This is a genomic window from Rhodococcus sp. IEGM 1305 (genome assembly GCF_030058635.1).
Lineage (GTDB): Bacteria > Actinomycetota > Actinomycetes > Mycobacteriales > Mycobacteriaceae > Rhodococcus_F > Rhodococcus_F opacus_D.
In genome coordinates this window covers 1-57,415 of record NZ_JASHKX010000016.1, presented here as the reverse complement: position 1 = coordinate 57,415, position 57,415 = coordinate 1, and the positions used below count along the sequence as shown (strand labels likewise).

Annotated in this window: 54 protein-coding genes and 1 pseudogene (1 of these 55 cut by a window edge); 15 read left to right on the top strand and 40 right to left on the bottom strand. The window is 68.0% G+C overall.

Annotation, left to right across the window (positions count from 1 at the left end; genetic code table 11):
- On the bottom strand, positions 1-131 hold the beginning of the coding sequence (locus QM693_RS21620; protein ID WP_411194601.1) for a PspC domain-containing protein. Its footprint begins 1,252 nt before the window's first position; the window shows 131 of its 1,383 coding nt (coding positions 1-131); it begins with the start codon at positions 129-131; its stop codon lies off the left edge, out of view.
- 68 nt (positions 132-199) lie between these two features.
- On the opposite strand from QM693_RS21620, the gene QM693_RS21615 reads away from it, so the two are divergent.
- Together QM693_RS21615 and QM693_RS21610 are read left to right on the top strand one after the other, a co-directional pair.
- Positions 200-1,672, top strand: coding sequence for a PspC domain-containing protein (locus tag QM693_RS21615; protein ID WP_283353394.1), 1,473 nt, complete (start codon positions 200-202; stop codon positions 1,670-1,672).
- Positions 1,665-1,892: a hypothetical protein gene (locus QM693_RS21610; protein ID WP_283353393.1), complete on the top strand. Its 228-nt coding sequence runs from the start codon at positions 1,665-1,667 to the stop codon at positions 1,890-1,892. Before QM693_RS21615 ends, QM693_RS21610 begins: the two co-directional genes overlap by 8 nt.
- A 60-nt stretch (positions 1,893-1,952) precedes the next feature.
- On the opposite strand, the gene guaA is transcribed toward QM693_RS21610, so the two are convergent.
- The 4 genes from guaA to guaB form a co-directional block, all read right to left on the bottom strand.
- Positions 1,953-3,524 carry a glutamine-hydrolyzing GMP synthase gene (gene guaA, locus QM693_RS21605; RefSeq protein ID WP_005570997.1) on the bottom strand — a complete coding sequence of 524 codons (1,572 nt, stop codon included), beginning with the start codon at positions 3,522-3,524 and terminating at the stop codon, positions 1,953-1,955.
- A 64-nt stretch (positions 3,525-3,588) separates the two neighbouring features.
- A complete protein-coding gene (locus QM693_RS21600; protein ID WP_283333007.1) occupies positions 3,589-5,331 on the bottom strand; it encodes a GMC family oxidoreductase N-terminal domain-containing protein in 1,743 nt (580 codons plus the stop codon).
- Positions 5,332-5,539: 208 nt separating this feature from the next.
- Positions 5,540-6,679, bottom strand: coding sequence for a GuaB3 family IMP dehydrogenase-related protein (locus tag QM693_RS21595; RefSeq protein ID WP_005257142.1), 1,140 nt, complete (start codon positions 6,677-6,679; stop codon positions 5,540-5,542).
- 33 nt (positions 6,680-6,712) lie between these two features.
- Entirely contained in the window at positions 6,713-8,236 is a 1,524-nt protein-coding gene (gene guaB / locus QM693_RS21590; protein WP_037244801.1) for an IMP dehydrogenase, read from the bottom strand.
- Between the two features lie 243 nt (positions 8,237-8,479).
- On the opposite strand from guaB, the gene QM693_RS21585 reads away from it, so the two are divergent.
- Positions 8,480-8,884, top strand: a complete 405-nt coding sequence (locus QM693_RS21585; protein ID WP_005239778.1) for a DUF5319 domain-containing protein — start codon at positions 8,480-8,482, stop codon at positions 8,882-8,884.
- An 85-nt stretch (positions 8,885-8,969) separates the two neighbouring features.
- On the opposite strand, the gene QM693_RS21580 is transcribed toward QM693_RS21585, so the two are convergent.
- From QM693_RS21580 to QM693_RS21560, 5 genes and pseudogenes are all read right to left on the bottom strand, one after another.
- Positions 8,970-9,989 carry an anti-sigma-D factor RsdA gene (locus QM693_RS21580; RefSeq protein WP_283333006.1) on the bottom strand — a complete coding sequence of 340 codons (1,020 nt, stop codon included), beginning with the start codon at positions 9,987-9,989 and terminating at the stop codon, positions 8,970-8,972.
- Positions 9,973-10,551, bottom strand: coding sequence for a sigma-70 family RNA polymerase sigma factor (locus tag QM693_RS21575; RefSeq protein WP_005239770.1), 579 nt, complete (start codon positions 10,549-10,551; stop codon positions 9,973-9,975). The genes QM693_RS21580 and QM693_RS21575 overlap by 17 nt, the downstream gene beginning before the upstream one ends.
- 160 nt (positions 10,552-10,711) lie before the next feature.
- Positions 10,712-11,545, bottom strand: coding sequence for a hypothetical protein (locus tag QM693_RS21570; RefSeq protein ID WP_283333005.1), 834 nt, complete (start codon positions 11,543-11,545; stop codon positions 10,712-10,714).
- Between the two features lie 34 nt (positions 11,546-11,579).
- Positions 11,580-12,227, bottom strand: coding sequence for a transcriptional regulator (locus QM693_RS21565; RefSeq protein WP_283353430.1), 648 nt, complete (start codon positions 12,225-12,227; stop codon positions 11,580-11,582).
- Positions 12,228-12,347: 120 nt separating this feature from the next.
- A pseudogene (locus QM693_RS21560) lies at positions 12,348-12,596 on the bottom strand (MerR family transcriptional regulator); the annotation flags it as partial.
- A gap of 247 nt (positions 12,597-12,843) precedes the next feature.
- Between QM693_RS21560 and QM693_RS21555 the strand changes: the two are divergent.
- From QM693_RS21555 to QM693_RS21545, 3 genes are all read left to right on the top strand, one after another.
- Positions 12,844-13,137: a WhiB family transcriptional regulator gene (locus QM693_RS21555; RefSeq protein WP_005239766.1), complete on the top strand. Its 294-nt coding sequence runs from the start codon at positions 12,844-12,846 to the stop codon at positions 13,135-13,137.
- A 172-nt stretch (positions 13,138-13,309) separates the two neighbouring features.
- Positions 13,310-13,936 (top strand): sigma-70 family RNA polymerase sigma factor, encoded by a 627-nt coding sequence (locus QM693_RS21550; RefSeq protein WP_283333004.1) that lies wholly within the window; start codon positions 13,310-13,312, stop codon positions 13,934-13,936.
- A 1-nt stretch (position 13,937) separates the two neighbouring features.
- Complete coding sequence (locus QM693_RS21545) at positions 13,938-14,657, top strand: anti-sigma factor (RefSeq protein WP_283333003.1); 720 nt, start codon at positions 13,938-13,940, stop codon at positions 14,655-14,657.
- A gap of 96 nt (positions 14,658-14,753) precedes the next feature.
- Here the strand turns inward: QM693_RS21545 and groL are convergent, their stop codons facing one another.
- Both groL and groES read right to left on the bottom strand, forming a co-directional pair.
- Positions 14,754-16,367 carry a chaperonin GroEL gene (gene groL / locus QM693_RS21540; protein WP_105412619.1) on the bottom strand — a complete coding sequence of 538 codons (1,614 nt, stop codon included), beginning with the start codon at positions 16,365-16,367 and terminating at the stop codon, positions 14,754-14,756.
- A gap of 92 nt (positions 16,368-16,459) precedes the next feature.
- Positions 16,460-16,759 (bottom strand): co-chaperone GroES, encoded by a 300-nt coding sequence (gene groES / locus QM693_RS21535; RefSeq protein WP_003940763.1) that lies wholly within the window; start codon positions 16,757-16,759, stop codon positions 16,460-16,462.
- Positions 16,760-16,988: 229 nt separating this feature from the next.
- Here groES and QM693_RS21530 point away from each other — a divergent pair, with 229 nt between their 5' ends.
- Positions 16,989-18,707, top strand: a complete 1,719-nt coding sequence (locus tag QM693_RS21530) for a TIGR03767 family metallophosphoesterase (RefSeq protein WP_283353392.1) — start codon at positions 16,989-16,991, stop codon at positions 18,705-18,707.
- Here the strand turns inward: QM693_RS21530 and QM693_RS21525 are convergent.
- Entirely contained in the window at positions 18,704-19,240 is a 537-nt protein-coding gene (locus QM693_RS21525) for a potassium channel family protein (protein WP_283353391.1), read from the bottom strand. The genes QM693_RS21530 and QM693_RS21525 overlap by 4 nt on opposite strands.
- A gap of 205 nt (positions 19,241-19,445) precedes the next feature.
- Between QM693_RS21525 and QM693_RS21520 the strand changes: the two genes are divergently transcribed.
- A complete protein-coding gene (locus QM693_RS21520) occupies positions 19,446-21,050 on the top strand; it encodes a DUF7159 family protein (RefSeq protein ID WP_283353390.1) in 1,605 nt (534 codons plus the stop codon).
- Here the strand turns inward: QM693_RS21520 and tsaD are convergent.
- From tsaD to QM693_RS21485, 7 genes are read right to left on the bottom strand one after another with little or no spacing between them, the layout of a single operon-like run.
- Positions 21,043-22,080, bottom strand: a complete 1,038-nt coding sequence (gene tsaD, locus QM693_RS21515) for a tRNA (adenosine(37)-N6)-threonylcarbamoyltransferase complex transferase subunit TsaD (RefSeq protein ID WP_009479398.1) — start codon at positions 22,078-22,080, stop codon at positions 21,043-21,045. The genes QM693_RS21520 and tsaD overlap by 8 nt on opposite strands.
- The gene (rimI, locus tag QM693_RS21510; protein ID WP_283353389.1) at positions 22,077-22,556 is read right to left on the bottom strand and encodes a ribosomal protein S18-alanine N-acetyltransferase; all 480 of its coding nucleotides are present in this window, start codon (positions 22,554-22,556) and stop codon (positions 22,077-22,079) included. Before rimI ends, tsaD begins: the two co-directional genes overlap by 4 nt.
- A complete protein-coding gene (gene tsaB / locus QM693_RS21505) occupies positions 22,553-23,212 on the bottom strand; it encodes a tRNA (adenosine(37)-N6)-threonylcarbamoyltransferase complex dimerization subunit type 1 TsaB (RefSeq protein WP_280782659.1) in 660 nt (219 codons plus the stop codon). The genes rimI and tsaB overlap by 4 nt, the downstream gene beginning before the upstream one ends.
- Positions 23,213-23,262: 50 nt before the next feature.
- Positions 23,263-23,751, bottom strand: a complete 489-nt coding sequence (gene tsaE / locus QM693_RS21500) for a tRNA (adenosine(37)-N6)-threonylcarbamoyltransferase complex ATPase subunit type 1 TsaE (RefSeq protein ID WP_283332997.1) — start codon at positions 23,749-23,751, stop codon at positions 23,263-23,265.
- Complete coding sequence (locus QM693_RS21495) at positions 23,741-24,805, bottom strand: alpha/beta fold hydrolase (protein ID WP_283332996.1); 1,065 nt, start codon at positions 24,803-24,805, stop codon at positions 23,741-23,743. The genes tsaE and QM693_RS21495 overlap by 11 nt, the downstream gene beginning before the upstream one ends.
- Before the next feature lie 3 nt (positions 24,806-24,808).
- Positions 24,809-26,011, bottom strand: a complete 1,203-nt coding sequence (gene alr, locus QM693_RS21490) for an alanine racemase (RefSeq protein ID WP_283332995.1) — start codon at positions 26,009-26,011, stop codon at positions 24,809-24,811.
- Positions 26,012-26,028: 17 nt separating this feature from the next.
- Positions 26,029-27,510, bottom strand: coding sequence for an NAD(P)H-hydrate dehydratase (locus QM693_RS21485; RefSeq protein WP_283353388.1), 1,482 nt, complete (start codon positions 27,508-27,510; stop codon positions 26,029-26,031).
- Positions 27,511-27,562: 52 nt separating this feature from the next.
- Here QM693_RS21485 and QM693_RS21480 point away from each other — a divergent pair, with 52 nt between their 5' ends.
- Positions 27,563-27,937 (top strand): cupredoxin domain-containing protein, encoded by a 375-nt coding sequence (locus QM693_RS21480; protein WP_280782654.1) that lies wholly within the window; start codon positions 27,563-27,565, stop codon positions 27,935-27,937.
- A gap of 36 nt (positions 27,938-27,973) precedes the next feature.
- On the opposite strand, the gene glmS is transcribed toward QM693_RS21480, so the two are convergent.
- Positions 27,974-29,836, bottom strand: coding sequence for a glutamine--fructose-6-phosphate transaminase (isomerizing) (gene glmS / locus QM693_RS21475; protein ID WP_105412631.1), 1,863 nt, complete (start codon positions 29,834-29,836; stop codon positions 27,974-27,976).
- Positions 29,837-29,933: 97 nt separating this feature from the next.
- Here glmS and QM693_RS21470 point away from each other — a divergent pair, with 97 nt between their 5' ends.
- Complete coding sequence (locus tag QM693_RS21470; RefSeq protein ID WP_037245016.1) at positions 29,934-30,770, top strand: dienelactone hydrolase family protein; 837 nt, start codon at positions 29,934-29,936, stop codon at positions 30,768-30,770.
- 9 nt (positions 30,771-30,779) lie between these two features.
- Here the strand turns inward: QM693_RS21470 and QM693_RS21465 are convergent, their stop codons facing one another.
- From QM693_RS21465 to ddaH, 8 genes are all read right to left on the bottom strand, one after another.
- Positions 30,780-31,004, bottom strand: a complete 225-nt coding sequence (locus tag QM693_RS21465) for a hypothetical protein (protein ID WP_283353387.1) — start codon at positions 31,002-31,004, stop codon at positions 30,780-30,782.
- Complete coding sequence (locus tag QM693_RS21460) at positions 31,001-33,166, bottom strand: hypothetical protein (protein WP_283353386.1); 2,166 nt, start codon at positions 33,164-33,166, stop codon at positions 31,001-31,003. Before QM693_RS21460 ends, QM693_RS21465 begins: the two co-directional genes overlap by 4 nt.
- Complete coding sequence (locus QM693_RS21455) at positions 33,163-33,471, bottom strand: type VII secretion target (RefSeq protein WP_283353385.1); 309 nt, start codon at positions 33,469-33,471, stop codon at positions 33,163-33,165. The genes QM693_RS21460 and QM693_RS21455 overlap by 4 nt, the downstream gene beginning before the upstream one ends.
- Before the next feature lie 86 nt (positions 33,472-33,557).
- The gene (gene glmM / locus QM693_RS21450) at positions 33,558-34,895 is read right to left on the bottom strand and encodes a phosphoglucosamine mutase (protein WP_283353384.1); all 1,338 of its coding nucleotides are present in this window, start codon (positions 34,893-34,895) and stop codon (positions 33,558-33,560) included.
- Positions 34,896-35,033: 138 nt separating this feature from the next.
- Positions 35,034-35,570: a 30S ribosomal protein S9 gene (gene rpsI / locus QM693_RS21445; protein WP_005239729.1), complete on the bottom strand. Its 537-nt coding sequence runs from the start codon at positions 35,568-35,570 to the stop codon at positions 35,034-35,036.
- Positions 35,567-36,010 carry a 50S ribosomal protein L13 gene (gene rplM, locus QM693_RS21440; RefSeq protein WP_005239728.1) on the bottom strand — a complete coding sequence of 148 codons (444 nt, stop codon included), beginning with the start codon at positions 36,008-36,010 and terminating at the stop codon, positions 35,567-35,569. The genes rpsI and rplM overlap by 4 nt, the downstream gene beginning before the upstream one ends.
- Before the next feature lie 168 nt (positions 36,011-36,178).
- Positions 36,179-37,405, bottom strand: coding sequence for an ornithine--oxo-acid transaminase (gene rocD / locus QM693_RS21435; protein WP_283353383.1), 1,227 nt, complete (start codon positions 37,403-37,405; stop codon positions 36,179-36,181).
- 6 nt (positions 37,406-37,411) lie between these two features.
- Entirely contained in the window at positions 37,412-38,329 is a 918-nt protein-coding gene (ddaH, locus tag QM693_RS21430; protein ID WP_283353382.1) for a dimethylargininase, read from the bottom strand.
- A gap of 81 nt (positions 38,330-38,410) precedes the next feature.
- Between ddaH and QM693_RS21425 the strand changes: the two genes are divergently transcribed.
- The gene (locus QM693_RS21425) at positions 38,411-38,863 is read left to right on the top strand and encodes an Lrp/AsnC family transcriptional regulator (protein ID WP_005239716.1); all 453 of its coding nucleotides are present in this window, start codon (positions 38,411-38,413) and stop codon (positions 38,861-38,863) included.
- Positions 38,864-38,932: 69 nt separating this feature from the next.
- Here QM693_RS21425 and QM693_RS21420 read toward each other — a convergent pair whose 3' ends face one another.
- From QM693_RS21420 to eccCa, 4 genes are all read right to left on the bottom strand, one after another.
- Complete coding sequence (locus tag QM693_RS21420) at positions 38,933-39,220, bottom strand: WXG100 family type VII secretion target (protein WP_283332988.1); 288 nt, start codon at positions 39,218-39,220, stop codon at positions 38,933-38,935.
- A 43-nt stretch (positions 39,221-39,263) separates the two neighbouring features.
- Complete coding sequence (locus QM693_RS21415) at positions 39,264-39,581, bottom strand: WXG100 family type VII secretion target (RefSeq protein WP_025432240.1); 318 nt, start codon at positions 39,579-39,581, stop codon at positions 39,264-39,266.
- 131 nt (positions 39,582-39,712) lie between these two features.
- On the bottom strand, positions 39,713-41,125 hold the full coding sequence (locus QM693_RS21410) for a type VII secretion-associated protein (RefSeq protein ID WP_283353381.1): 1,413 nt from the start codon (positions 41,123-41,125) through the stop codon (positions 39,713-39,715).
- Complete coding sequence (eccCa, locus tag QM693_RS21405; RefSeq protein ID WP_283353380.1) at positions 41,107-45,108, bottom strand: type VII secretion protein EccCa; 4,002 nt, start codon at positions 45,106-45,108, stop codon at positions 41,107-41,109. The genes QM693_RS21410 and eccCa overlap by 19 nt, the downstream gene beginning before the upstream one ends.
- 283 nt (positions 45,109-45,391) lie before the next feature.
- On the opposite strand from eccCa, the gene eccD reads away from it, so the two are divergent.
- Together eccD and mycP are read left to right on the top strand one after the other, a co-directional pair.
- A complete protein-coding gene (gene eccD, locus QM693_RS21400; protein WP_283353379.1) occupies positions 45,392-46,864 on the top strand; it encodes a type VII secretion integral membrane protein EccD in 1,473 nt (490 codons plus the stop codon).
- A complete protein-coding gene (mycP, locus tag QM693_RS21395) occupies positions 46,861-48,252 on the top strand; it encodes a type VII secretion-associated serine protease mycosin (RefSeq protein ID WP_283353378.1) in 1,392 nt (463 codons plus the stop codon). The genes eccD and mycP overlap by 4 nt, the downstream gene beginning before the upstream one ends.
- A 10-nt stretch (positions 48,253-48,262) precedes the next feature.
- Here mycP and eccB read toward each other — a convergent pair whose 3' ends face one another.
- Complete coding sequence (eccB, locus tag QM693_RS21390; RefSeq protein WP_283353377.1) at positions 48,263-49,741, bottom strand: type VII secretion protein EccB; 1,479 nt, start codon at positions 49,739-49,741, stop codon at positions 48,263-48,265.
- A gap of 112 nt (positions 49,742-49,853) precedes the next feature.
- On the opposite strand from eccB, the gene eccE reads away from it, so the two are divergent.
- Entirely contained in the window at positions 49,854-51,503 is a 1,650-nt protein-coding gene (eccE, locus tag QM693_RS21385; protein ID WP_283353376.1) for a type VII secretion protein EccE, read from the top strand.
- A 52-nt stretch (positions 51,504-51,555) separates the two neighbouring features.
- Here eccE and QM693_RS21380 read toward each other — a convergent pair whose 3' ends face one another.
- Positions 51,556-52,143 (bottom strand): CGNR zinc finger domain-containing protein, encoded by a 588-nt coding sequence (locus QM693_RS21380; protein WP_283332981.1) that lies wholly within the window; start codon positions 52,141-52,143, stop codon positions 51,556-51,558.
- Between the two features lie 102 nt (positions 52,144-52,245).
- Here QM693_RS21380 and QM693_RS21375 point away from each other — a divergent pair, with 102 nt between their 5' ends.
- Positions 52,246-53,418: an epoxide hydrolase family protein gene (locus tag QM693_RS21375; RefSeq protein WP_283332980.1), complete on the top strand. Its 1,173-nt coding sequence runs from the start codon at positions 52,246-52,248 to the stop codon at positions 53,416-53,418.
- 216 nt (positions 53,419-53,634) lie between these two features.
- Here the strand turns inward: QM693_RS21375 and QM693_RS21370 are convergent, their stop codons facing one another.
- From QM693_RS21370 to rpsD, 5 genes are all read right to left on the bottom strand, one after another.
- Positions 53,635-54,201 carry an NADPH-dependent FMN reductase gene (locus tag QM693_RS21370; RefSeq protein WP_280782641.1) on the bottom strand — a complete coding sequence of 189 codons (567 nt, stop codon included), beginning with the start codon at positions 54,199-54,201 and terminating at the stop codon, positions 53,635-53,637.
- Positions 54,202-54,283: 82 nt separating this feature from the next.
- Positions 54,284-55,096: a tRNA pseudouridine(38-40) synthase TruA gene (gene truA / locus QM693_RS21365; protein ID WP_280782640.1), complete on the bottom strand. Its 813-nt coding sequence runs from the start codon at positions 55,094-55,096 to the stop codon at positions 54,284-54,286.
- Between the two features lie 86 nt (positions 55,097-55,182).
- Complete coding sequence (gene rplQ / locus QM693_RS21360) at positions 55,183-55,752, bottom strand: 50S ribosomal protein L17 (protein WP_005239685.1); 570 nt, start codon at positions 55,750-55,752, stop codon at positions 55,183-55,185.
- Between the two features lie 27 nt (positions 55,753-55,779).
- Positions 55,780-56,841, bottom strand: coding sequence for a DNA-directed RNA polymerase subunit alpha (locus tag QM693_RS21355; RefSeq protein ID WP_005239684.1), 1,062 nt, complete (start codon positions 56,839-56,841; stop codon positions 55,780-55,782).
- 116 nt (positions 56,842-56,957) lie between these two features.
- Positions 56,958-57,415: 30S ribosomal protein S4 (rpsD, locus tag QM693_RS21350; RefSeq protein ID WP_283353375.1), on the bottom strand; the 458-nt coding region annotated here is incomplete at its 5' end.

Sequence of the window (57,415 nt, the reverse complement as noted above, 5' to 3'; positions counted from 1 at the left end):
AGCCGCGGCATGGGAATGCCGTCGGGCGGGGCAGGCGCGGTCACGGCGCCCGCGTACTGGGCACCGCCCGCGGACGTGTTCGACACAGGTTGCACATGTTCGATACTGGCACGATCCCCTGGCCACGGCATCAGGGTCCAACCCTGACTTCGGCCCGCGTTCCGGCCCACCTCGACCGGAAAGATCAGGGTAGTTCCCGATGTACGCGCGCCGCGCCGACCGGAACGATGGTCGTATGAGCAATGGGAGCTTCCAAGAGCAGATACAGGATCTGTGGCGGACCCGGCCGGTGCGGTTGCCGGGCCGTGGTCACGTCGCCGGTGTCTGTGCGGGAATCGGCTACCGCTACGGCGTCGATCCCGTACTGATACGAGTCGCCTTCGTCGTGTCCACCATCTTCGGTGGCGCCGGCGTGCTCCTCTACCTGGCGTGCTGGCTCGCCCTCACGAAATCGGGCGACCCGGCCTCCCCCGCGGAGTCGCTGGTGGGACGCGGTCACAGCTCCGACTCGGGCACCAAGACCATCGTCCTTCTCGCCGCACTGGCCATCGCGCTGAGCACCGTCGGCCCCTTCGGTGTCGGCCTCGGCGGCTCCGGCCTGGTCAGCATGGCGTTGATGCTCGGCGGCCTGTGGCTGCTGTATCAGCGGCAGCCGATACCCCCACCGTTGCCCGCCGGCGCCGTTGCCCCGGGTGTCGGGACCGGGTATCCCGGGACGAGTTTCTCGCCCGGTCAGTTCGGCGCCAACCCGTTCGGCCCCGGCACGTACGGTCCGAGTGCCTACGGTCCGGGTGCGTACGGTCCGTACACGAAACTTCCCGACTCCTACACGCCGAGCACGCCGCCGGCCTCCGGCGAGAAGCCGGCCGACGCACCCACGGAGGCACTGAAGCCCGAAGCTGCTGCCGCCCAATCCGATCCGGTGTCGTTCGAGAAGTCCCCACCCCCGGGTCCGCAGGTCGACGCACCCTCGGCCCCGTTCGCGCCGCTCGAACCGCGACCGCCGGCGTGGGACCCGCTCGGGGTCGCCCCGTTCGCATGGGATCTGCCCGAACCGGCCAGGACCACCGCTCCCGCAGTACAACCGGACCGCACCCACTCCCGCCTGACGACGATGGTGATCGGGTTGGCGATCCTCGCGGCCGCGGCGGCGACCGCGTTGTCGGTCGCCACCGGATCCGACTGGTTGAACCCCGGTCGCATCGGCGCCGTTGCGCTCGCCGTCATCGGAGTGGGGTTGCTGATCGGCGGATTTCTGCGCAAGGGCTACGGACTTCTCGTCGTCGCCGGCCCGCTGATCGGTTTCGTGATCCTCGCCTCGATCGTCGGTTCACTCGACCTGAACAGCGAGAACATGGGCGATCGGATCTGGAACCCGGCGACGGCGGCCGCCATCGAGCCCGCCTACTCCGGCGGATTCGGCAGCTTCACGCTCGACCTCCGGAACGTCACTCTCACCGAGGACAAGACGGTCGACGTCAGTGGGCAGTTCGGTGAGGTCGTGGTGCTCCTGCCGCCCGGTATGAACGTCGAGAACCACTGCACCGCGCAGTTCGGCGACGCGCAGTGTCTCCCGGAGGGCCTCGACGGTGGCGTCGACGGCACGGACGGTCACGTCCTGACCCTCAATGCCGATGTCCGATTCGGAAGTGTGGAGGTGCGCCGTGGATGACATCGACGACACTCAGGGCAGCGAACAGACCCGGACGCGGAAGCGCCCGTCGCCACTACTGATCCTCGCAGGATTGGCAGCACTCCTGGTGAGCGGCTGGGCGCTCGCGGGGCCGTTCTCGCTGGAACCGCTCGCGAACGTCGGGTTCCGCTGGCTGTTCGTGGTGATCGCGGTGCTGGTCGGCGTGGTGCTCGTGTTCGCACCCAACCGGCGGAAGTAGAGACGCAACCGCACGTGCGCGGTGAGCGAGTCCTCGGACTCACTCACCGCGCACAGTGCGTCACTCCCACTCGATGGTGCCCGGCGGCTTGCTCGTGATGTCCAGCACGACACGGTTGACGTCGTGCACCTCGTTGGTGATCCGGGTGGAGATCCGCTCGAGAACGTCGTAGGGCAGTCGCGTCCAGTCCGCGGTCATCGCGTCCTCACTGGACACGGGGCGGAGCACGATCGGGTGACCGTAGGTGCGTCCGTCACCCTGCACGCCGACGCTGCGGACGTCGGCGAGCAGCACCACGGGGCACTGCCAGATCTGACCGTCGAGCCCGGCGGCCGTCAGCTCTTCGCGCGCAATGGAATCCGCGTGACGCAGGATGTCGAGCCGCTCCTGCGTGACCTCGCCGATGATGCGGATGCCCAGCCCGGGGCCGGGGAACGGCTGGCGTCCCACGATTTCCTCGGGCAGACCCAACTCGCGTCCCACCGCCCGGACCTCGTCCTTGAACAGCAGGCGGAGCGGCTCCACGAGCGTGAACTGCAGGTCTTCCGGCAGTCCGCCGACGTTGTGGTGGCTCTTGATGTTGGCCGTGCCGGTGCCGCCGCCGGATTCCACGACGTCCGGGTACAGCGTGCCCTGCACGAGGAATTCGACCGTGTCGCCGTGCGCGGCGTTCTCGCCCAGCACGTCGCTGACTGCGCCCTCGAAGCTGCGGATGAACTCGCGGCCGATGATCTTACGTTTGGTCTCCGGGTCGGACACCCCCGCCAGCTCACCGATGAAGGTGTCGGCGGCGTCGACCGTGATCAGCTTGGCGCCGGTCGCGGCAACGAAATCCTGTTCGACCTGGGCACGCTCGCCCGCCCGCATCAGACCGTGATCGACGAACACACACGTCAGGTTGTCGCCGATGGCGCGCTGCACGAGCGCCGCCGCGACAGCGGAGTCGACACCGCCGGAGAGCCCGCAGATCGCCTTGCCGTCGCCGACCTGCTCGCGGACCTGCTCGACGAGGGCGTCGGCGATGTTCGCGGCCGTCCATGCGGGAGGAATGCCGGCGATCTCGTGGAGGAACCGGCTGAGCACCTGCTGGCCGTGCGGCGAGTGCAGCACCTCCGGGTGGTACTGCACACCCGCGAGCTTGCGGGCCCGGTCCTCGAACGCGGCGACGGGTGCGCCCTCGCTCGTGGCCGTCACCTCGAAGCCGGCCGGGGCCTCGGTGACCGCGTCGCCGTGGCTCATCCACACGGGCTGACTGGACGGCAGCCCCTCGTGCAGCAGACCGCCCTGCACCTTCAGGTCGGTGCGGCCATACTCACGGGTGCCGGTGTGTGCCACCGTCCCGCCGAGTGCGCCCGCCATGGCCTGGAATCCGTAGCAGATGCCGAACACCGGAATGTCCAGATCGAACAGTGCCGGATCGAGTTGCGGCGCACCGTCCGCGTAGACGCTCGACGGCCCGCCCGACAGCACCACGGCAAGGGGATTCTTGGCCGCGATCTCCTCGACGGTCGCGGTGTGCGGAACCACCTCGGAATAGACCTTGGCCTCACGCACCCGCCGGGCGATCAGCTGCGCGTACTGCGCGCCGAAGTCGACGACGAGGACCGGTCTCTGTTGCTCGATATCTGCCACCGGGTCAGTCTAATCGGCGCAGCTCTGTGGTCTGCGCGACCCCATGACCCGGCCCTCTCGCGCCCTATGCAACGCCGTGCTTCTGCGCGTCGGGCACCACGGAGCTGTTGCGGATCTCGACGATCGGCAGCACCAGCGCGGCGGGCGCCCCCGCCGGGACGACCGGTGCGACCGGGGCGACCGGGTTCAGGCGCCGGTATCCCTCGCCCTGCGCCGGACGCAGGTCCTCCTCGCCCTTGTTCGGCCACAACGAGGCCGCACGCTCGGCCTGCGCCGAGATCGTCAGCGACGGGTTGACGCCCAGGTTCGCGGACACGGCCGACCCGTCGACCACGCTCAGCGTCGGGTAACCCCACACGCGGTGGTACGGGTCGATGACGCCCTTCGACGGTTCCGACGCGATCGTGCAGCCACCGAGGAAGTGCGCGGTGAGCGGGATGTTGAACACGTCGCCCCAGGTGCCGCCCGCGCGACCGTCGATCTTCTCCGCGATCCGGCGGGTCGCCTCATTGCCTGCCGGGATCCAGCTGGGGTTCGGCTGGCCGTGGCCCTGCTTGCTGGTGACCTTGCGCCGACCGAACAGGCCCTTCTTCGTGTACGTGGTGATGGAGTTGTCGAGGTTCTGCATCACCAGCGCGATGATGGTGCGCTCGCTCCACTTGTACGGGGTGAGGACCTTCAGAGCTTTCGGATCCTTCGCGAGTTCCTTGAGGAACGTCATCCACCGCCGGCCGCCGCCGTCGGTCAGCAGCGTCTGCAGCAGCGCCATCGAGTTCGACCCCTTGCCGTAGCGCACCGGCTCGACGTGGGTGTCGGACGTCGGGTGGAACGACGACGTGATGGCGACGCCCTTCGTGAGCTCGAGCGCGGGGTCCACCTTGTTCTTGGCGGCGCCGAGGATCGACTCCGAATTGGTGCGGGTGAGCACGCCCAGCCGGTCGGAGATCTTGGGCAGCGCGCCCGTCTCCTTCTGGTCGAACAGCAGATGCTGGGTGCCCCATGTGCCCGCGGCCAGGACGACGTTCGCGGCGGTGTATGTCTTGCGGTTCCGGTTCTTCCGCGGCCCGCTGCGCCGGGTGAAGACGTCCCAGGTGCCGTCGGACGCCTCGCGCAGACCGGTGACCGTGGTCATCGGGATGATCTCGGCGCCCGCCTTCTCCGCGAGACCCAGGTAGTTCTTGAGCAGGGTGTTCTTGGCGCCGTGCCGGCATCCGGTCATGCATTCGCCGCACTCGATGCATCCGGTGCGGTCGGGGCCGACGCCGCCGAAGTACGGGTCGGGCACGGTCTTGCCCGCTTCACCGAAGAAGACACCGACCGGGGTCTGGATGAACGTATCGCCCACCCCCATGTCCTCCGCGACCGACTTGATGATCTCGTCGGCGGGGGTCATGTGCGGGTTCTGGACCACGCCCAGCATCTTCCGGGCCTGCTCGTAGTACGGCGTGAGCTCGTCGTGCCAGTCGGTGATGTGCGACCACTGCTTGTCCTGGAAGAAGGAGGCGGGCGGCTTGTAGAGCGTGTTCGCGTAGTTGAGCGAACCGCCACCGACGCCGGCGCCGGCGAGGATGAGGCAGTCGCGCAGCAGGTGGACGCGCTGGATGCCGAAGAAACCGAGGGCGGGCGCCCAGAGGAACTTCTTGAGATCCCAGCTGGTCTTCGCGAAGTCCGCGTCGGCGTAGCGACGGCCCGCCTCGAGGATGCCGACCTTGTAGCCCTTCTCGACCAATCGGAGTGCGGTGACACTGCCACCGAATCCGGATCCGACGATGAGGACGTCGTACTCCGTTGCGCGCTGCTTGCTCATCACTCGACCTCCAACGACACCTGAGTTATTACTCGCCAGTATGCACCCCGCGGCTGTGACAGCTGCCACAAGGGTCACCTAACTGTAACGAGAGGTATCAGGAACGGTCGCGATACCGCATACGCACGTCGCCCAATGCCTCACCAGTGCAGTTGAACTGCACCGATGTGACATTGGGCGACGAGAGAAGCGGCGGCGAACGGACGCCTCAGGCGCGGACGGTCAGGCCGACCTTCTGAAATTCCTTCAGATCCGAGTACCCCGACTTCGCCATCGAGCGGCGCAGCCCGCCGACGAAGTTCAGCGAACCGAACGGGTCGTCGGACGGACCCGTGAGGACGCGGTCGAGCGACGGACGGTCACCGAACGAGACCGGCAGCATCGTGCCGCGCGGAACCGAGGGATGCGCCGCGGCCGACGGCCAATACCAGCCGCCGCCGGGAGCCTCCGCCGCGACGGCCAGCGGTGCGCCCAGGACTGCGGCGTCCGCGCCACAGGCGATCGCCTTGGCGAGGTCGCCCGAGGAGGTGATGTCGCCGTCCGCGATAACGTGGACGTAGCGTCCACCCGTCTCGTCGAGGTAGTCACGGCGAGCAGCAGCGGCGTCCGCGATGGCCGTGGCCATCGGGAGACCGATGCCCAGCACCTCACCGGTGGTCGTGGCGCCCTCGGTGGAGCCGTATCCGACGATCACACCGGCCGCGCCCGTACGCATCAGGTGCAGCGCGGTGCGGTGATCGCTCACCCCACCGGCCACGACGGGGACGTCGAGCTCGGAGATGAACGTCTTGAGGTTCAGCGGCTCGCTGTCGCCGTGCGCGACGTGCTCGGCGGAGATGATCGTGCCGTGCACGACCAGCAGGTCGATGCCCGCCTCGAGCAGCTGCGGGGTGAGCGCCCGGGCGTTCTGCGGGCTGACCCGAACCGCGGTCGTGACACCTGCGTCGCGGACCTGGGCCACGGCAGCAGCCAGAAGCCCCGGCTGCAACGGCGCGGCGTGCAGTTCCTGCAGCTTCTTGATCGGCGCCTCGACGTCGACGTCCGACTCGGCCAGCGCAACGAGTTCGGCGAGCTTCGCCTCGACGTCCGCATGCCGGCCCCACAGACCCTCACCGTTGATGACCCCGAGGCCACCACGCTTGCCGAGTTCGATCGCGAACGACGGCGACACGAGCGCGTCGGTCGGATGCGCCAGCACAGGAATGTCGAACCGGTATGCGTCGAGCTGCCAGGACGTCGACACCTCCTTGGAGGAGCGGGTCCGGCGGGAGGGGACGATGTCGATGTCGTCCAGCTCATAGGTTCGTCGGGCTGTTCGGCCCATGCCGATCTCAACGAGGTCGCGCACGCGCGCCCCTTTCTCGTGAATCGTGACTGGTTGCTAGCGAGCGGTGTAGTTGGGAGCTTCGACCGTCATCGTGATGTCGTGCGGGTGGCTCTCCTTCAGACCCGCAGCTGTGATCTGCACGAACTGCGCGTTCTGCAGTTCCTCGATCGACGACGCTCCCGTGTAGCCCATGGCGGCCCGCAGACCGCCCGTGAGCTGATGGGTGACCTGGGACAGCGGACCGCGGAACGCGACCCGGCCCTCGATGCCCTCCGGAACCAGCTTGTCCTCGGACAGCACGTCGTCCTGGAAGTAGCGGTCCTTGGAATACGACTTCGCGGCGCCACGGCTCTGCATCGCGCCGAGGGAACCCATGCCGCGGTAGCTCTTGTACTGCTTGCCGTTCACGAGGATCAGCTCGCCCGGCGACTCCGCGGTGCCCGCGAGCAGCGAACCGAGCATGGCCGTCGACGCGCCTGCCGCCAGGGCCTTCGCGATGTCGCCGGAGAACTGCAGTCCACCGTCGGCGATCACCGGCACACCGTGCGGCTTGGCTGCGGCGACCGCTTCGAGGATCGCAGTGATCTGCGGGGCGCCGACACCGGCGATGACGCGGGTGGTGCAGATGGAGCCGGGGCCGACACCGACCTTGACCGCGTCCACACCTGCCTCGATGAGAGCGGCCGCACCGCCGCGGGTGGCGACGTTGCCGCCGATGATCTGCACGCGCTCGTCAACCTCGGCCTTGAGCTTCGAGATCATGTCCAGCACGCCGGCCGAATGACCGTGGGCGCTGTCGACGACGAGCACGTCCACTCCGGCGTCGGTGAGAGCCATTGCGCGGCTCCACGCCTCGTCACCCACACCCACGGCGGCACCGACGAGGAGCCGGCCGTCGCGGTCCTTGGTGGCGTCCGGGTGCTGCTCGGTCTTCACGAAGTCCTTGACCGTGATGAGGCCGGTGAGCTTGCCCTGACCGTCCACGATCGGCAGCTTCTCGATCTTGTGGCGGCGGAGCAGACCCAGCGCCACCTCCGCGGTGACACCCTCCTGCGCGGTGATCAGCGGGGCCTTCGTCATGACCTCGGACACGGCGCGGTTCTGGTCGACCTCGAAGCGCATGTCGCGGTTGGTGATGATGCCGACGAGCTGCCCCGCCTCGTCGGTGACCGGAAGTCCGGAGATCCGGAAGCGGGCGCACTTGGCGTCGACCTCGGCGAGAGTGTCGGACGGCTTGCAGGTGACCGGGTCGGTGACCATTCCCGCCTCGGACCGCTTGACCGTCTCCACCTGCCCGGCCTGGGCCTCCACCGACAGGTTGCGGTGCAGGACGCCCATGCCACCGGCGCGGGCCATGGCGATGGCCATCCGCGCCTCGGTGACGGTGTCCATCGCGGAGCTGACGAGCGGCACTCGCAGCCGGATGTCCCTGGTCAGCTGGCTGGACGTGTCGACCTGGCCGGGGATGACATTCGACGCCGCCGGCAAGAGCAGGACGTCGTCGTACGTGAGACCCAGCATCGCGACCTTGTTCGGGTCGTCACCGCCGGTGTGTACATGCCCTGCTGAACTTGTCATGCGGTTCGGGCCCTCCATGGAACATAGGTGCGGCGCCGGTGGCGCCGTCTGTGGACATTCAGATCTTCGATCTGGTGGAAACTTTCGGGAACACGGATACAAGAAAAAGGCCGGAGCGACGATCGATATTCCCAGCTCCACAAACCATGATATCGGCTCGACGCGATCACCACGGAGCCCACCCACGCTGGGCGTACGCCGAACGGCTGGCGCAGACCGGGCTGACCTGCGTACCGTGGTGCTGTGCGCGATCAACTGCCTCCAGGTCTGCCCCCGGACCCCTTCGCCGGCGACCCCGCCGACCCGTCCGCAGCTCTCGACGCGATCGAACCGGGCCAACCACTCGACCCCCACGAGCGTCTCGCCGTGGAGGAAGATCTGGCCGACCTCGCCGTGTACGAGGCGCTGCTGGCACATCGCGGGATCCGCGGTCTCGTCGTCTGCTGCGAAGACTGCCAGCAAGATCACTACCACGATTGGGACATGCTTCGTGCCAACCTCCTCCAGCTTCTGGTCGACGGCACCGTGCGCCCGCACGAGCCCGCCTACGACCCGACACCCGAGGCATACGTCACCTGGGACTACTGCCGCGGCTACGCGGACGCCTCGATGAACGACGCTCTGCACGGAGACGGTTTCGACGCCTGATCCGGCACAACCCGATACAGACCACTGTGGCCCGACACGCGAAGTGTCGGGCCACAGTGGTCTGTGCGGGAGGGCCGCCGAACCGCTAGCTGGTGGGCGGTAGCACCGGGACCGGGGTCGTGGTGGTGGGCAGCGGCACCGTCGAGGGCTCCTGCGGCGGCTGCTGGGTGGACGGCTCCGTCGCCGGAGTGTCCGAGGGCAGCGTCGGAACCAACATGATCGTGGGATCCGGGCTCATGGGCGGCACCGTTTCGGGCGGAGGCGGCGGCAGCGTGGGCAGCTGTGGCAGCGGGATGGGCGGCAGTCCCGGAATCTGCAGATCCGTCGGCAGGGTTCCCGGCAACTGCTCGATTCCCGGCAGTGTCGTCGAACCGGGTGTGCCCGGCACGGTGGCCGGCAACTCGGTGGCCTGCGTCGGCGCATCCGTCGTGGTGGTACCGGGCGTCGTCGTCGCAGGCGGCGTGGTGGGAGCGATCTTCTCGACCTCCGCGGCGAGCTTCGCCCGCCACACGTCGAGTTCGTTGCGCATGTCGGCGTCGCGTACCCCGCCGGAACGGTCGGCGGCGCCCTCGAGCAGGTTCTTCGCCGCCTCCGCGTCGCCCGAGGCGATCAGCCGCTCGGCCTCCTGCAGCTGCGACGTGGTGTCGATCTGTGCGACGGTCGAATCGGCCTGCTGGCTGAACACGACCGACTTGACGCTCCACAGCGGATCGCCGGGTGCGGCGTTGTACGAGAAGATGGTCGCGCCACCCATGACGACCGCGATCGCGGCGGCAGCGCCTGCGATGGGTCGCAACAAGCGGAGCTTGCTGCGGGCAGCGCTGCGTGCGGAACGGGCGTCCGAGGCGTCGATCGCCGCGATCACGTCGTCCAGCAGCGGCCCGGTCGGCATCGGCGTCGCCACGATGTCGGCGCGCCAATTGGTCAGCAGAAGCGCGAGCTCGTACTGCTCCGGCGAATCCGTTGCGACGGGACCGCCGCCGGCGATCGCGTCGATCAAAGCGTCGTCGCGGCGCACTGCCGCGACGTCCACCGGTGCGTCGTCTCCTGGGAGATCGGCATCGGGATTGCCGTTGCGCTTGATGCCCCTAGCCAAACCTCTCACCTGCCCTCGTCACTTCTTTTTTCAGTTTCGCGATGGCTCGGTGTTGAGCCACGCGGACAGCTCCCGCAGTACTACCCACGGCCGCGGCCGTCTCCTCGGCTGACATACCGACCACGAGGCGGAGGATCAAGATCTCCCGGTGCTTCTCCGGCAGCGTGCTCAGCAGTTCGTTCATCTGCCTGCTTGCTTCCGAGTCCAGCGCCCTCTGTTCGGGTCCGTCATCGTTGGCTACGACATCCGGTACTTCGGCGACGGGCTCCGACTTGTTACGGGCGGAGTTCCGATGCGCGTCGGCGACCTTGTGCGCGGCGATCCCGTAGACGAATGCCATGAACGGCCGGCCTTGATCCTCGTAACGAGGCAAGGCCGTCATCACGGCGAGGCACACTTCTTGTGCCACGTCGTCCGCGGAGAGTTGTCCCCTCTCCGCAGCACCGACCCTGGCTCTGCAGTAACGCACAACCAAGGGCCGAATGTTTTCCAGGACCAGAGCTAAAGCGGCCCGGTCACCCTGCGTTGCAGCGGCGACTGCGGAGTCCAACTCCTCGCTCGTATTAGTCATCGTTGCTGAATATCCTGGCGTTACAGTGGCACCTCCCCCGATGGGTGTGCTCCCGCTCTCAGCGGAACACTCCAAGAGTAACGGTGCGGACCGAACGGTATTCGCCCGGATTCGCAGCGATTCGCGCGCAACCGGGCCGCACGGGGCTCGACCAGCGGAGTCAGATTCGGAAGCGCCCACCTCGCGCCCTGATGACGGCTTCGCACTCCGTACGCACGGCCTCCGCAGGTGAGTCGGATGTCACACCACTCAGCAACATCGCAGCTGCCCACTTCAGAGGTATCAAGCCGTACCGATCGCACCGGTCGAGCACATCCGCGGCAAGCCGCGCCGCCGGACCCGAATCGGGCTCCCCCGTCATGGACGCGCTCCGCAGCAGATCCGATTTGACGCGGTGTCGCGCAGATCCGGCGGCCTCCGAAATTTCCGCAGCGGTCTCGGCGTGGCGGCGCGCCGAGGCGAAGTCTCCGCCCGCGAGAAACAACTCCGCACTCACCCAGTGCCTGCGGACGCGCTGGCGCCACAGCTCGTCGGGAGCACGCTCGTCCAGATGCTCGGAGCACCTGCCGAGAAGCCGCCGGCCCAGTGCCAGCCGGCCGCACCCCAGCGCGTCGGCGGCCAGCCCCGTCAGCGCGTCGCACCGCGCTTCGCGAACCAGGACGCCGTCCTCGTCGCCCGGACGCGTCCCGACGGCGGCGAGAGCCCGGCCGTCGAACCCGGACGCCACACCGTGCCAGCCGAGCTGCCTCAGCAACGACGCCTGCGTGCTCCAGGCGAGCGAGACGACCGCAGGCTCGGCCACCCCGCCCCGCGTCAGTGCGTCCAGCTCTGCGCGGGATCGGGCGTAGTGCCCCCGGGCACCCCACGCCACCGCTCGCATCCAGCGCTCGACGGGAACGTCGGACGCCGGCAGCGGGCACGCGCCCGGGTCGGCGCCGAAAGCCGCGCGGATCAACGAATTCGTGGCGTCGGAACGGAGACTGGAGTCGGGCACGCCGAGATCATCGCATCGTCCGGCCGCCCCGCGGTCAGGTGACCGCGGTGACGGCGTCCACGGCCTCGTCCAGCGTGCCCAGCACCGCGATCGATCGGGGCAGCGACTGCGTCCGGCATCCAGGGCCGCCCGCGAGCATCGTCAACCCGGTGCGCCTGCGGCGGATCGCCCGCAGGAGAGGCGGGAGGTCGCATCCGGCGGCGGGAAACCACAGGACGATCGCGTCCGGCTCGGCGTTGGTCACGGCAGCGAGAAGCGCCGACCGGCACAGGGGCAGCGCGATCCGCGTGTCCACCGCGGCCGTGGCCAGGGCGGCGCCCAGGGCCCGGAATTCGAGGCTGTACGGGTCAGCGGGAACTGAGTCCGATAGATCCGCCGGCACGTGCACGAGCAGGACACGGCCACCACCGCCGATCGGCGCGTCCAGCGTCATCGTGGACAGGATTCCTGCGACGCACTCGGCGAATACGCGGACACTCGCAGCCGCAGCCTCCGAATTCCTGCCCTCGTCCGCCCATTCGAGCACCGGAACGACCAGGGTCGTCCACATGGAGCTGAATCCCCGCTCCGCGACGGCCCGCACGACGATCCGCCGGATTGTCACGACGTCTCGCGCCAGCAACGCACCCGATAAATTCCGGACGGACGCCTCGGCGCCGCCGAGGCCGGAAAAGGATGACAAAAGGTTCGACGGGTCTGTTTCCGTCCCGTTCACCGAGTTGTCACCCAGATTTTTCACACCCGGTCGGTGGTCGCTTTCTGACGAATATGTAGCCATTGCGTTAATCGCATATCTCGCGGCCTCCGCGGAGTTTGCACCACCGTCCAGAGCGTGTTGCATGCATTCGAGCCGGGCGACGTCGCGCGGCGTGTATCGCCGGTGACTTCCCTGCGCGTGCACGGAGGGTCCGATGCCGTATCTGCGGTCCCAGGTGCGGAGCGTCGACGGAGCGACCCCGAGCTTTCTGGCCAGGGCGGATACCGAGATCGTCGGTCCCTCGTCCGGGGGTCCGGAAGGGGGCTGGGTGTGAGGCTCCGCGGGCTGGGGCACCCGCACATCGTCGCCCGTGACCGGGGGTCTTTCAACCCGAAACGGAATCACGGAACCGCGGGAAAGTAAATATTTTCCAGGTTAACTTTCAGCTCGTGGGATATGTAAATCGCCACTGTGAACAACTATTGACGCGATTTCACAACCGACTCTACGGTTAGCGACGTGAATGATTAGTGGCTTGAACGTACCTACGAGCCCACGGTCCGCTCGTCGCCCGAGGCGAGCTTGCAGCTAAGGAGTCCACATGCCTGCACCCAACCACCTGCCCGGCCCGAACGCCGATATCTGGGATTGGCAGATGCACGGACTGTGCCGCGGGGTCGACTCCTCGATGTTCTTCCATCCCGACGGAGAGCGTGGCCGGGCGCGCGCGCAGCGGGAGACCCGCGCGAAGGAGATGTGCAGACGCTGCCCGGTCCTCGCCCAGTGCCGCAATCACGCGCTGAGCGTGTCCGAGCCGTACGGGATCTGGGGCGGAATGTCCGAAACGGAACGCGAGATGCACGCCCGGCACAGACGCGGCCGGATAGCCGTCTGACCGCTTCACCACACTCACCGGGGAACCCTCGTCGCCGCGCGGGGGTTCCCCGCGTCACATCGACACCCTCGACACCCATCCACCGCGACGCGGTCTCCGAATGCCTACCGGCTGGAGGAGATGAGTGGATGTGCACGCTACCGTGGTTCTCGATGAAGCGAGACGACCTCCGGTGACGAACCCCGAGGGCAACACTCCAGCGGCCGACGTGTGCTCGGCGGACGCAGCCGGGGCACACCGGGCCCGAACCACCGAATCCACCGAGCTCCACGACACCATGGCCCGCGTCGCGAACGGGGACGCCGACGCGTTCGCCGAACTCTACGACCGGACGAGCGCCCGGGTACACGGCATGGTTCTGCGGGTCCTGCGCGACCCCGGGTACGCGGAGGAGACGACACAGGAGGTCTTCCTCCAGGCGTGGCGCACCGCATCGAACTTCGATCCGGCCCGCGGCTCCGTACTGTCCTGGCTGATGACGCTCGCGCACCGCCGGGCGGTCGACCGCGTGCGGTCGGAGCAGGCGGGCACCGACCGCGAGACGCTCTACGAGACCACCAACATCGCCGGGCCGTTCGACCACGTCACCGAGGAGGTGACCCGCCGGCTCGAGCATCAATCGGTGCTCGCCTGCCTGGACTCGCTCACGGACACGCAGCGTGAGTCCGTCGCGATGGCGTACTACGACGGCCGCACCTACCGGGAGGTCGCCTCCCAGCTGGGGGTCGCCCTGTCCACGGTGAAGACGCGCATCCGTGACGGACTGACGCGTCTTCGCGGGTGCCTGGGGGGTCTGTGACATGAACGACGAACTCGTGGGCATGGCCTACCCGTACGCACTCGATGCACTGGACGACAGTGAGCGCCGCGAACTCGACACCGATCTCGCAACCACCGACGAGGACACCCGCTCCACGTTCACCGACGAGGTCCGGCGGATCCGCGAAGCGTTCGCGGTGGTGAGTGCAGTGGGAGCCGTCGACCCCCCGCCCCGGGTGCGGACGCGAGTCCTCGACGAGGTCAGGCAATCCGCGTCCGGGCCGACATCGCTCACCGAACGCCGCACCCGCCGGCGCCGCTGGCAGGTCGCCGTCGCCGCCGCCGCCGCCGTCGGGGTGCTCGCCGGCGGAACGGTGATCGTCCGGCAGCTCACGGAAGGTCCGGCGCCGACCGTGGCGGAGCAGGTTCTCGACGCCTCCGACGTGCACTCGTCGACGAGTGCGATCGCGGCCGGCGGGTCCGCGACCGCCAACTACTCGAAGTCGCAGGACGCGGTGGTGTTCGTGCTGGACGGTGTCGCCCCGCCCAGCGCCGACACCGTGTACCAGCTGTGGCTGATGCCGGCGTCCGGGGACGCGCCCGTGCCCGCGGGAACCCTCTCTCCCGGAGAGGTGCAGCCGACCACGACGATCGTCCTCGACGACGTGGGGTCGATGTCGAAGCTGGCCGTCACCGTCGAACCGCCCGGAGGATCACCCCAGCCGACGTCGGAACCGTTCGCGGTGCTGCAACTGAGCTGAGCCGGCGCCTGCCGGCAGAAGAAACCCCCGCGCGGTGATCCGCACGGGGGTTTCTTCGCTCGAACGATCGGAGCCGATCGGTCGCGACGGCAGAGCCTAGTGGCTGTGCCCGTGACCGGTCTGCTGCTCGTCCTCTTCCGCCGGCTTCTCGACCACGGCGCTCTCCGTGGTGAGGATCATCCGCGCGACCGAAGCCGCGTTGACGACCGCGGAGCGGGTGACCTTCACGGGGTCGACGACACCGTCGGCGAGCAGGTCGCCGTAGGTCAGGGTCGCGGCGTTGAAACCGTGGCCCTTGGGCTGCTCGGCAACCTTGCTGGTGACGACGGAACCGTCGAGACCGGCATTGCTGGCGATCCAGTACAGCGGCGCCTGCAGTGCTTCGCGCACGACCTTGACGCCCGTGGCCTCGTCACCGGTCAGACCGAGGTTGTCGGCCAGCTCGGTGCTCGCCTGGACGAGGGCGGAACCGCCACCGGGGACGATGCCCTCGGCGACAGCAGCCTTCGCGGCGTTGACGGCGTCCTCGACGCGGAACTTGCGCTCCTTGAGGTCCGTCTCCGTGGCCGCGCCGACCTTGATGACGGCGACGCCACCGGCCAGCTTCGCCAGACGCTCTTCGAGCTTCTCGCGATCCCAGTCGGAGTCGGTGTTCTCGATCTCGCGGCGCAGCTGCGCGACGCGACCCTTGATGTCGTCGTCGGTTCCGGCGCCGTCGACGATCGTGGTCTCGTCCTTGCTGACCACGACGCGGCGTGCGCTGCCGAGCAGGTCCAGCCCGGCGTCCTTCAGCGTGAGGCCGACGTCGGAGTTGATGACCGTGCCACCGGTGACGACGGCGAGGTCGTCGAGGAACGCCTTCCGGCGGTCACCGAAGAACGGCGCCTTGACGGCGACGGCCTTGATGGTCTTCCGGATGGAGTTGACCACGAGCGTCGAGAGCACCTCGCCCTCGACGTCCTCCGCGATGATGAGGAGGGGCTTGCCGCTCTCGGCAACCTTCTCCAGCAGCGGCAGGAAATCGGGCAGGGACGTGATCTTCTCGCGGTACAGCAGCACGAGAGCGTCCTCGTACACGGCCTTCTGTGCATCGAGGTCCGTGACGAAGTACGGCGACAGGTATCCCTTGTCGAACTGGACACCCTCGGTGATCACGAGCTCGGTCGCCAGGGTCGAGGATTCCTCGACCGTCACGACGCCGTCGGTGCCGACGCGGGTGAGCGCCTCGCCGACCATTTCGCCGATCTCCTCGTCACGCGAGGACACGGTCGCGACCTGGGCGATGGACGTCTTGCCCTCGACCGGCTTCGCGGCGGCGAGGAGTGCCTCGACGACCTTGTCGGCCGCGGCGTTGATCCCGATGCCGAGCGCCATCGGGTTCGCACCCGCGGCGATGTTCTTCAGACCGCCCCGCACGATGGCCTGAGCCAGCACGGTCGCGGTGGTGGTTCCGTCGCCTGCGACGTCGTTGGTCTTGGTGGCGACGCTCTTGACGAGCTGCGCGCCGAGGTTCTCGAACGGGTCCTCGAGCTCGATTTCCCGGGCGATGCTGACGCCGTCGTTGGTGACGGTCGGGCCGCCGAAGGCCTTCGCCAGCACTACGTGGCGGCCACGCGGACCCAAGGTCACCTTGACCGCGTCGGCAAGCTTGTCGACTCCACGCTCGAGAGACCGGCGTGCGACCTCGTTGAACTCAATCTGCTTGGACATGTGTTCTGTCTTCTCCTGGATCTCAGGGTTACGCGCGTGAACGCACTCCGCCCCGGGATCCTGTGGGGACTCCGGGGCGGATCACGTATGGCTTACTTGGAGACGACAGCCAGCACGTCGCGTGCCGACAGGATCAGGTACTCCTGGCCGGCGTACTTGATCTCGGTTCCGCCGTACTTGGAGTAGATGACCGTGTCACCCTCCTTGACGTCGACCGGGATGCGGTTGCCCTGCTCGTTGACGCGGCCTTCGCCGACTGCGACGACGGTGCCCTCCTGGGGCTTCTCCTTGGCCGTGTCGGGAATGACCAGGCCGGAGGCAGTCGTCGTCTCAGCCTCGTTGGCCTGGACGAGGATCTTGTCCTCGAGCGGCTTGATGTTGACGCTCGCCACGATGAGCCCTCCACTTTGGGGTATGCGGGTCCGGAGACTTCTCCGGACTCCTGTTTGAGTGTTCCGTTTACGGCACTTCACACAGCCCCGTCGTCGCGGGTGCCGGAGCTCGATCGGCGCCACTTGGCACTCTATACGTGAGAGTGCCAACGCTCAAGGAGAAGGGGGTGGTAAACCGCGCCGACCGAATGTCGGCCTGTCTCACGGGTCGTCACCTAAGGTTCGTCTGGTGTCTGACATCAATCGGCGAAAATTCCTGACATTTGCCGGACTCGGGGCGATCGGGACAGTGGGATTCGGAGCACGCCCGTGGGGGTTGCAGTACGCGGGCGCGGCGCCTCTTCCCACGTCCGGGGCCGGCACCACCCTCGAAGCGGTGGCCGTCCCCCTCGGCAGCTCCGGCTACCGCAGGCTCGGCGCGGGACCGGGGTGGCCGACGATCGTCCGCACCGAACTCGCCGAGGCGCGCAGCGGGCGCGAGGACCGGCGCACCGCCCTCGCCTCCCTCGTCCAGCTCACGGACGTCCACCTGGTCGACGCCCAGTCCCCGATGCGTTTCGAATACGTCCACCCCTTCACCGGTTCCGCGTTCCGCCCGCACGAGACACTCACCGCACAGGGCCTCGTCGCCCTGGTCGCACGCGTCAACGCGCTCGCGTCCGGCCCGCACACCCAGCGCCCGTTCGACGCGGTCGTGAGTACCGGCGACAACACCGACAACAAGGAGTTCGCCGAACTCGGCTGGTTCCTCACCGCACTCAACGGCGGCACCATCGTCCCCAACACGGGCGCACCCGACCGCTACGAAGGCGTGCAGAACTCGGGTGCGGAACTGTACTGGAACCCGGAGTCCTCCCTCCAGGACATGTACAAGAAGGCCGGGTTCCCCGAGATACCCGGCCTGCTCGGCGCGGCGATCGCCCCCGTCACGAGCCCCGGCCTGCGCACCCCCTGGTACTGCGTCTTCGGCAATCACGACGACTCGGTGCAGGGCACCGTCCCGAGCGGCATCCCACCGCTCGAAGCGATGTACACCGGTTCTCTGAAGTTCGAGGTCCCGGGATCGCCGGAAGAGGCGAAGGCGGTCGACATCGCGACCAGGTTCGATCCCGGCGCCATTCCCGCCGCCCTGTCCGCGATCACGACCCCAGCGCGGGTCGTCACACCCGACCCCGCACGCGCCCCGTTCACTCCCCGCCAGTTCATCGCCGCCCACCTGGACCCGGCCAACACCGGCCCCGGACCGGTCGGCCACGGTTTCGCACCGGACGCCGGCGAGACCGGGATCGGCTACTACTCGTTCGAGATCGCACCCGGCGTGGTCGGCATCAGCATGGATTCCACCAACCGGGCGGGGTTCGTCGACGGCTCGCTCGGTGCGGCGCAGTTCCGGTGGATCGAGGACACTCTGGTGGCCGGCAGCAGCCGGTACTTCGACACGGCCGGCAATCCGGTGACGCAGGCACGCAGCGACACCTGGTTCGTCCTGTTCAGCCACCACACCAGCGGCAGCATGGACAACGTCGTCCCCGACCCCTCCGCCCCGGCGGAACCCCGGATCCGGGGTTCGCGACTGGTGGATCTGCTGCACCGATTCCCGAACGTCCTCGCCTGGGTCAACGGACACACCCACGAGAACCGGATCACACCGTGGCCCGGATCGACTCCGGAACAATCGTTCTGGGAGATCAACACGGCCTCGCACATCGACTTCCCCCAGCACGGACGGATCGTCGAGGTGGTCGACAACGTCGACGGAACCGTGTCGCTGCTCACGACGCTGTTCGAGGCCGACAGCCCCTACTCCGTCGACCACACCGATCTCTCACCGCTCGGGTTGGCGTCGCTGTACCGGGAATTGTCGTTCAACGACATTCACGCCGACCCCGACCTGCTCGGCGGGACACCCGACCGGAACGTCGAACTGGTACTGGCGTCGGGTCGCTAGGTCCGGCGCCTGCGGGCCCAGTCGACGGCCGCGACGACCGCGCGGATGCCGACGCCGAGAAGGATCAGGTTTCCGATGATCTGCACACTCACGACGGCTCGCGACGGATCGGTCGTCGCGGCGATGTCGCCGAACCCGACGGTCGAGAAGACGGTGAGCGAGAAGTACAACGCACCCATGCGTGTGAGGGGTTCGGAGAAGTAACCCGGATCGCTTTCGGACATCAGGCAATATCCTGCCGAGAATCCGAGCAGGTACAGCGGCAGGATCAGGGCCAGTGCCTCGATCGCCTGGAGCGCCGGTACGTCGGACCGGACGATCCGGCGGATCTGCCAGACCGCGACCGCCGCGACCGCGAGCAAACCGCCGGCCAGGAAGAACACACCCGACATGTCCCCGAACGAGGTCCACGGCAGGGCGAAGTAGACCACGAGGCACAGGACGACAGTGACCAATGGGCGCAGAAGTGCACGCAGCAGAAGCCGTCGGCGCTCGCGTCTCGTGAGGTTGCGAAAATCGCTGGCGCGTCGCATGAGATTCCTTTGGACAACTGTGCAGGTGAGACCGGATATCGAGCGCCATCCTCGTCTTCTGCGGCCGAAAGTCGGGAGCGAAATCCGTTTGTTTTCTGTAACGTTCAGATAACAGTCGCCGATTCAACGGGCAGGGATTCCCCGCTGAACAGGGCGTTCCGACAGAGATGGCAGGTCACGCGTCGAAAACGTGAGGGGGTGTGTGATGGGGATGTCCTTGGGGATGTCCACCGGTGCGTCCGGTGTGGGTTCCGCCCTCGTCACCACGGCCTCGAACGGTTCGCAGAACGTCGAGTTCCGTTACCTGTCCGCCGATCAGGCGCACACCGACCTCGGTGACCTGGTCCGCTCGTCGATCTCGCTGATGACCACCCAGGTCCCTGCCGACCCCACCACTCCCGACGCGTTCGCCGTCGCGTACCGCACGGCGGAACAGGCGCATTCGATCCGCAGCGCCGTCAGCAGGCAGCGGCACCGCGTGCATCTCGTGCCCGAGACCGCCGCCACGCTCACCTACCTGCGGCACACCGGCGAGGTCGCCCAGCATGCCACGGTCGCGATCGTCGACTTCGGCGAGTCCGGACTGTCCGTCGCCGTCGTCGATCAGGTCGACGGCACCGTTCTGCACACCGACCGCACGAGCCGCGTGAGCGGCACCGGAATCGACGACCTCGTCTTCCACCACGTCGTCGGCAGCCTCTCGACCCCGCATCCCCTGCGGCACCTGGACCGCGACCTGCTCTCGGCGCGGTGCCGCGTCGCCAAAGAGCAGTTGTCCTCGGAGCCGAACGCACACGTCGACATCGACCTGCAGGGCATCCGCCCGATCGAGATCAGCCGCACCAGGTTCGACGAGATCGCCGCACCCACTGTCCGGGTCGCGGTGGAGTTCATCCGCGCCACCGTCGCCGACTCCCCACGTCAACCGGACGCCTTTGCCCTCGTCGGTGGTGGCGCGAACATTCCCGCGATCACTTCCGCCGTCGCCGACGCGTTCGCCGCACGGGTTGTCGTGATGCCCGAACCCGACACGGCGACCGCGAAAGGTGCGGCGTTGCTCGCCGTCTCCTCGGCCATCCGCGACTACCCGGCCACCGAGTCGAACCGCCCCGGTTCGGCTGCCAAGGTGTCGGGGGCACTCGTCGGCGCCCTCGTGGTCGGAGGTCTCGTTCTCGGTTACGGCGTCAAGGAACTCGCGCCCGCGCCGGATCCCAATGTCTCCCCCGCGGGGACCGACATGTTCCAGACCACCGAGCAGGTCACGACAACGACAACGGACGAACCTCCCGCCACGCGGATTCCGTCGTACGATCCGACGCCGACGTCGGAGTTCTACCCGAATCAGGTTGCGCCGCCCACGTCCGAACCGCAAACGGACCGGACCTCCGAGCAGACGCCCGATTCGACGAGCGAGACCACGACACCGCGCACCACCACCCCGGTGCCGACACCCACGGCGCCGCCGCGTCCGACGCTGCCGGGAACGAACCCGCCGCAGCCCTCGTGGCCGCACATCGAATGGCCCGCGATTCAGCCGCTGTGGCCGCAGGTTCCGGGGGAATCCACGCCGAACGAACCGAGCCCCGTCGCGCCCGCACCCGACGTTCCCGAGGTGGCACCGCCGCCTGCGGAGACGCCCGCCGCTCCCGCGGAACCCAGTACACCCGCGACACCCGAGGGACTCTTCCCGATGGTGCCGGCGCCGGGCACGGTCGCTCCGAGTCCCGATGCGTCGCAACCGAGTGGTGCTCAGCCCGGTGAGGCGCTCACTCCCCCGGCCACGCAGACCGTCACGATTCCGGTCAGCTGAACACCTGACTGGTCGCCACCGACAGTCCGGGGTCGCTGGCCACGGTCAGCAGGGACGGCGCGGCGCCGCCGGCGATCAGATGCGCGCCGAGCGAGGCGATCATCACTCCGTTGTCGGTGCACAGGCGCGGTTTCGGTACCCGCAGGGTCAGTCCGGCGTCGGCGCAACGTTCCTCGGCGAGTGCGCGGATGCGGGAGTTGGCCGTGGCGCCGCCACCGAGAACCAGCGTGTCCACGCCGACGTCGCGGGCTGCCCGCACCGCTTTCATCGTCAGCACGTCCGCCACCGCCTCCTGGAAGCTCGCGGCGATATCCGGCACCGAGCACACCTCCCCTGCCCGCTCCTTGGACTCCACGTACCGTGCGACAGCCGTTTTCAGCCCGGAGAACGAGAAGTCGTGCCGGGCGTCCCGGGGCCCGGTCATACCGCGCGGGAAGGGGATGGCGTTGCGGTCGCCGTCCTGCGCCGCGGCGTCGAGAGCGGGGCCACCGGGGAATCCGAGGCCGAGGAGGCGGGCCACCTTGTCGAAGGCTTCGCCGGCGGCGTCGTCCACGGTGGTGCCGAGTTCGACGATGGGCTTCGCAAGATCCTCGACGTGCAGGAGGTGGGTGTGCCCACCGGACACGAGCAGTGCCACGCATGGCGGCATCGGTCCGTGTTCGAGGGTGTCGACCGAGACGTGACCGCCGAGGTGGTTCACCGCGTAGAACGGGACGTCCCACGCCGCCGCATAGGCTTTCGCGGCCGCGACACCGACGAGCAGGGCGCCGGCCAGACCGGGTCCGATGGTGACGGCGAGAGCGTCCGGCTTGGCGATCCCGGCAGCGGCGAGGGCCCGCCGCATCGTCGGGACGATCGCCTCGAGGTGCGCACGGGACGCGACCTCCGGCACCACCCCGCCGTACCGTGCATGCTCTTCGACGCTGGATGCGACCTCGTCCGCGAGGAGTTCGCACGTTCCGTCACCGTTCCACCGGACGATGCCGACTCCGGTCTCGTCACAAGAGCTTTCGATCCCCATGACGATCATTGCACCGGCTCCTCACCCGATCCGGGGCGACGCATCGTGAAGGCGTCCGCACCGCTCGGTTGGTAGTACTTCTTACGGGTTCCCACGATCTCGAATCCTTCACGTCGGTAGAGGGCGATCGCCGCGTCGTTGTCGGTGCGCACTTCGAGAAACACCGGGCCACCCCGGGTGTCGGCTACTCGGAGGAGCTCGTCGAGGAGAGCGCCGCCGATCCCCCGGCGCTGACACGCCGGATCCGTTCCGATCGTGTGTATCTCGGATTCGGGATGTGAACCGTCACCCAGCAGGGCGATTCCGGCGTACCCGACGACGTGGCCGGTGTCGTCCCGCGCCACGGTGTAGTGCACGTGCGGGGCGGCCAGTTCCGCCCTGAATGCGCGTGCGCTCCAGGGTCCGTCACCGGCGAAGAGGAGTGTCTCGAGCTCCGCGCACCGTTCGGCGTCGGCGGCCGCCATCGGTTCGATGCGGAAAGTCATTTCTTCCGGTCCGCCAGTTCGACCGCGTCCGGGCGCCGCAGGTAGAGCGGTACGAGCGCCGCCGGGGCCGCATCACTGAACAGGGCCTCCGCGGCCACCGCGACCAGTCCTGCGGGCGATGGTGTTTCCACGGGCTCGACAGGGAGATCGAAGAAGTCGACGTGTGACGGCGATCCCGCCACCACCTCGGACGGCATCGGCTCGAGTTCGCGCGGCTTCACCACCGCGGGACCTTCTACCCGCACCCCTGCCGAATAGCGCGCCCAGTACACCTCACGCCGCCGTGCATCCGTGACGACGAGCAGATTCCGGTCGCCGTCCACCTGCGCGGCGATGGCGTCGAGGCTGCACACGCCGTGGGCCGGAATGCCGAGGGCGTCGGCGAACGCGGCGGCCGTGGCCATCCCCACGCGCAGTCCGGTGAACGGCCCGGGTCCGGCGCCGACCACCACTGCGTCGAGGTCCGCGGCGACGTGCCCCGACTCGGTGAGGCATTCGAGGATGTGCGGGGTGAGCACTTCCGCGTGGGCGCGCGGGTTGACCGTCACGCGCACCGCGAGGGTGTGCACCGCCTCCACCGATGCGGAATCGGCCGAAACCCGGACGACTCCGGCGGTCACGGCAGGCGTGGACGTGTCGATGGCGAGAACAAGCACGGTAACTGAGGGTACTCGCACGTCAGAACCGCTCCCGACACCCGACCCCGTCAGGAAATCCACTCCCAGTGGGCAGTGCGGACGTCCGTCTCCGGTTCGCGGCGCAGGCGTACCCGCAGATGACGATCGGCCAGCTGCTCCGCGATGCCCTCGCCCCATTCGACGACGACAACCGCTGCAGTCAGGTCGGTGTCGAGGTCGAGCGCGTCGAGTTCGTCCAGCGCGTGGGGGCCGCTTCCACCCAGTCGGTACGCGTCCACGTGCACCATCCCGACCGGGGTGCCCCCGCCGGGCCGCGTGCCCGCCCGGTGCTCCCGCGCGATCACGAATGTGGGCGAAGTCACCCGCCCCTGCACGCCGAGCCCGGCTCCGATCCCCTTCGTCAGTGCGGTCTTCCCCGCACCGAGGGGTCCGTCGAGGACCACGAGATCCCCGGCGACGAGGCCCCGGGCGAGATCTCGGCCGAACTGCTCGGTGTCCTCCGCCGTCGGCAACACCACGGTCCCGCTCACGGGCAACACTCCCTCTTCAGCCGACATCGGACTGCTCACGCGACTCGTACGTCGCCAGGCCACGATGCAGGACCCGGTCGACGGCGTCCGACACCACGGACGGGAATTCGAGCTGCACCAGATGGCCGGCACCGCGCACCCGTACCAGTTCGGACTCCGGAAGGTCCGCTGCCAGTTTCCGTGAGCTGCCGAACGGGATGATCATGTCGCTGTCGCCGCACACCACGACGGACGGGGTGCGCTCGATCGCCTCGAGTGACGCGGACTCGTCGTGCAATTCGAGTGTGCGCAGAAAGTTCACGATGGTCACCACCGACGTCCGGTCCAGCATGGAGTCGGAGAACTTGTGCAGCCGCGGACTCACGTCCGTGCCGTACGACGCCGCCCGCAGAATCGGGGTGATCAGCACGCGGGCCGCGCCGCGCGCGTGCTGGACGAGTTCGGGTGAGGTCCGGACTGCCATCCGGAAGCCGTCGATGACCGGGTTCTGCAGGTTCCGCGTCAATCCGGTCTCGCTGAGACCGGCGGCGGCCGTGGCCACCAGGCCCACACCGACCACCCGCGACGCCACCAGTTCGGGCCGCTGCCCGGCGAAGGCCAGGACCGTCATTCCGCCCATCGAATGCCCCACGAGCACAACCGGTCCGGTGGGGGCCTTCGCCTCGATCACGGTCGCGAGATCGGCCCCCAGTTGAGCGATGGTGCAGGTCGCCGTGGACGGCACACCCGAATCGCCATGCCCGCGTTGGTCGTAGAACACCATCCGCACGTCGTCGCCCCACCGCTCGGCGAGCTGGCGGCGCTGGAAATGCCACGACGTCATGTCCAGGCAGTAGCCGTGCACGAACACCGCCGTCACCGGCGCGTCCTCGGGACCGACCTCGCGGACCGCGAGCGCGACGCCGTCCTCGGTGACCACGACGCTGCGCCGGTCCCGCGACATCAGCGTGAAGTCCTCGTCACCGTAGATCTCGCGGCCCGGCCGGGTCGCGCTGCGTAGCGCGTTGACACCGGCGACCGAACCGAGCGCCAGCGCGCTCAGCAGGCCGCCGACGAGCCCCAGACGCTTCGACAACCCCATGATCTAGGTGCCCGTCCCGCCGACGTAACTGCGCACCGTCCGGCCGCGTACCCCTGTCACCACCTCGTAGTGAATGGTGTCGAGTTCATCGGCCCACGCTTGCGCGTTGGGCTCGCCGAGGTCTCCGTTGCCGAAGAACACGGCGGTGTCCCCCTCCCGGACTCCGCCGCCGTCCGGTCCGAGATCGACGACCACCTGGTCCATGCAGACGCGTCCGATGCCCGGCCGTCGCTGCGCGCCCAGCTGGACCTCGAAACGGCCGCTGAGCGAGCGCGGCAGCCCGTCGGCGTAGCCGAACGGCAGCAGCGCCACCGTCGTATCCCGTGGGGCCACCCACTGGTGCCCGTAGGACACGCCTTCACCTGCCGCTACCTTCTTCACCAGAGCCACCCTCGATCGCAGTGTCATCGCCGGGCGCAAACCGAACTGACCGAGTTCGGGTACGGGCGACAACCCATATATCGCGATTCCCGGGCGAACCATGTCAAACCGCAGGTCGGGACGGGTCAGGGTGGCCGCGGAATTGGACAGGTGCACCACTTCGGGGACCAGGCCCTGCCGCTTGGCATCCGCGATCGCGCTGACCAGTCGATCGCGCTGGGAATCGATCCAGGCGTGATGCGGCTCGTCGGCGTGGGCGAGATGCGAGAAGATGCCGCGCAGCCGCACCGAGCCCTCGGCCTGTGCGCGCGCCAGATCGACGAGGACCTGCGCCAGCTCGTCGGGTGCCACCCCGTTGCGGTTCAGTCCGGTGTCGACCTTGATCGTGACGATCGCCGTGGTGCCGACGCTCCGGGCGGCAGCGACCACCGCGGCGAGGTGACGGGGCGAGGAGACGCCGAGTTCGACACCGGCCGCGATCGCGGGGGCGAAGTCGGCGTCGACGGTGTGCAGCCAGGCGAGGACGGGGGCGTCGATGCCCGCGCGGCGCAGAGTCAGCGCCTCCGACACCGTCGTCACGCCCAGTTCCGACGCTCCGGCGGCCAGCGCCGCGCGTGCCACGGGTACGGCGCCGTGGTTGTAGCCGTCCGCCTTCACGACGGCCATCATCGCCGCGTCCCGGGCGCTGTCGCGCAGGATGCGGACGTTGTGCGCAATCGCGTCCAGATCGACGACGGCCTCGGCCTGCGGTGCCGGCGCCTCCGAGGGCGCTGCGGGTTCGCGGTGTCCGTGGTCGTCGGCCGGTACTGCTTCAGCAAGCGTCATATGCTCGATCCTGCCATTCACGATGAGGCCGGCATTTCTTCGGGTGACACCCCCGCACGGAGAACTCTGATCGACTCCCGGAGGTGCGCGAGCAGCGTCCCGGCGGAGATCGGTGCTGTTCCGCGGCCTGCGGAGAGGTCCGCGCCACCGCCTCGGGCAGCCAGGTTCGCGGCCAGCGAGTGCGCTCGCGCACCCACCGCCGCGGCCCGGGCCGGGCCGATACCCGCGGCCATGAGTGAGCCGATGATCCCGGCGAGCACGTCCCCGGCCCCCGCGGTGGCGGACCACGACCCGCCCGCCTCGTTGACGTAGATCCGGCCACCGGGTTCCGCGATCACCGTGGCCCGCCCCTTGAGCAGCAGGTGAACGTTCCAGTCGGCAGCGAGAGCGCGTGCCGACGACACCCGGTCCGGACCCGGATCCGTCCCCGTCAGCCGGGCGAACTCCCCGGCGTGGGGGGTCAGTAGTGTCGCTGCGGTCCGAGACCGCACCAGGTCCGGGTCCTCGGCGAGCAGGGTCAGACCGTCCGCGTCGACCAGCACGGGCACGTCGGAGTCGAGCACCGTCCGCAGCGTGCGACGGGCGGCGTCGTCGGTTCCCATGCCCGGCCCGACCACCCACGACTGGACGCGTCCCGCCTTGGCGAGATCGGTGGTCGCGATCACCTCCGGCGAGTGCGCGAGCACTTCGTTCGTGCACGGCCCGGCGTAGCGGACGAGCCCCGACGTGGCCGTGACCGCGGCGCCCGTGCACAGCACACCGGCACCCGGGTAACCGTCGCTGCCCGCGACCACCCCCACCACGCCCTGCGAGTACTTGTCGTCGTCCGCTCCCGGCACCGGCCACGCAGCACCGACGTCGGCGGCGTCGAGGGCGGTGATCCCCGGGTCGCCGAGCGACAGTCCGATGTCCACGAGCTCGACCCGGCCGCAGTGCGCCACACCGAGCGCGTGGACCGGTTTGAGGGCGCCGAATGCGACGGTGACGGCGGCGCGCACGGCGGGGCCGTCGACCGCTCCCGTGTCCGGGTCCACACCGCTCGGCAGGTCGGCCGACACGATCGGAGCCTCGATCCGGTCGACCAGCGCGGCAGCATCGGGCCGCAGCGACCCCCTGCCGGAGATTCCGACGATCCCGTCGATCACCAGATCGGGCATGCCCAGCTCGTCGGACGGGGCGGCCACTCGGCCGCCGGCCGCAGTGAACGCCGCCAGCCCCGCCTCGTGCGCCTTCTCCGGTTTCAGCAGGACCGCGGTGGCCGCAACACCACGCCCCCGCAGCATCGACGCCGCCCACAACGCGTCCCCGCCGTTGTCGCCGGACCCCACCAGCACCGTGATCGTTCGACCCGCGACGCCCCCGGTCCGCGCTCGCAGCTCCGCCGCCACCACCGTGGCGAGCCCATGCGCTGCGCGTCGCATCAGCGCGCCGTCGGGAAGAGACGCCAGCAATGGCGCCTCCGCGGCTCGAACCTCGTCAGCGGTGTAGTAGCCCCGCATGGGAACTCCTCGTCGAGAAGGGTCGGTACCGGGCCAGACTACGCTCGACGTCATGCGTGGACGTGGAAGCTCGTGGATCGCCGGAGTGGCTCTCGCCGCAAGCATTTCGATGGCGGGCGTCGTGTCCGGATGCGGTTCGCCCGACAGCACGGCGCCCGAGGCGCCGACCGGACCCGTCGTGCAGGTCGCGAACATGGCGTATGCGCCCGCGACACTCACCGTCAAGGCGGGCGACACCGTCACCTGGAATTTCGACGACCGGGGTGTCACCCACGACGTGGTGGGTGTCGGCGCCGCGAAAAGTGTGCTGCGAAGCCGTCTGATGCAGACCGGCACGTTCACCTACACGTTCACCGAACCGGGGACCTACGAATACACGTGTTCGCTGCACCCCGAGATGACGGGCACCGTCGTCGTCACCCCGTAGGGCGCAGCCGGCCCGGCCACGCCCCTACGGTGGTTGTTATTCGACGGTGACGGACTTCGCGAGGTTACGCGGCTTGTCGACGTCGTAACCGCGCGTCTGCGCGACCTCCGCCGCGAACACCTGCAACGGCACCGTCGACAGCAGCGGCTGCAGGAGCGTCGGCGCCGCCGGGATCTCGATCAGGTGATCGGCGAACGGGCGCACGGCCTCGTCGCCCTCCTCCGCGATCACCACGGTCCGCGCACCGCGGGCCTGGATCTCCCGGATGTTGCTCAGCAGCTTCGAGTGCAGCACCGCGCGCCCCTTCGGCGACGGCATCACGATGATCACCGGCAACCCGTCCTCGATCAACGCGATCGGCCCGTGCTTGAGCTCGCCGGCCGCGAAGCCCTCGGCGTGCATGTACGCCAGCTCCTTGAGCTTGAGCGCACCCTCGAGCGCCACGGGGTAGCCCACGTGGCGGCCCAGGAACAGCACCGTCGACGACGACGCCAGCTCCCGCGCCAGCGCCCGCACCGGCTCGACCGTCTCGAGTACCCGGCTCACCAGGTCGGGCATCGCCTCGAGATCGGCGTACTCGCGTGCGACCTCGTCCGGGTACTTGGTGCCGCGGGCCTGGGCGAGGGCCAGACCGACCAGGTAGTTCGCCGTGACCTGCGCGAGGAACGCCTTGGTCGACGCGACACCGATCTCCGGACCTGCCCGGGTGTAAAGGACGGCGTCCGCCTCTCGCGGAATCTGGGCGCCGTTCGTGTTGCACACCGCCAGCACCCGCGCCTTCTGGTCCTTGGCGTGGCGCACGGCCTCGAGGGTGTCGGCCGTCTCACCGGACTGCGAGATGGCCACGACCAGCGTCGACCGGTCCAGGACCGGGTCGCGGTAGCGGAACTCGCTGGCGAGCTCGACCTCGACGGGCAGCCGAGTCCAGTGCTCGATCGCGTACTTCGCGAGCAGCCCCGAGTGGTAGGCGCTGCCGCAGGCGACGACGAAGACCTTGTCGACGTCGCGCAGTTCCTGATCCGACAGTCGCTGCTCGTCGAGAACGATCTTCCCGTCCTGGAAATGCCCCAGGAGAGTGTCCGCGACCGCGGCCGGCTGCTCCTCGATCTCCTTGAGCATGAAGTAGTCGTGGCCGCCCTTCTCGGCGGCGGCGAGGTCCCAGTCGATGCGGAACGGACGGCCCTGCGCCTCGGATCCGTCGAAGTTCAGAATCGAGTACCCGTCCGCGGTGATCACCACCACCTGGTCCTGCCCCAGCTCGACCGCATCACGGGTGTGCTCGATGAACGCCGCGACATCGGATCCGAGGAACGTCTCTCCCTCGCCGACACCGATGACGAGGGGCGTCGAGCGACGCGCCGCGACGATGGTGTCCGGGTGGTCCGAATGCGTGAAGACGAGCGTGAACGCGCCCTCGAGCCTGCGCAGCACGCTCAGCGCACTCGCGACGAAGTCACCGGCCGTCTCGCCCGAGGCGTAGGCCCGCGCGACGAGGTGCACCGCGACCTCGGTGTCGGTGTCGCTGGCGAAGTCGACTCCGTCGTGCTCGAGTTCGGCCCGCAGCGGGGCGAAGTTCTCGATGATGCCGTTGTGCACGACGGCAACCGTGTTACCCGCATCACGGTGCGGGTGCGCGTTGCGGTCGGTCGGCCTGCCGTGCGTGGCCCACCGCGTGTGACCGATCCCGGTGCTCCCGGTGAAGTGCTCGGCCCCGACCTCGTCGAGTTCGGCCTCGAGATTCGCGAGACGACCCGCCTTCCGCTCGACCGCCATGCCGCCGTGGCCGTCGAGCACGGCGATACCGGCGGAGTCGTATCCGCGGTATTCCATTCGCCGCAAGGCCTCCACCACAACAGTCAGAGCCTGCCGGTGGCCGACGTATCCCACGATTCCGCACATGGTTCATCAGGGTACTTGGACCGGGCGACGCGGCGAAGTCGGAGTGTGGGCCGCATCGGCTCTCTCGCCGGCCCGCGAATCGGATAACGTTCTCCCCGTGGCGCCGAAACCGAAGACCCTGGCCCGTGAACTGTCCAAGCGAGGACCGCACCGCGTGCTGCGGGGTGACCTCGCACTCGCCGGACAGCCGGGCGTCGTATACACGCCCGAATCAGGCTTCAACCTGCCCGCCGTCGCGTTCGCGCACAGTTGGATGGCAGGTGCCGACCACTACCGGAAGACGCTCGAGCATCTGGCGTCGTGGGGAATCGTCGTGGCCGCTCCCAACAGCGAGCGCGGACCCGTGCCTTCCCACCTGGGCCTCGCCACCGACCTGCGGGCCACCCTCGACATCTGTGTGGGTGTGCGTCTCGGTCCCGGCCAGATCAGCGTGCAGCCCGATCGCGTCGCGTTCGCAGGACACGGGATGGGTGCGGGTGTGGCGGTGCTCGCCGCCGCGCAACGGGACGTATCGGCGGTCGCCGCCTTGTTCCCGGCACCGACCGCGCCGAAGGCCGAGAAGTATGCGTCCAAGATCACAGCGCCGGGGCTCGTCGTCGCCGGTGCCGACATCGACACCATGAACAGCAACGCCAAGGCGCTGGCCGAGGCGTGGGGCGGGGAACACGTCCTGCGCGCCGTCAACGGCGCCAAGGAGTCCGGGCTCACCGAGGGACGCCGCCTCCTGGGTGCACTCGGCATCGGCGGTTCCGAGCGGAAGACCCAGCAGATCACACGCGCGCTGCTCACCGGCTTCCTGCTCTATCACCTCACCGAGGACAAGAAGTACGAGGTGTTCGCGAAGGCGGACGCCGAACTTCCCCACACCACGCTCGTCGATCCGCATGAGGAGCACACCGACGCCGGCTTCGAGGGTGTGCTCCCGCACATCTGAGTTCTCCGGTCACACCAGCCAGCTGCGCGGCCGATAGAACTCGTCGTCGTCGAGTGTTTCCGGTTGCGCAGCCGCGGGTGGTGCCGCTGCAGGCTCGGTCCCGCTGCGGCCGGACCGGTTCGCCGCGGCTTCCTCGTCTCGGGCTCTGCGCTCGTCGATCCGTTCCCGGAACATTTCGAGGTCGGCCCGCATCTGTGCCCGTTGCGCACGCAACTGTGCGGCTCGGTGGCTCACAGCGGCCCGGCCTCGGCCAACTCGGCGCCGCTGTCGAATCCGCCCACGGGACCTGTCGCCAGTTCGGGCGCGGATCGCGGTTCGCCCAGCGGCGGGGCCTCGGCGGGCGTCTCGGGAGCCGGCTGCTGCTGCACTGACATCACCTGTGGTTGCGGGTCGGCTGCGGCGTCTCCGGCCGGCGCAAGGGCCGGTGTGGTCTCGTTGTCCGGCACGGCGTCCACGGCCGGTCGGCCGGGCGCCGGCTGTTCTTCGGATGTCGCATCCGGGGCGGCCTCGGCATCATCGCTGACCTGTGATTCCGGGGTCGGCGAGGCGGGTGCGCAGTCGGCATCTGCAGAGTCTCCTTCGCCCGCATCGGTGTCCGCTGTGATCTGCGGCAGACCATTGGGCCCGATCTCGACTCCGAACCTGGCCGTCCCGCCCTGTCCGTCGTTCAGCTCGAGATGAATTCCCTGACCGTCCGCATCGACGGCGAGGGTCCACGACTGTCCGTCGAGGTTCAGTTCGAGGCTCTTGTCGTGTGGGACGCCGTCGGCCGGCTCGCCGCCGTCCTCCCGCGGATCGGCGTGTCCGTCGCCGAGGTCCTCGGTGTTCCGTTCTTCGTCGTCCCTGTGGGTGAGGGCCGAGACGGTGTCCTCGATCAACGGGCGAAGGATCGAACCGAGATCCGCCAGACCTCCCGCGAGACCTTGACGTACCAGATCACCCGGACCGGGAATGCTCCCGAGGCCCGGGGCGGTAGTCATCGGAGGCACGACGGCCATCGGCGGCACGGCGGCCATCGGCGGCGCAGCGGTCATCGGAGGCGCCGCAGCCATCGGCGGTGGCGCGGTTGTCAGTGGCGCAGCGGCCATCGGTGGCGCGGTTGTCGGTGGTGCGGTTGGCGGTGGTGCGGCGGCCGTCGGAATGGTTGCCGCGTCTCCACCACCGGATCGAGGCGGGACATACGCCGGTCCGTTCGTCGCGGGTGAGGTGGCGGGCGCCGTCGGCGCAGCGGGTGCGGGAGCGGGCGCAGCGGCGGGGACGGTGTCGGCGTCGTGCACCTCGGGCGCCCTCGGCGCGGGTGCCGGATCGGGAGTGTCCTCGGGACGAAAACCGGGCTGCACCTCGATCGACCGCGCCTCGGCGAAGACGGCGTCATAGGCGGCGTGCACCGCTTCGGCGCAGTCTGCACACGCGGCGGTGAACTCCTGCTGCTTCTCCTCGTACACGTGCCGGAAGTTCGCGTCGAGCCAGTCCTTGGTGATTCCGGCGGCCCGCCGCACCACGTCGTCCCTGTCGAGTCGGCGGAGCGCACCGCCGCCCCCGTCCTTGTACAGGCCGTTGACGTGCCGGTAGTCGTCGTCGGCGAGTTCGGGGAACCAGTACGACGCATCTTCCATGCAGTCCTTCGCGGCGGAGTTGTCGCCGTCCTTGCCCTCGGCGTAGATCCGCGCGAGAACGTCGATCTGGGCTGCGCTGTACCCGCCCACTGTCGGCTGATACAGAGACACCACCTTGTACGCCTTGTTCGTCACCGCGGCGCTCAGCGTGAGGTTCGCCTCGAACAGCACCTCGGCGAGATCGTGGAGCCGACCGATGGTGGCGTCCGCCTGGACGTTCTGTCGGTCGGCGGCGTCGATCGCTGCCGCGGCGGCGACTCCGCTCCACCCGGTTCGCACTGCGGCGACGCATCTCTCGTTCTCGTCGAGTTCGGTGCGGGCCGTGTCGAGGCTGCGCCGGAGGGTGTCGACGTCGTGGGCGAGTGTGTGCAGGCGCATCCCCCGTTCCGCGTCGAACCTCGCGTAGTAGTCGGCGAGTTCGCGGGATTCGTACCCCAGTCGTGTCGCGGCGGGGAGGAACAACTCGAAGAATTCGAGGCCCCGCGCGCCGAGATCGAGCATGTCGTCGGGAACGTTGAGGGCATTCGGGCGAAGGTGCTCCCCCAGCGCGATCCGGGATGCGTTCGCGGTCTGGCAGTCGCTGCCCTGCTCCAGCAATGCGGCGTACCGCTGGTCAGCGGAGGGAGTCCGGTCACGCTTGTCGAGCCCGTACTCGTCGAAGTACGGCTGCCAGGATGACTCGTCCTCCTCGCGGGAGGCCGCCCAGGACTGGAGGAGTTGCTCCTTGTAGTCGCGGCTCAGGTTCGGGTCGTCGATCAGCGCTCTCGGATCCGCGGTCACCACTGCACCCCGTTCACGTCGGCGGTGACGTTCGCGTCCGTTCCCGAGTAACGCGCCGCGGCGGCCCGGAACGCGTGCCCGAACGATTCCACGTCCGCGGCCCACTGCCCGAGCGCGACCCCTACGACGCCGAGGGCGTCACGCACCGCGTCACCCTTCGCGGCGTAGTCCCGGCCCGCGTGTATTCCACTGAATTCCAGCCGGGCAGTCTCGGCGGCCTGCTGTCTCAGGACCTCCGCCGACCGCAGCAGTCTCGTACCCGCGTCAGTCACCACCGCGACGTCCACCTCGAGCCCATCGCTCATTGCCCCACCCTCTCTTCGCGACCTACTGCATTAGACGCGACAGCGCACCGATCGGTTCCCCCGGCCGATCGGTGCGTTGTGTCCGCTCACACGGAGGCGACGGTGCCCGCCAGTTCGTCGGCGAGTTTCCGGGCTACTTCGATGTCCGACGCCTCGACCATCACGCGGACGAGTTGTTCGGTTCCCGACGGCCGCAGCAGCACCCGGCCGTTGTCGCCCAGGCTGCGCTCGGCGGCCACGACCGCGTCCAGCACGACCGGGGACGCGGCGACGGCGCGCTTGTCGGCGACCCTCACGTTGACCAGAACCTGCGGGAGCGTCGTCATCGCCGACGCCAGATCTGCGATCGCTTGTCCGGTCTCCGCCATCCGGCCCATCAGACGCAGTCCTGTCAGCACTCCGTCGCCGGTGGTGCCGAAGGCGGGGAACACGACGTGTCCGGACTGTTCGCCGCCCAGGCTGAAGCCACCGGACCGGAGTCCTTCGAGGACGTAGCGATCACCGACGGCAGTGGTGACCAGTGTGATCCCGGCCTCCCGCATCGCGATGTGCAAACCGAGATTGCTCATGACCGTCGCGACGAGGGTGTTGTCCACCAGTTCACCCGCGTCGCGCATGCCGAGGGCGAGCACGGTCATGATGGCGTCGCCGTCGATGAGGGAACCGGCGGCATCGACGGCGAGGCACCGATCCGCATCCCCGTCGTGCGCCAGCCCCAGATCGGCGCTGTGCTCGACGACCGCCTTCTGCAGGCTTTCGAGGTGCGTCGACCCGCAGTTCTCGTTGATGTTGAGTCCGTCGGGTTCGGCGTTGATCGCGACGACGGTGGCGCCTGCGGCCCGGTAGGCGGCGGGAGCGACGCCCGATGCCGCGCCGTGCGCACAGTCCACCACGACGGTCAGCCCGTCGAGGCTGTTCGGGAGTGCGGTGGCCAGGTGCTGCAGATACCGTTCCGCGGCGTCCGGCACCGTGCGAACACGTCCGATCCCCGCACCGGTCGGCGCCCGCCGTGTCGTGGTTCCGGCGGCGACGGACTCGATCCGGTCTTCCACCTCGTCGTCGAGTTTGTGTCCGCCGGCCGCGAAGATCTTGATGCCGTTGTCGGGCATGGGATTGTGCGAGGCGGAGATCATGACACCGAGAGCTGCGTCCAGCTCCGCGGTCAGGTAGGCCACCGCGGGTGTCGGCAGCACCCCGACGTTCAGAACGTCGACACCCGCCGACGTCAGGCCCGCGACGACCGCCGCCTCGAGCATTTCACCGCTGGCTCTCGGGTCACGGCCGACCACAGCCGTCTTGCGTCCCCCCGACCCCGGCGACGCCAGCACCGTCGCGGCGGCGGAGGCCACCTGCAACGCCAACTCGGCGGTCAGCTCGGTATTCGCGAGACCACGAACCCCATCCGTCCCGAACAATCGACCCATAGACCAGACCCCTCGCAATTAGGAAAACCCACTACATCTCGGATAAAGCACGAGAGCAGGCGTCCGGTAACGATGGACGCCTGCTCTCGGGAAGAACAGGTGCCGAAGCCGACCCCGGAGGGCGGCTTCGGCGACACATCAGCGCTTCGAGTACTGAGATGCCTTGCGGGCCTTCTTCAGGCCGTACTTCTTGCGCTCGACGGCGCGGGCGTCACGCGTGAGGAAGCCGGCGCTCTTGAGAGCCGGACGGTCCTCGGGGGTGACCTCGATGAGCGCGCGGGCGATGGCGAGACGCAGTGCGCCGGCCTGTCCGGACGGTCCGCCACCGTGCAGCAGCGCCACGATGTCGAAGGACTCGGCACGCTCGACCGTGACCAGCGGAGCCTTGATCAGCTGCTGGTGCACCTTGTTCGGGAAGTAGTCCTCGATGGTGCGGCCGTTGAGCTTGAAGTCGCCCGAACCGGGGGTCAGACGGACGCGGACAACCGCTTCCTTACGACGACCGACGGTCTGGATGGGGCGATCGATCACGATCGGGGCCTGCGGCGCAGCAGCGGCCTCGATGTCCTCGGCGACCTCGGGCTCCTCGACGGACACGTACTCGTCCGCCGCGACCTCGACAGCCTCGGTGATCTCTTCGGGGTTGGACACGTTCTGCTCCTCCGGCGCCGTCACTGGGCCACCTGCTTGATCTCGAATGGCACCGGCTGCTGCGCGGCGTGGGGGTGGTTCGGGCCCGCGTAGACCTTCAGCTTGCTGCTGATGGCGCGACCCAGCTTGTTCTTGGGGAGCATGCCGACGATGGCCTTCTCCACGAGGCGGTCGGGGTTCTTGTCGAGAACCTCACCGACGGAGCGGGACTTCAGACCACCGGGGTGTCCGGAGTGGTGGTAGAGGAACTTGCCCTCGCGCTTGTTGCCGCTGATGGCAACCTTCTCGGCGTTGATGATGACGACGAAGTCGCCGCCGTCAACGTGCGGTGCAAAGGTGGGCTTGTGCTTGCCGCGCAGCAAGTTGGCTGCCTGGACGGCAAGGCGGCCGAGCACCACGTCAGTGGCGTCGATGACGTGCCACGTGCGGGTCACATCTCCGGCCTTCGGGGTGTACGTAGACACAGAACTTCCTCGTCTTGTTCAATCCGCTGCTGGCCATTGCGTATCGTCGAGCGATTCCCGGCGGCCAGTTGAGACCCGAGAACCGCCAGCCACTGCGACACGAGGACGCAGCGGCGCACGGCACGCCAACGGAGAACAATACCGGTCGGTGAGGCCCAGGGTCAAAACTCACTCGGCGAGCGCATCGGCGAGCTGTTCGACCGCCCACGTCAGCTCGTCCCGTTCGATCACCAGCGGCGGGGCGATGCGGATCGTTCCCTCGTGCGCGTCCTTCGCGAGGACCCTGCGTGCCAGAAGTCTTTCACAGATCGTTCGAGCGGACGGCATACCGCCGGCCAGTTGCACACCGGCCCACAGTCCGCGCCCACGCACCTCCGACACGTGGTCGGGGGGTAGTTGCGACAGCATGCTGTGCAGGTAGGCGCCCAGCTCACGGCTTCGCCGCTGATATTCGCCGGTCTCGAGCAGGTCGACGACCGCGCTTCCGACCGCGCAGGCGAGGGGGTTGCCCCCGAACGTGCTCCCGTGTTGTCCGGGGCCGATCACCGCCATCACCGGCCAGTCGGCGACGACGGCGGAAACCGGCATCAGACCACCCCCGAGCGCCTTGCCCAGGACGTACACGTCGGGGGTCACGTTCTCGTGGTCGCACGCAAACGTGTCGCCGGTCCGCCCGAGCCCGCTTTGGATCTCGTCGGCGATCATCAGGATCCCGCGACGAGTGCAGATGTCCCGGACCGCCGCGAGGTAGCCGGGCGGTGGCACCAGCACCCCGGCCTCCCCCTGGATCGGTTCGAGGAGCACCGCCACGGTGTTCTCGGTGATCGCGGCCTCGAGCGCGTTCGCGTTCCCGTATTCGACGGACGCGAAGCCCGCCGGGAACGGACCGAATCCGGTGTACGCGTCCGGATCGGACGAGAACCCGACGATCGAGATGGTGCGACCGTGGAAGTTCCCGGCGCACGTGATCACCTCGGCACGCCCCGGTGGCACTCCCTTGACGTCGTAGCCCCATTTGCGGGCCAGTTTCAGCGCGGTCTCCACGGCTTCGGCGCCCGTGTTCATCGGCAGTACGGCGTCCTTCCGGCACAGCCGGCTCAGGTCCTCGCAGAAGGACGCGAACCGATCGTGCTGGAAGGCGCGGCTGGTCAGGGTGAGCCGGCCGAGTTGTTCGCGTGCCACCCGGACGAGAGTGGGGTGTGCGTGGCCGAAATTGAGCGCCGAGTATCCGGCGAGGACGTCCAGGTAGTCGACGCCGTCGATTCCCTTCACCCACGAGCCCGCGCCCGACTCGATCACGACCGGCAGCGGCGAGTAGTTGTGTGCGCTGTGCTCGTCGGCCCTGCTCAGCTGCTCACGCGTGGCATCCGACACGGAAACGACACCGTCCGACATTGCTGGTCACCCCTGATCTTCTACGACCCGGAGCCCACGGAAGCCGCGGAGCTCCAAAGTGCTGCACTTGATTCCGCCACCGGATTTGAGGAACTCCGAATAGTCGACCGGCACGGGCTCGTACCCGCGGGCGGACAACTGGCCGGCAAGGTGCGAAGCCTGGACGGGTAGCACCACATTGGCACCGTCGCTGACCAGGTTCAGTCCGAGCCAGTCGGTGTCCGTCTCGGCCGCGATCACCGCGTCGGGGTACATCTGCTCGAGCAGAGCGCGACTGTCCGGCGAGAACGCCGCGGGCAGGTAGGCGATGGTCGAGTCGTCGAGCACACCCAGCGCGGTGTTGAGGTGGTAGTAGCGGGGATTCACCAGGTTCAACGTGATCACCGGGCGGCCGAGGTGCGCCGAGGCCTCGGCGTGTGACCGCGGGTCGGACCGAAATCCGGTTCCGGCGAGGATCACGTCGCCGACGACGAGGAAGTCGCCCTCCCCCTCGTTGACGTACCGCGGCAGGGTGGGCCTGATCAGCCCGTTGTCCCGGAACCACCGGAACACGTGTTCGGCCTCGGCCCGCCGCTCGGCCGACCGGTAGCGGGCGCCGAGCGCCACCCCGTCGACGACGAGTCCGCTGTCGGTGACGAACACCATGTCCGGAAGTCCCTCGACCGGGTCGATTGTGAGGACCTCGTGCCCGAGTCGCCGGTACGTGTCCGCGAGGGCCGACCACTGCGACATCGCACGCTCCCGGTCCACGGGTTCCTCGGGACGCATCCAGTCGTTGATGGCATAGACGACGTCGAAATACGTGGGCGGGCACATCAGGTAGCTCCGCGAGTGAGCATGCCGCGGGACGCGGGCGGCGGCGCCCGGCACCTCCGCCGTCTCCTCGTAGGGGTTCTCGGACTCGATACCAGCAGTGGGCGCCATCTCCACTCCCCCTCGATCGGTGTCGGTGAAATCAGTATCCACCCACCAAAAGGGCTGATCAATGCGCTAGCGTTCCATCGCATGGATGATTCGTTGCGTCTGGACGGGCTCGATCGGCGGATCGTTGCGCGGCTCGAACGCAACGCACGGTCCAGCTTCGCCACCATCGGCGCCGAGGTCGGGCTCTCCGCACCCGCCGTGAAGCGTCGGGTCGATCGACTGGTCGAGTCCGGAGTGATCACCGGCTTCCATGCGGCGCTCGATCCGCGTGCTCTCGGCCACGGCGTCGAGGTCTTCGTCGAGTTGTATTGCAGCGGTCGCACCTCGGCTGTCGAGATCGCACGGATCGTGTCCCGTCACACCGAGGTTCAGGAGGCCTACACCGTCACCGGCGATGCCAACGCCCTCCTCCGCGTCCGCACCACCGACACGGCACACCTCGAACGCACGTTGGAGAATCTGCGGTCGGAGCCGGCCGTCCTTCAGACCAAGAGCAGCGTCGTCCTCAGCCGGCTGATACCACCTGCCGACTGACCCACTGCCGGAGACCACAGTGCCCCAGCAATCGTGGATTGCTGGGGCACGCGACGTGTCACGCGAAGATCAGAGCCACGCCGTGGCGTTCCGGTCTTCTGCAGTCTGCATGTCGACGGCGCCGTCCTGGACGACCTTCGAGATCGTCTGCAGAACCTGGAGCAGATCCTCGTGGGCGTTGTCCCACTTTGCCTGCACAGCTTGGTAGTTCTCCCGCGCACCGCTCTCCCACTGCGCCACGAGCCCGTTGACGTAGCCCCGGAGCTCGTCGTGCGTCTCGCGCAGCTTCGCTTCGTTCGACTTGATGTCGCTCGCCAGCGCCTGCAACTCGGCAAATCCGTACTTCAATGAAGACATTCGGTGCTCCCCTCGAGCGTGGTAATTGTTCTCGGCGCCGGCGTCAGATGTCGAGCGATCCCGAAGCTCCGGCCGCATGGATCGCATCCTGGTTGGCCTGCTCGGCGGCGTCGTATCCCTTGCCGTTCTCGCGGATCTTCACCGCAATCTCGTCCAGCGAGTCCTGCATACGGCGCGCAGCATCTCCGTACCGAGCCATCAGCTCCATGAACGCCGTCTGAGCCCCACCCTGCCAGGCCGAAGACGACTCCTCGCAGCGGCCCTTGAGACTGTTGATCGTGCCCTGCAGCTGGCTGTTCACCGTCTGCACGTGATTGGCCGCGACCTCCATCTGGCCGACATCGGTAACAACTCCCGCCATTGTGACTCCTTCTGTTCTCGGTGCGGCGGCCCCCTCTGGACTGCCCGCATTCACCCCTACACAAGATTGGACGCATCAGCCGCCCAATCGGTTCCACCGCGGTGGAAGATTCTTCGGCGAAAGGGACGGGGTCACCGAACGATCACCAGCGACCGCACGACCTCTTCGCACACGCTCTCGATCGACTCCCACTCCTCCGCCAGGAACTGACAGCCGACGCTCACCTGGAGGTCACGCTCGACGAGAACGTGCCAACGCACCACGGAACTCTCGTCGGGAAACTCGCTGTACGCGATGCCGGGTCGACCGCCGAACACGACGTCGCGCTCGAGTTCTCCGAACAGCTCGGGACGGCCGCGCTGCGCAATCTTCGCCGCGAGCGTCGCCGCAACCTCGTCGTATCCGGCTCCCTCTCGAACCGCGTTCTGCGTGATGATGATTCGCCGGTCGGCGCCGCCTGCAGGCACCAGCTCCACCCGGGCGCCGGAAGACGACGACGCGGTGGGAGTGCGCTCCTTCCATCCGCTCGGCAGTGTCACGCGAAACCCGCCCACCTCCAGTACTGCCGCAGTGGCGGTAGTGGTGGTGGTCGGGGCGGACGCGCGACTGCGCGTCGTGGTCTGAGCCGCCGGTGTCGCACTCGCGTCGAGCGCGCGGACGGATTCGGTGCCGGTGTCGGGCTCGCGAAGAGTGAAGACGAGAACAGCTCCGACGACGACGGCCAGCACCGCGGCCACTGCGAAGAACGTCGGCCGCGTGCTCCGTCGGTCACCGCGCTCCGATCCCTGCAGCGCCGGTTCGAGCCAGTTCGCCTGCGGCACAGTCATCGCCGCCGGCTCGTCTGCAGCCTCGACCACGCTGGACGCGAGTGCGCGCGCGATCTCTTCACCGGTGACGATCCGGACGTCGGCATTCGGGGACGCGTGGGCGACCACGGCGTCACGCATCGATGTGCGCTCCTGCGACTCTCCGACGCCCGTCAGGAGTATTCCGTCGACCGGCCGATCACCGCGGGCTCGCGCACCGAGTTCCACGATCGCTGTCGCCCACTCGTCGATCCCCTCGTCGGCGCAGAGCGACGGGTCGTGCTCGCATTCGACGACCCGGTATCCGCCGACCTCGCCGACCACGTAACTGGCCGTTGCCCCCACGGTCCGGCCTTCGAGCACCATCCATCGGCCACCTGACACCGCAGCACCCTCGGCCGCCGCCACGGCAACGGGAACCAGCACCGTGTCGGCGGCAACGCGCGACCCCGCCGCGGACAGCACGTTCCGCCTCGCGGAACCCCACTCCGTCGGGTGTGAAAGTACGGCCGTCGCGATCGGCACAACTTCCCCCGCACTATCGATCGCAGACCGGAACACCCCTGCTAGGGCGTCGGATACCGCGAGAACTCCGCCGTCGACGTCGACGTACTCGTCGTCGACGAACCAGAGCGGCGTCATCTCGTGAGCTGCCGTCGTCACGCCTCGCGCGCAGGACCACATGCCGGATTCAGTGAGATGAATCGCGACCGCCGACATCACAGCGGGGGCATCCACGCGAGCTGGATCAGGCCGGTACCCGCACGGTTGACCAGCGTTCCGCGCCCGGGAGGCATCGCACTCGGACGAACGGTGCCGATGAGATTGCCCTCCTCCCGGTTGCCACTCATCACGAGGCCAGTCGACTGCAGATCACGCAAACGCGCGATGACCGGCTCGTACATTGCGCGTGCCGCACCGCCGGAGCGGCGCGCGATGATCAGGTGGAAACCGATGTCACGGGCGTGCGGCAGGAATTCGACGATCGCGGCGACCGGGTTGCCGCTCGAGGTCACGACGAGGTCGTAGTCGTCGATGACGACGAAGACTTCGGGTCCCGACCACCAGGATCGGTCGCGCTGCTGCTGGCGATTGAACCCGGGGCCCGGCATGCGTCCCTTCAGCAGGATCGCGAGGTCCCTCATGTTCGTCGTCAGCACGTCCTCGGACGGCGCATACGACGCCAGGTGCTCCGTCTCGACGACGCCGAGCATCGTGCGCCGGTAGTCGCCGACAATGATCTTCGCCTGTTTGCTCGTGTTCGACGCCATGATGCCCTCGCAGATGTTGCGCAGGAGCGTCGTCTTGCCGCATTCGGTGTCACCGAACACCAGGAAGTGGGGCTGCTCGGCGAAGTTCAGGAACGTGGGAGCCAACTCGGCCTCGTCGAGACCGATCGGAATCTGCAGACATGCCTGCGCCGGATCGAGGTAGGACGGCCACCCCCCGGCCGCATGGAGCACGTCGTCGCGGGCGATCTGTGCGGGCAGCATTCGCACCGCCGGGGCGGGCCGGCCGTGTGTCGCGGCGGCGATGGACGACACCGCTTGCGCCACACCGGATGCCAGGTCGGTCGTATCCGAGCTCCCGTCGATCCTCGGCAACCCGACGAGCAGATGCAGGCTGTCGCGGGTCATGCCGCGTCCCGGTCGGCCTTCGGGAACGAGTGCCGCGGTCTTGCGACCGAGGTCGGAATCCGAGGGATCACCGAGGCGCAGCTCGATCCGCGTGCCGAGCTGATCCTTGAGCGCCGGCCGGACCTCGCCCCACCGTGAGGCGGTGAGCACGACGTGCACCCCGTACGACAACCCCTGGGATGCAAGGTTGGTGATCTGCTGTTCGAGAGCCTCGAAGTCCTGACGAATGCTGCCGAAACCGTCGATCACCAGGAAGACGTCTCCGAACGGATCCTGCGCGACCCCGGCCGCCGCGCCGCCGCTGGCGGGATCGGTGGCGCGCAGTCGCCGGAACTCGGCCATCGACTCGACCCCGAGTTCGCGGAAACGCTCCTCGCGCTGACGGACGATGGTGTTCATCTCAGCGACGGTGCGACGCACCCGATCGACGTCGAGGCGGTTGGCTACCGAACCGACGTGCGGCAGCCCCGACAGTCCGGCGAGCGTGCCGCCACCGAAGTCGAGGCAGTAGAACTGCACCTGCTCCGCGGAGTGGGTGGCAGCCAACGACGTGATGAGCGTGCGAATCGCAGTCGACTTGCCCGACTGCGGCCCACCCACCACCGCCATGTTGCCGGTAGACCCGGACAGATCCACGATCAGGGGGTCGCGCCTTTGGTCGTAGGGCCTGTCGATGATTCCGATCGGTGTACGCAGCGAGCTCAGCGCGGGAACCGGTTCGGTGAGAACAGACCTCGGCAGCATCTGGTCGAGGCTAGGCGCGGCGTCGAGCGGCCGGAGCCACACCTCGTGAGCTCGCGGTCCGCGACCCGTGATCCGTTCGACCACCACCTCCATGGTGGTGCGGATCTCCGTCGGCTCCTCGGCCAGGTGGAGCGACTGTGGTTCGTCGAGGATCTCGACGACATCGAGCGCGACCGGTGCGGCCGTGAAGATCTTGGGCCGCAGCTCGACAGCCGCCTCACCCGGCCGTCGGACACTGTCTTCCCGTCCACCCTCGTAGGTACCGGACACGTACGAGGCCTGGAACCGGACGATCTCCGCAGAATCGCATTTGAGGTATCCGGCGCCCGGGGTAGCGGGCAGGTGGTAGGCGTCCGGAACGCCGAGCACAGTGCGCGATTCGTTGGCCGAGAACGTCTTGAGACCGATGCGGTACGACAGGTGACTGTCGAGCCCCCGCAGTTTGCCCTCCTCGAGCCTCTGACTCGCCAACAGCAGGTGGATGTGCAGCGATCGGCCGAGCCTGCCGATGGCGACGAAGAGGTCCGCGAACTCGGGCTGCTGACTGAGTAGTTCGGAGAATTCGTCGACGACGATGAACAGTGCGGGCAGCGGGTCGAGGTCGGCGCCCGCCTGGCGTGCCTTCTCGTATTCGGTGACGTTCGCGAAGTTCCCGGAGGAGCGCAGAAGTTCCTGACGTCGGTTCATCTCACCGGCGAGTGCGTCCCGCATCCGGTCGACCATTGCGAGTTCCTCGGCCAGGTTGGTGATCACCGCGGCGACGTGCGGCGCGTCCTCGAGGCCGAGGAACGTGGCGCCGCCCTTGAAATCGACGAGGACGAGGTTGAGCACGTCGGGCGAATGCGTCGCGATCAGGCCGAGCACCAGTGTCCGCAGGAACTCCGACTTCCCCGAACCGGTGGCCCCGATGCACAGACCGTGTGGCCCCATGCCGTTCTCGGCCGACTCCTTGAGGTCGATCTCGACCGGGTGACCGTCCACTCCGACACCGATCGGGACCCGCAGCCGGTCGCGGCCCTGGCGGGGCAGCCATGCGTGATCCGGGTTGAGACGGCCGACGTCGCCGATTCCCAGCATCTGGCTCCACGTCTGCACCGGCTGATCGTCGTCGCCCGCGTCCACCGCAGTCTGCGACGCCGTCCGGTACGGCGCGAGTCGCCGGGCCAGCGTCTCGGCCTGATGAGCGCTGACGAGGTCAGCTGTCGCGAATATCTCCACGCCGGCTCCGCTGCGGGCGCCGAGGGATCCGTCCTGCGCCACCAACTGGAGTCCTCGTGTGGCCGTCAGTCGCGGGCAGAAGCCGCTGATGTCGAGAACGGAGACCGAGTCGACCCCGCCGTCGGTGATCATCCCCGATTCGCCCTCGAGAATTCCCCCGTCGACGACGATGACGAACTGTGGGACACCGGGGGCGGCGGGAGCGTTGCGCGAGAATCGGTTACGCATCGACAGCTGGGGGCCGAGCGAAGATTCGAGTTCGAGGATCGAGCCGTAGATCATGCGGGAAGAACCGACACCGTCCGACGAATCGGGATGCTGCGCGTGCGGCAGCCACTTGGCCCAGTCCCACTCGTGCTCGGTGTCGGGGCCACACACGACGGCGACCAGAAGATTGTCCGGGCCGTGGAATGCGCACAACTGCATGAGCATCGACCGCACCAGGGACCGTGCCGTACCGCGTTCTCCTTCCACGGAGATGGCCGCGAAGCCGCGCAGCGACACCGCGGTCGGCAGATCCTGAACGACGGAGTGCGCGCGGACGAAGCGACGAAGCGACACCGCGGCAACCGGTTCCAGATCCTCCACCGGTCCGGTCTCCGGCGCGATCAGGCGGGTTGCGAGGCGCTGACTGCCCCGGCCGACGCGCACGTGGCAGTAATCGGGGTCGGTGACGCGGCGCTCCCACATACGCGCCGTGCCTGCGATGGTCCACAGCAGGCCGGGCTCGGGGTGGCTCCAGTCGAGCGCCTTTCGCTGCTGCTCGACGGTCTCGTCGACGTCGCGGCGCAACTGATCGAGGTAGCGCAGGTAGTCCTTGCGGTCTTCGTTTGCCTCCGCCGCTTTCGGGCCGCCGCGGCCGCCACCGGCCAGCATGCCGAGCATCGACACCATCATCATGACGGGAAAGAGCATCGACATCGGATTGCGAGCCATGCCCGACGAGAACATCAGGGCCATCATCCCGACCATGGCGACGACCATGACCACGGGAAGGAGCTTGGTCAGAAGGTTTCCCGGTACCAGGCGTGGAATCTCGGGCGGAGCCTGCAGGCTCACTTCGCCGCCCGGAATGCGCGGGACTTCCCGTCGCGCCTTGCGCACGAACCGAATAGTGCTCACTACTCGCCCCCCATGACTACAACCGCCCCGAAAAAACCGTGCACCCGATCCGATCCCGGAACTCCGGGTCGCCCCCCTGGGCTCGATCCGCGAAGTCAGACACTAACCCATGAGGGGCGAGCGGGCATAGGGAAGGTCCGCGCCCTGCCGGACACTGGAGGCGGCGTCCGCCGTGTCGTAAGGTCACCGGTGATCAAATCGGATGACGATCTGTGACCGGTCGTCGATCGGTGTCGTAACGGCGCGGATGGGGTTGTGCGTCGCAGAGTTGGGGGAAATCGCAGTGTCCATCACGCATGACGAATCGCGGGGATCCGCCTCGTCCACCCGTCCCGGTGCCGCAGCAGATCTCTGCCGGATCACCGTCCTGTCGACGCATTCGCAGGTCGACATGGCCGTGCCGTTCGGTGTGCCGCTGGCCATCCTCGTTCCGGGCATCGTCGACACCATCCGCACCCATCGCAGTGCCAACGACTTCGACGACTCGCTCGAACAGTACGAACCCAGCGAGTGGGTGCTCGCGAAGATCGGGCACTCGCCGCTCTCGACCACGTTGACGTTGCACGAGCACGGAATCCGCGACGGCGATCTCCTCGTACTGCAGAGCGTGCACGCCAGTGCGCCGCCGCCGCTGTTCGACGACATCATGTACAACGTGGCGGTCGCCGACGCGGAAGGCGACCGTGAGTGGACCCGGGGTTCCGCACGGGTCGTGGGCTCCGTCGCCGCGGTGCTCGGCACCGTCGTCGGATCGTTCGCGCTGCTGTGGTCCGGGGCGGGGTCCGGAGGATTCCTGGGGGCGGGGTGTGCACTCGCGACGGCCTTACTCTTCCTGATCGCCGGCGCGGTCACCGGTCGCCTCTACGGCGACGCGGCAAGCTCTGTCGTCCTCAGCGGATGCGCCGTTCCCCTCTCGTTCGCGGCGGGGATGCTGTTCGTGCCCGGCGATCTCGGCGCTCCGCACCTGCTCCTCGGACTCGTGCTGGCGGGCACCACCGCCATTCTTGCGCTGCGACTGGGCGGTGTCGGATTACGACTGTTCACGGCCCTGTCGGTGTCGTCCCTGTTCGGTTCGCTCGCCGCCCTCGTGGCAACTCTGTTCGGCAATCCGGTTTCCGCTGTCGGCGCGGGTGTCGTGGCGGCGGCGCTGATCGGACTCGCCTTCTCGGCCCGGGTGGCGATACTCCTGGCGAAACTTCCACTGCCTCCCGTCCCGGCGCCGGGCACCTCGGTCGATCCGTCCGAGGACGACCCGGACGACGAGGTGACGATGCCGTCGTTCGACTCTCTGGCACAGCGTGCGGCACGCGCCCGCAAGTACCTCACCGGTCTGGTCGGCGCGATGACAGCACTCGCCGTGATCGGCGCCCTCATCGCGGCGCAACCCGGTGTGTCCGATGGAATCTTCTGGCCCGGGCTCTCTCTCGCCGTCGCCACCGCCGCCGTGCTGATGTTCCGCGGACGCACGTACAGCAGCGCCGAGCAGGCGGTACCGCTGATCGCGGGCGGGGTGACGATACTGGTTCTGCTGCTCACCGCCGCAGCCGTTGCCGTGCCCGACTTCGCGATCGCGTCGTTCGCCGTCGCGATCCTGTTCGCCGTCGGTGGGCTGGTACTGGGAATCCTCGCCCCTCGCCAGACGTTCTCCCCCGTGATGCGACGGGTGGCCGAGCTCATCGATCTGGCGGTGATCGCGTCGATCGTTCCGCTGGTGTGCTGGGTGACCGGTCTCTACTCGCTGATGCGTGGACTGTGAGGCGCCGGCTCATCCGCGTCGTCCTGGCCACCGCGGTCGTGGCGGTCACCGCCGCCGTGGGTCAGGGCGGCGCCTCTGCTGTCGTGCCCGCTCCCGTGGACGCCGGGCTCATTCCACCGAAGGACAGCACGAAGGTCGAGAAACGCCGGCCGTGCAAAGACGCTGTGCGCGTGCCGGACGGCCCCGACATTCCGGTTGCCCAGCGCGATCTCGACTTTCAATCGGTCTGGCCGATCACCCGGGGTGCCGGTCAGATCGTCGCGGTGATCGACACCGGCGTCTCCCCGCATCCGCGACTTCCCGGCCTCATGGACGGCGGTGACCTCGTGGGGACGGAGACCGGCACGGTCGACTGCGACGCGCACGGCACGCTCGTCGCCGGGCTGATCGGCGCCGCGCAGGTTCCCGGTTCCGGTTTCGCCGGTGGTGCACCGGATTCCCGGATCCTGTCCATCCGGCAGACGAGTAGCGCGTACAACGCCGCAGGCCAGGCCGATCAGGTCGACAACGCGGGCAACTCGGTCGGCGGATACGGGAACGTTGCCACGATGGCGACGGCGATCCGGCGTGCAGCCGACTCGGGCGCCACGGTCATCAACATCTCCGAGGTCGCGTGCAAGACCGCCGCCGAGGGAATCGGCGATGGCGACCGGTATCTGGGGTCGGCCGTGAAATACGCCGTCACGGTGCACAACGCCGTGGTGGTCGCGGCAGCAGGGAACTTCGGTTCGGGAGAATGCACGCTTCAGAATCCGGCACACGATCCCCTCCGTCCCGGCGCCGATCTGTGGGACTCCGTCAGCACCATCGCCAGTCCTGCCTGGTACGACGACTACGTGCTGACCGTCGGCTCCGTCGAGGCGAACGGATCACCGAGCGAGTTCAGCCTGGCCGGCCCGTGGGTCGACGTGGCAGCTCCGGGATCCGGTCTGACCTCGCTGCATCCGACTAACAGCGACCTGACGAATACGACGTACGGCGTGCAAGGCAACGCGGAGCCGGTAAAGGGCACGAGTTTCGCAGCGCCGTACGTCTCGGCGACCGTCGCGCTGGTCCGCTCACGGTTCCCGCAACTGTCCGCACAACAGGTCATGGCCCGGATCGAGGCCACAGCGCATGCGCCGGCGGAGGGGTGGAATACGTCTGTCGGGCACGGGATCATCGATCCGCTGGCCGCAGTCACCGCTGACGTTCCCCTCGACGGTGCCACCGTCGATCAGTCGACTTCCGTCGCGGTCGAGGCGCTCCCGGCGGCTGCTCCCCCGGATCATCGACCGCGCAACGTCGCTGTCGCGGCAACAGCGACGCTGGGCGCGCTGCTCGTGCTCGGCGTCCTGGCGTCGTTCCCCCTCCGCCGCCGGTTCCAGTCGGCGACCGGTCGGCGCTGACCGAACCTGCTCAGTTGGACCCCGACGCGACAGCGGCCGGGGCTGCGTCCGGGGCGATTCCGTCGTGCGCGACGAGCGCCGACGACTTCCCGAGCGCCGGGCCCTGCGCCAGGAGGCCGAGAATCTGCCACGGTGCGAGAGGGCGAGCGCCGTCGACACCCAACGCCTTGGCGGAGTCGCCATCCGGGATACCGAACCGGACTCCCGTGTCCGCGACGAAGAAGCTGCTGTCGCGTCGCGTGCTCGTAGGCTCGATGCCGGTCGACTGCACGAAACCGCTCGTACCCGGCTGCGCGTACACCGAATCCGCGTTGTCGCCCGCGTCGTCCGCCTGGGCCAACTCGACCGCGCGAGCGTCGCCGGGAATCGGAAGGGTGCGACCCGCTACCAAGGACAGCTCGGCCGCCGGACCGCTCGCGCTCGACTCGTCCGGTGCACGGAGTGGCTGCCACGACAGGCAGCTCACGGGGCTTTCCGACGCATCGACGATTTTCGGCGCCGACTCCGGGAAGCTGTCCACCGCAATCCGCTCCACGGAGGGGATCCGATTCATCGCGTCGGGCGTGATGCCGGACATCTCGGTGTCGCCGTGCGAGTCCGACAGGAAGATCAGGTTCGCGACAGCCGAGCTGATCTTCTGGATTCCGTCGCGGAGGACGACGTAATGCGTGGTCTCGGAGCCGATCAGCACCTGGAAGACGGATCCCACGACCTTGTCCTGCAACGGATACCGTGGGCTGCTCCCGGCCCCCGGGACGACGGGCGCGGCGAGCGGCGGCACTTCGGGGACGGCGTTGACGAAACCCTTGCTCACCGGGCGTGGCCGGGCGCCTTCGAGGCCCAGCGCGCGGGTGACCGCCGGATCGTCGAGGTCGATCCTGGCCCGCTTGCCGTCATAGATCAGGTACGACGCATCAGGGGTCGACGCGAGCAGCGCCTGATCTCCAGTGAGGGTCCCGCCACCCTCGGAGCTCTCCGTCTCGCCGACGATGACCGATGTTGTGACGGAGCGATTTCCGTCGGCCCCGATCGAGTCGCACACCGTCCACGGCGTCATCGCGGCGGGGTCTCCCGCCGGCAGCGCAGAGGGCGCGCCGGGGATCCCGACGAGGGCACCGCGGGGGCGGGTGTCGAGTTCGGATTCCTTGACGATCACGGGATTCTCGGGCTTTCCGACGATGAGCCGGGCAGACGCGAGATTCAGCACGGGACGGAGGGTGTCGCCCATGACGACGAACATCGCGCCCGAATCCTTACCGACGACGATCGACGCGTCGCCGATCTTGTCCTGCGGACGGAACAGTGCCAGCGCGGCGCAGCCGGCGAGTCCGAGCGACGCAATCACGACCCCCACCGCGAGTGCGCGCGACTGCGACCGCATGGGGTCGTGCAACATTCGGACGTCGCGACGCACCAGGGCGTGCTCCATCCGTCTGACCAGAAAGCGATACCCGTTGACCTGCCACCGCGTGGTGGGTGTTACAGCCATTGTTCCTCCCCCGTGCTGCACAGCGCTCGGGGTGACACAGTACAGTTCCATCGACAATCTTCACGGCGGACGGGTACGGGTCTGCTGGGTTCAGGTATTCGGGGGAGGAACCATGGACCGTTCGCACGTCACACGCCGGCCGTCGTCTCTTCGGTTCTCGGCGACCGAGATGATCGTGGCGCAACTTCTGGGGGTGGCCGGCGGGGTCGCGGCCTCGCTGTGCGGGCTGGTGTGGTGGGGCGCCGTCGTCGTCGCGGTCGTCCTCGTTCTTGCTGCGCTCGTCCGCGTGGGTGGCTGGTCGAGCGTGGATTGGGCCCGGACGTGCTGGCGATATTGCACCAAACCCGGTCGGACGCAGTCTCGCACCGTCAGCTTCCAGGCACCGACAGGCCAATCCGTCGGGCTCCGCTGGGACGGCGGCGGCGTGGTCGCCGTCGTCGAGGTCCTTCCTCCTGCGGGGAGCCTCACGCAGATCACCCGGGACGGATTCCAGACGACGCACGAACTTCCCACCGACGCGCTCGCCGCGTGTCTCGTGCAGCACGACATCTCGCTGAGCGGGATCGACATCGTCAGCCACGGTTATCGTGCCGCGGCCGGCTCCCCCGCCACCGATGTGTACGACAGGCTGGTCGGTCCGCTCCCGGCGACCGCGACCCGGATGGTCTGGGTCGCCCTGCGATTCGACGCCACCCAGAGTGTTGTCGCAGCGGCGCGGCGCGGCGGCGGCGAAGAAGGCGCGTCGCGCGCGATCACGATCGCGGCAAGCCGCGTCGTGCGTGCACTGGCCGATTCCGGCTGCCGCGCGCGCATTCTCACCGCACCGGAAATCGAATCCGCAGCGCTGCAGATCAGTCGGGGCGTCGATCCGAAGACCTTCACGGAGACGTGGCAGCATGCACCGCTGCCCGGAGTGTGCAACACCGGCTACGGTGTCGATCCGCGCTACCTGACACGAGACCTGCTCGCGAAGCTCTGGGTTCCGTCGAGCCTCGGCACGACCGTGACGATCCGGCTGCGCCCCAGCGGACACGACGGTCAGGTGAAGGTCGGCGCGGCCTGCCGGGTCACCACCCGGACGATGCCCGAGTCGCTCACGATTCCCGGGCTCGTCTCGATGCGGGGCAGGCACCGGGACGGACTGCTGTCCAATCTCCCCGTCGCGATGCCGGATCTCGACGACGTGATGCCGTTGACCGACATGTCCGTCGAGGACCTGCGTGCGCTGCAGTTGCCGCCTGCGGGGTGCGGCCAGCTCATCGGCTCCGACGACCACGGGCACGGAATCACCGCCCGCATCGCAGGTCCCGGCGTCGGCATGGTCTACGTGGCGGGCGAGTTGTATCTCGCCCAGCAACTGGTGTTCCGCGCCGTCGCGACCGGCGCCCGGGTGCTCATCCACACCGATCGGCCCGACGCGTGGTCGTCGTTGATCGACTCCATCGCCACAGCCGACCGGTTGCGGATCGCCGGCCACAATCCGCAGTCCGACAACAGGTTCAACACGGTCGTGTTCGACGGCGTCAACGCGCTGCCGCCCCGCGCCGGGGTCACCGCGATCTATCTCTACGGAGAACCGAGCCAGTGGCCCGGTGCCGAACCGGACTTGTCGATAGTCCAGCCGAATGCTCTGGGCGATCGCATTCTTCTGTCGACCGGAGGGACGAGCATCGAACTGATGCTGGTCACGATCTCGTCCGAGACGGCGTTCATCGGCCGGCCTCGCGCGGTGGACGAGTACGTGCCGGTCCACCAGCACTAGGCCCCGGAATCCGATTCCCTCCCTCCAGGCCCGCCCTCCCGGGCAATCCAGATCAGATGCCACCCGTCCGTGCGGCAGTCCCGTCCTTGCGCTGGTTGGCGTGGAAGCGCGCCTTCTTCTGACGATTCCCGCACGTGTTCATGTCACACCATTTGCGGGTGCGACTTTGACTGGTATCGAAGAAGGCGGCTTGGCACGTTGGCGATGCGCACAGGGCCAATTTTCCGTCTCGTTCGCCTGCGATGATGCTGATCGCGTCGGCGGCGATCACGCTGAGGGCATCTTCCACGCAGGAAGCCGAGCTGAGTCGCCATCGCCGCTTACCCTCCGGCGTCAGGATAGCCGCGGCCCGACCCTGAGCGCTGCAGTCATTGATGACTTGGACAGCAGACGCAGGGAGAGAGTCCTGGATCGCGGCCGCTGTCGCGGCGGCGTGAATTGACTCCCTCAGTTCCCGAGCGAGTTCGAGCTGGGCGGTGGTGCAGGACTCCACGGCGAGGCCGTTCACTGCCAGCCAGTCGACGAGTCGCTGCGGCGTGGGAATGCGCTCTAGAGCGTTGCCGCGCCGCTCCGTCAGAGTCGCCGTAAAGCTGGTCGCTAGCACGTTTCCGAGGCGAAAGTCAGGAAACTCGGCTCGCATGGAACCACCTTAGCAGGTTGCACCCTGTGATCGGACATGCTAGAACCGTCTTAGACGGTTCGCGAAAGGTTGTATCCGGTTCCACGATTGCCAGGAGGTCTCATGCCCCGTCCAACCAGCGACGTGCAAGCATTTGAAGCCCACGCAACAGACGCTGAACTCGACGATCTGCGCACGCGATTAGCCGCGGCGCGGCTACCGGAGGCCGAGACGGTCCATCACGCCGCGCCCGACCCTCGCCGATGGGAACAGGGCGTTCCGCTCGCCGACCTCGTCGATGTCGTGAACTACTGGCGCACCGGGTACAACTGGCGGTCGTTCGAAGAGCGCCTCAACCGTATCGGCCAGTTCCGCACGACCATTGATGATCTGGGAATCCACTTCCTGCACCGCCGATCCGCGCGCGCAGATGCCACTCCTCTGATCGTGACGCACGGCTGGCCAGGCAGCATTGCCGAGTTCGTCGATGTCGTAGACGAGCTGGCAGATCCGCAAGATGCAGACGCGCCGGCGTTCCACGTCGTGGTTCCATCGCTGCCGGGCTTTGGATACAGCGACAAGCCGGCCACCACCGGGTGGGGAACCGAAAAGATCGCAGCCGCATGGGTGGAACTGATGGGAAGGCTCGGCTACAGCAAGTTCGCAGCCCACGGCGGCGACTGGGGAGGCAATATCACCACGGTTCTCGGCGGCAGGTTCCCGGCGCACGTTCTCGGCATCCACACAACGTTCGCGGAGGCACCGCCCGGGTTGACAACGGACGGGCTGACGGCGGCCGAGCGCAAATGGACCGAGGAAACCCGCGATTTCTGGCGCCACCACGCGGCGTACGCGAAGCAGCAGGCGACCCGACCGCAGACCATCGGCTACTCGCTCGTCGACTCACCGGTCGGGCTTCTTGCCTGGATCCTGGACAAGTTCGCCGAGTGGACAGATACCGAAGACAGCCCGTTCGAGACGATTTCCAGAGACCGCGTTCTCGACAACGTCACCCTGTATTGGCTGACGCGGACCGGCGCATCGTCGGCCCGCATCTATTACGAAAGCCACAACTCGCTGGACCCCGAACTTCGGGTCGACGTCCCGTCAGCAATCAGTATGTATCCCCGCGACATCGAGAAGTGTCCGCGTCCCTGGGCACAGGAGCGGTACCGACAAATCGTCCGATGGAGGTCGCCCGAAATCGGGGGACATTTCCCGTCGCTGGAGGTTCCCGAGTATTTCGTCAAGGACCTGCAAGAAGGCCTGGCGGCAGTGCTGGCCGCTCATCGGTGAACGCGGCGCTGGGTGCCGGAACTCGGAATTGGTCCGGGGATCTGAGCTACGCGCCGAATGCTCTGCGCGGCGAGGAGTCTCGGTTGAAGACCTTTGCGGTAGCGTTCCTGGGTTTCTTCCCAATCGTTGTGTGCCCGGGTTGATCGCATTCACCTGTGAATGTGACCGCTGTCCGCGCGGAATTCGTTTGCCGGGCAACGACTCTTCCTGGGCCTACTAGCCGGGGTACGGGGTGGTTCCGCGCTGTACGCGGACCGCGGCGGCCCACCATGCCAGCTGCGCCAGCATGCGGTCCGCCGAGTCGATGGCGGCGCCGTCGGTCGTCTGCCCCTGGTCGTCGAATCGCTTGCGCACCTGGTGGAAACTCACGCTCTGCCGCACCGACACCATGTGCAATTCGGCAACCACCTGGCGCAGCTGTTCGGTTGCCCGGAGCCCGCCGGCCAACCCGCCGTACGACACGAAACCGATGGGCTTCGAGCGCCATTCGTGTTTGACGCTGTCGAACGCGGTCTTCAGCGCTGCAGGGTAACCATGGTTGTACTCGGAGGTGACGGCCACGAACCCGTCGGCTCTGCCCACTCGCTCCCGGAATTCGTCCGTCGCGGGGGATGCGCCGAGATCCTGCGGCAACGGCGTGTCGGCGAGATCGATGATGCCCACGTCCAGCCCCGGGTAGGCGCGAGCACGTTCGGCGAACCAGCCGGCGACGACGGGAGCGATCCGGCCCACTCTGACGGATCCGATGATGATCTCGATCCGGACGGGTGCGACTGCGGTCATGAACAGGCTCCTTCTCTTCCGGAGCCATCGTAGGTGCTGGCGCCTCGGCTACCGCGGTGGTGATCGACTCCGCAGGTTCCGGTCAGTCGCCGCAGCAGCCGCCCGGCACGGTCCTGACGTCCCGGGTGATCTTGTTGCGTGCCGCCAGATCCGCGTCGTCCGGGTAGTCGACGCGCACCAGGGTCAGTCCGTGCGCCGGGGCCACCAGGATCGAACTCGACCGCGACTTCTCCTGGAGGAGTCCTTCGATCCAGCCGAGGTCGCGGCGCCCCTCCCCCACGGCGAGAACCGCACCGACAAGACTGCGCACCATCGACCAGCAGAAGGCGTCGGCGCTGACGAAGGCCGTGAACACGTCGCCGTCGCGCTCCCAGTCGAAACGTTGGAGATCGCGGACGGTCGTGGCGCCTTCCCGGCGTTTGCAGAACGCCGCGAAGTCGTGCAGACCCAGCAGTGTCGCGGACGCCGAGCGCATGAGTTCGAGGTCGAGAACCTTCGGATACGACACGGTGTCCCGGGCTCGGAGCGGATCGGCGCCGTAGGCCGCCGACGTCAGCCGGTATTCGTAGTGCCTGCGCATCGCGGAGAACCGCGCATCGAAGTGTTCGGGCGCGAAGGCGATCCGCTTGATCCGCACGTCCTTCGGCAGGAACCGCGCGAGCCTGCGGACCAGCCGGGATGGGTCGTCAGGGAGGGCGTCGACCGGAACATCGACGTGCGCCACCTGTCCGGTGGCGTGGACCCCGGCGTCGGTGCGCCCCGCCACCGTGAGTTGCAACGGTGTACGCAGGACGGCGCCGAGCTTCTCCTCGATCTCCCCGCACACCGTGCGCAGCCCGTTCTGGCGGGCCCACCCGGAGAAATCGGTTCCGTCGTACGCGATGTCCAGGCGCAAGCGACGGGTCCCATACGAAACGGGCCCGCCGTCCCTCGGGGGGACGACGGGCCCGTTCGATTCAGCGTGTGCCGAAACCAAGTGGACTAGTCCTTCTTGGCCTCTTCGGCCTCGGGGGCGTCGGCCGCGGTGGCGGTCTCGTCCTCGATGGCCTCGACAACGGCGTCAGCGTTCTCGACCTCGGCGTCGGTTGCCTCGGCCTCGACGGCCTCGACGACGTTCTCCTCGGCGGGAGCAGCAGCCGGCGCATCCTTCGATGCCTTCACGCGACGAGCGCGGTCGGCCTCGGAGGTGACGGTCTTCTCCTTGACGAGCTCGATGATCGCCATCGGCGCGTTGTCGCCCTTGCGGGGGACCGTCTTGATGATGCGGGTGTAGCCGCCGTCACGATCGGCGTAGAACGGGCCGATCTCCGCGAACAGGGTGTGCACGACATCCTTGTTGCGGATGACCTTCAGAACCTCGCGACGGTGAGCCAGGGTTCCGGCCTTGGCGTGCGTGACGAGCTTCTCGGCGTACGGGCGCAGGGCCTTGGCCTTGGACTCCGTGGTGGTGATGCGGCCGTGCTCGAAGAGCGCGGTAGCCAGATTGGCGAAGATCGCCTTCTGGTGCGAAGCCGACCCGCCGAAGCGGGCACCCTTCTTGGGCTTGGGCATGATGATCTCCTAGTAAAGGACCGTGAGCTACAGCTGTTCGGTCTCGGCGTAGTCCTCGGTGCCCTCGGCATCACCGAAGGAACCGGCGTCCGTGTCGCTCCACGTCCCGGTGGCGGCGTCGTAGCCGGCAACGGTGGTGGGATCGAAGGACGCGGGGCTGTCCTTGAGGGCCAGGCCGAGCGAATGCAGCTTGACCTTCACCTCGTCGATGGACTTCTGTCCGAAGTTGCGGATGTCGAGCAGATCGGACTCGGTACGGCCGACAAGCTCACCGACGGTGTGAACACCTTCGCGCTTGAGGCAGTTGTAGGAACGGACCGTCAGGTCCAGGTCCTCGATGGGCAGTCCGAACGAAGCAATGTGATCGGCCTCGGCGGGCGAGGGGCCGATCTCGATGCCTTCTGCTTCGACGTTCAGCTCACGGGCCAGGCCGAAGAGCTCAACCAGGGTCTTGCCCGCCGAAGCGAGCGCGTCCCGAGCGGTGATGGAGTTCTTGGTTTCCACATCGAGCACGAGCCGATCGAAGTCGGTGCGCTGCTCGACGCGGGTGGCCTCCACCTTGTAGGTGACCTTGAGCACCGGCGAGTAGATCGAGTCGACCGGGATACGGCCGATCTCGGCGCCGGACGCCTTGTTCTGGACGGCGGGGACGTAGCCGCGACCGCGCTCGACGACGAGCTCGATCTCCAGCTTTCCCTTGTCGTTCAGGGTGGCGATGTGCAGATCCGGGTTGTTCACGGTGACGCCGGCCGGGGGCACGATGTCGCCTGCGGTCACAGCGCCGGGGCCCTGCTTGCGGACGTACATGGTGACCGGCTCGTCCTCTTCGGAGCTCACGACGAGGCCCTTGAGGTTCAGGATGATGTCGGTGACATCTTCCTTCACACCGGGAACTGTGGTGAACTCGTGCAGAACGCCGTCGATGCGGATGCTGGTGACAGCAGCGCCGGGAATCGACGAGAGCAGCGTGCGGCGGAGCGAGTTGCCGAGGGTGTACCCGAAGCCTGGCTCGAGGGGCTCGATGACGAACTTCGAGCGGTTGTCAGCGATGACCTCTTCGGTCAGCGTGGGTCGCTGAGAAATGAGCATTGGATTTCCTCCTGTACGGGCGTCCGCTATTTGACGCCCACGATGGGAAAGGCACTTCGTGCCCGTGCGCCTTTCCGGTAGTCGGAACTACCGGAAAGGCGCACGAGCCGTCAGGCCTACTTCGAGTAGTACTCGACGATGAGCTGTTCCTGCAGAGGAACGTCGATCTGCGCACGCTCGGGAAGCTGGTGAACCAGAACCCGGAGACGTCCACCGACAACCTGCAGCCAACCCGGGATCGGGCGATCGCCCTGGGTCTCGCGCGCAACCTGGAAGGGAAGCGTGGACAGCGACTTGTCCTTGACATCGATGATGTCGTACTGGGAGACGCGGTAGCTGGGGATGTCGACCTTCTTGTTGTTCACAAGGAGGTGGCCGTGGGTGACCAGCTGACGGGCCTGGCGGCGGGTGCGAGCCAGTCCGGCGCGGTACACGACGTTGTCGAGACGCGACTCCAGGATGCGGAGCAGGTTCTCACCGGTCTTACCGGGGCGGTTGTTCGCCTCCTTGTAGTACAGGCGGAACTGCTTCTCCATGACGCCGTAGGTGAAGCGAGCCTTCTGCTTCTCCTGCA

Bases quoted from the DNA above. Each gene is read 5' to 3' on its own strand.
- QM693_RS21615 (WP_283353394.1), top strand. From the start codon at position 200: ATGTACGCGCGCCGCGCCGACCGGAACGATGGTCGTATGAGCAATGGG.
- QM693_RS21600 (WP_283333007.1), bottom strand. From the start codon at position 5,331: ATGAGCAAGCAGCGCGCAACGGAGTACGACGTCCTCATCGTCGGATCC.
- guaB (WP_037244801.1), bottom strand. From the start codon at position 8,236: ATGACAAGTTCAGCAGGGCATGTACACACCGGCGGTGACGACCCGAAC.
- QM693_RS21575 (WP_005239770.1), bottom strand. From the start codon at position 10,551: ATGACTAATACGAGCGAGGAGTTGGACTCCGCAGTCGCCGCTGCAACG.
- QM693_RS21555 (WP_005239766.1), top strand. From the start codon at position 12,844: ATGCCTGCACCCAACCACCTGCCCGGCCCGAACGCCGATATCTGGGAT.
- QM693_RS21545 (WP_283333003.1), top strand. From the start codon at position 13,938: ATGAACGACGAACTCGTGGGCATGGCCTACCCGTACGCACTCGATGCA.
- groL (WP_105412619.1), bottom strand. From the start codon at position 16,367: ATGTCCAAGCAGATTGAGTTCAACGAGGTCGCACGCCGGTCTCTCGAG.
- QM693_RS21525 (WP_283353391.1), bottom strand. From the start codon at position 19,240: ATGCGACGCGCCAGCGATTTTCGCAACCTCACGAGACGCGAGCGCCGA.
- QM693_RS21520 (WP_283353390.1), top strand. From the start codon at position 19,446: ATGGGGATGTCCTTGGGGATGTCCACCGGTGCGTCCGGTGTGGGTTCC.
- tsaD (WP_009479398.1), bottom strand. From the start codon at position 22,080: ATGATCGTCATGGGGATCGAAAGCTCTTGTGACGAGACCGGAGTCGGC.
- rimI (WP_283353389.1), bottom strand. From the start codon at position 22,556: ATGACTTTCCGCATCGAACCGATGGCGGCCGCCGACGCCGAACGGTGC.
- tsaE (WP_283332997.1), bottom strand. From the start codon at position 23,751: ATGTCGGCTGAAGAGGGAGTGTTGCCCGTGAGCGGGACCGTGGTGTTG.
- QM693_RS21495 (WP_283332996.1), bottom strand. From the start codon at position 24,805: ATGGGGTTGTCGAAGCGTCTGGGGCTCGTCGGCGGCCTGCTGAGCGCG.
- alr (WP_283332995.1), bottom strand. From the start codon at position 26,011: ATGACGCTTGCTGAAGCAGTACCGGCCGACGACCACGGACACCGCGAA.
- QM693_RS21485 (WP_283353388.1), bottom strand. From the start codon at position 27,510: ATGCGGGGCTACTACACCGCTGACGAGGTTCGAGCCGCGGAGGCGCCA.
- QM693_RS21480 (WP_280782654.1), top strand. From the start codon at position 27,563: ATGCGTGGACGTGGAAGCTCGTGGATCGCCGGAGTGGCTCTCGCCGCA.
- glmS (WP_105412631.1), bottom strand. From the start codon at position 29,836: ATGTGCGGAATCGTGGGATACGTCGGCCACCGGCAGGCTCTGACTGTT.
- QM693_RS21455 (WP_283353385.1), bottom strand. From the start codon at position 33,471: ATGAGCGATGGGCTCGAGGTGGACGTCGCGGTGGTGACTGACGCGGGT.
- glmM (WP_283353384.1), bottom strand. From the start codon at position 34,895: ATGGGTCGATTGTTCGGGACGGATGGGGTTCGTGGTCTCGCGAATACC.
- rocD (WP_283353383.1), bottom strand. From the start codon at position 37,405: ATGTCGGACGGTGTCGTTTCCGTGTCGGATGCCACGCGTGAGCAGCTG.
- ddaH (WP_283353382.1), bottom strand. From the start codon at position 38,329: ATGGCGCCCACTGCTGGTATCGAGTCCGAGAACCCCTACGAGGAGACG.
- QM693_RS21425 (WP_005239716.1), top strand. From the start codon at position 38,411: ATGGATGATTCGTTGCGTCTGGACGGGCTCGATCGGCGGATCGTTGCG.
- QM693_RS21420 (WP_283332988.1), bottom strand. From the start codon at position 39,220: ATGTCTTCATTGAAGTACGGATTTGCCGAGTTGCAGGCGCTGGCGAGC.
- QM693_RS21415 (WP_025432240.1), bottom strand. From the start codon at position 39,581: ATGGCGGGAGTTGTTACCGATGTCGGCCAGATGGAGGTCGCGGCCAAT.
- eccB (WP_283353377.1), bottom strand. From the start codon at position 49,741: ATGGCTGTAACACCCACCACGCGGTGGCAGGTCAACGGGTATCGCTTT.
- eccE (WP_283353376.1), top strand. From the start codon at position 49,854: ATGGACCGTTCGCACGTCACACGCCGGCCGTCGTCTCTTCGGTTCTCG.
- QM693_RS21380 (WP_283332981.1), bottom strand. From the start codon at position 52,143: ATGCGAGCCGAGTTTCCTGACTTTCGCCTCGGAAACGTGCTAGCGACC.
- QM693_RS21375 (WP_283332980.1), top strand. From the start codon at position 52,246: ATGCCCCGTCCAACCAGCGACGTGCAAGCATTTGAAGCCCACGCAACA.
- QM693_RS21370 (WP_280782641.1), bottom strand. From the start codon at position 54,201: ATGACCGCAGTCGCACCCGTCCGGATCGAGATCATCATCGGATCCGTC.
- rplQ (WP_005239685.1), bottom strand. From the start codon at position 55,752: ATGCCCAAGCCCAAGAAGGGTGCCCGCTTCGGCGGGTCGGCTTCGCAC.
- QM693_RS21355 (WP_005239684.1), bottom strand. From the start codon at position 56,841: ATGCTCATTTCTCAGCGACCCACGCTGACCGAAGAGGTCATCGCTGAC.